Here is a 55,202-nt window from a genome sequence, read left to right as displayed (position 1 = left end):
CGAGACCGCCTCGTCGGTGTCGTTCAGGAGCGCCCGCGCCGTGCTGATCAGCGACGTGGCGTCCGGCCAGCGCTGCTCCTCCCGGGCCTGCCCAGCCTCCTTGAGCCGCTGCTCCGCGAGCCGCACGCTCTGCGCCGCCTGCGCCGGAACCCCCTGGAGGTCCTGCCAGCACGCCGCCGTGAACCTGCGCCGCAGCTCGCTCAGTACGGGATCGACCTTGCCGGCCCGTGTCGTCAGGGCCTGGGCGCGGGTCCGCAGCGACACCAGCCGGCGGTCGATCTCCGCCGCACGCTGCGGCAGGGCGGCGGCCTCGGCCCGTACCGCCTCGGCGTCCCGCTGCACCTGCTCGGCCCGCGCCAGGGTCTCCGGCACGCCGTGCTGCCCGGCGCCCTGGTTGAGCCGGGTCAGCTCGGGGGCGAGGGCGGCGAGCCGGGCCGCGAGGTCGTCGGCGCGCAGGCCGGCGGCCCGTACCGCGTCCAGGGCGTTGCTCGCGCCGAGCAGGGCCTGCCGGGCGCGCTCCACGGCCGGGGCCAGCCGCGCCAACTGCGTCTCGGCCTTGTCGAGCAGCGGGGTGAGGCTCTGCGAGAAGCGGTCGAGCTCGCCCTTGACCCGTACGAGATCGTCCTTGGCCCTGCCGAGCTCGGCGCGGGCCCTGGCGGCGTCGCCCGCGTCGAGGTCGTCGCGCTCCAGGTCGTGGGCGTCGACGGCGGTGATGTACGTGTGGCTGGCCTCGTCGATGCGCTGCCCGAGCGCGGCGAACTGCTCGGCGGTGCGCCGGGCGCCCGGCGAACTGTCCACGGCGGTGATCGTCTCGATGGAGATCCGCAGGTCGCGCTGGGCGGTGTCCAGCTCGTAGAAGGCGGCCGCGGCGGCGTCCTTGGCGGCCAGCGCGTCCGCCCGCGCGCTCTCGCTGCGCCCGCCGAACCAGCGCCGGGTGCCGCCCCCGGCGAAGGAGGCGGCGGCGAGCGGCAGCAGGACGGCCGGCAGCAGCACCAGCGCCACCGCGTCACGCACCGCTGCGGCCCGCGCGGACCCCGTGGTCCCGGCAGCCCCGTGACCGGGGCGGGCCGCGGTTTGCGGACCGGTCCGGGCCCGACGGCGTACTCGCTGCGTCTGCGGCTGCGCGTCTGTCGCCGTCACATGCCTCTCCCGTACCGTGTCCGCCTGCCTGGTTCATTCTCCCACCAGGTAATGACGAACACACGGGCCGGTTAGTTCGCGCTTCGCACCGTGACTTCGCCGTTGTCGGTGCGCAGCTTCACCACGTGGCTGCTGGTCTCCGCCTTGGGCACGTCCACCCGCGCCTCGCCGTTGCCGGTCTCCACGTCGACCTTGTACGTCGCCTTCGGCAGCGTGAGCCGGATCGAGCCGTTGTCGCTGCCGCCGTCGACGAGGTCGGGGGTGGCGGCGAAGCCCATCTCCACCTTGCCGTTGTCCGTCCGGGCGGTCACGGACTTGGCGGCGAGGCGTTCGCCGACGATCTCCCCGTTGGAGGTCTTCAGGTTCAGTCTGCCGCTCATGTCCTTGACGGCGATCTCGCCGTTGTCGGTCGTGACCGCCATGTCGGTGGTGAAACCGGCGGCCTCGACACGGCCGTTGTCGCTCTCCACGTTCACGGTGACGCCGCGCGGGACCTTGATCGAGTGGCGGGCCTGGCAGTTGGTGGCGATGCCGGAGCACTTGACCTTCAGGTCGAGGGTGTCGCCCCGCAGCTCCCACACGGGCTCGGGGCCGCTCCCCAGCAGCGCCCACCCGTCGACCTGCCGCTCGACCTCGATCTGCTGGACGTCCGCCGGCACCAGGGTCAGCCCGGAGTCGTGCCCGGCGACCGTGAGGGTCCGCCCGCTGAACGCGAACGACTTCTTCTCCACGGGCGCGTCCATGACGTCCGCACCGCCGCACCCGGAGACGGAGAGCGCGACGAGAACGGCCCCGCCGAGGGCGAGAAAGGTGCGGGTCTTGGCTGCCATGATGCGGTCCCCCTGCTGCGTACGATCGGTGTGCCCCCAACCTAGGCACCGGCGCCCACCCCGCACGATCCGGCCGCCCACCGGATCGGGGGTGGGGCTAACCCCCCTGTCCCGCCCGTGACCAGCACCGCCACCGGATCCGGCTTGCGAAGCAGCCCCCGGGGCCATGTACGCTGTTGCCTCATGCCCGGGCGCGTAGCTCAGGGGTAGAGCGCCGCCCTTACAAGGCGGATGTCGGCGGTTCGAAACCGTCCGCGCCCACCAGGGATAAACAGCAGGTGAGAGCCTGTTTGAAGCCCCTCAATCAAGATCGATTGGGGGGCTTTCTCGTGTCCGGAGTCCGTTCGATCTTCAGGTGGATGGCACAGGCGTGTGCCACCCGCTGAACCGCCCGCACGGGTCCTCACCCGCCGCCGGGCCGTCGGTGACGCACGCAAGGCCGCCGGCCTCACACAAGAGGCGGTCGCCCTGCGCATCGGGATGGAGCGGCACAACGACAACCGGATCGAGCAGGGCCACGCGAGTGCCCGCCTCGACTCCCTGCTCCTCATCGCCGACGCGATCGGCGTTCCGCTCGCCGACCTCGTTCGGTAGGTCGGCGGTCCGCAGGAAGTCGGCGCTGCGAACCGCCGGGGCGCGGGGGTTCTACTCGCTGCCACCTCCGCAGCACCCGCAGGGCACAGTGACCGGGCCCTGGGGCGTCGCCATCACGACGAAGCCGTGGCCGGGACACCTACGAGTATGCCGCGGATGCCGCCCCTTGGGGGAGCGCGCCTGAGCGCGTGCCTTCACGGACTTGAATTCGGCGATGGCAGCCCACTGTTGTTCATTCATGGCAGCAGGGTAGAGGTCGGTTCGGTCAGTTCTGGGTGCTTTCGCACGAGACCTCCGAGCAGTTGCAGTCCGTGCAGTTGGTCTCGGAGTGCTGGCAGTCGGCGGCCACGACGAACGTTCGATCCTCCGCCGGAATCCAGAGGTCGCGGTCGACGCTGAACCCGGCCATCTCGATGGCGACGGTCGTCCGGCCGAGGATGCCCTGGGACCTGGTCGGGTTCGGCGGTTGCGGAACGTGGTGGACGAACCGGCCGCCGAGGCGCTCGCAGAGCCGGGCGTACGTCTGGGTGTGCAGGATCAGGGCGTGCCAGCCCTCGTCAACGACGCGGGACGGCGCCAGGCCGGCGCTGGCGGGGTCCCGGGTGGCGGCGGTGGCGACGAACTTCAAGGCGTCGAGGACGATCCGCTGCGCGAGCGCCGTCTCCATCCCCGGGTTCGCGCGGAGAACGGTGCGGGTGACCGCATCGAACTCGGCGGTGGTCAGCAGGGATCGGGCGTCCCTGGTGACGGGCGCGCAGGTGGTGGTACTCATGTGGTGCCTTCCGTTTCGGTGGGCGGTGCATGAGGCCCGCCCCGGCCGCCGTTCGTAGCAGGGCTCAGGCGGCGGGGGCGGGTGCATGAGGGGCTACTCCTCGGACTCGTCCGGGGGAGCCGCAGGGGTGAGGTCGTCGGCGGTGATCGGCTCGCCGTGCCACAGCAGCGTCACGCCGTGCTCCGGGCAGCGCGCCGTGGTCTCGTCCTCGTACGGGAAGGGGTGACCGTTTCCTTCACGGCTCGGGCACCGCGTCATGACGGCGTCCCCTGGTTGCCCACCAGGATCCGGAGCGCGCCGAAGGGCGCGTATGTCGCCTCGCCGCGCGCGTCGCAGTACCGGGCCTGCCAGGAGAGGGCGTGATCGCCCATGTCGAGCAGCAGTGCCACGGAGAGCGCTTCGGAGACCTGGCCTGGCTGGACGGGCCGCGACCAGAACAGCGCGCTGCTGGGTGTAGTGCGACTGGGGTGCGGCAGGATCAGATGCTCGTCGGGTGGGACGAACGTGCCGAGCCCGTCAGGGTCGCAGCGCTTGTACCACTTCGGACCCGTCGGCCGGGTGAGGGCCAGGTACCAGCCGGCGGCCGGAGCGGCCGCCACCGGGCCCTCAAGGAAGCGGGTGAGTCTCTCGGCGACGGAGGGCGGATCGGTGCTGCGTACGGCCGCGTGCACCAGGTCGCCCGGCATCCGGACGGCCTCGTACTCAATGCCCATGCCGGGCCAGACGTGCCGGCCGGTCGGCCAGTCCTGGGTCTGCGCGCGGGCGGCGTTCCCGTGGCCCAGCAGCCAGGCGGCGGCGGAGTCGGCAGCAGCAGCAGGCGTGTCGAGCAGCGTGGTCATGGCGTCCTCACCTGCCAGGTCCGGCGAGCCTCCCACGCCGCCATCAGCCGCGTGCCGACCGGGCACAGGACTCCGGCCTGGCACTCGGGGCAGCAGGCCAGGCCGTGCTTCATGAGCGCGGTGAAGGCGGAGTAGCTGGGCGACTGCTCCAGTACGACCTCGGACAACCGGACCATCACCTGCCCTCCTTCCCGGAGAGGGCGGAGACGCCGGCCTCGATCATCGAGGCGACGGCCAGCGACTCGCAGAGCCGGCCAGGGGTGGCCATCGCGACGGTCCAGTACATGCCGGGCGGGCCGGGCTGGTCAGTGTCAGGTACGGCCAGCCAGCCCCGGCCGCGGTAGTTCCCGGCACGGGCCGACCAGGCGGAAGCGCCGCCGGTGGGGACGAGCGGGTACGTCCACTTCTCGCCGTCCTGGATCACCGGCCCGCCGAGCATCTGCGGCAAGGTCCGGCCGATCGCGTCCCGGTTGTCCGTGCCGAGGGCCGCGCGTACGACCGAGAACGGGATGCGGACCGCGTCGAAGCGGACGCCGAGCGGCAGCATCGCCACCCCGCGCTCCGCCCACTCCCGGTGCGCGGCGTCCGGATCGGCGTGCGCGCGGGCCAACCAGTCAGCAACGGACGTTCGGTTGTCGGATCGGGTGTGCACGGTCGCCCCCGGCATCGTCGGTGAACTGCGTATACCGACGGTAGGAGCGACCTGGGGGAAGAGAGGGCACAGAATGTACCCCCTCCCATCAGGCAGCCAGCAGGCCCAACTTCACTGCCAGCTCGGAGGCACGACGGCGGCGCGCGGGAGCCTTCGACTCCGCCTCTTCGAGCACGATCCGCTTCGCATACCCGTTGTACTTGATCGTCTCCGGGGCAGCCTCGTGCGCCTGCGCCAGCGTCGCGAGGGCCACGTCCGGCTGTCCGTCGAGCTGGTACCCGCGGGCCTCCTCGATCCGGTGCCGGGCCCGGCGCGGCCGGGACGGAATCGTCGTGGCGTCCGAAGCCGCCGCCTGCCGCACAGACTCTCCGCCCGCGTGCAGTTCGACGGCGATCGTTACCGCGTGCGCGCCCATGATGGCCCGCGAGAACGACGTCACCGGATGGTAGTAGTCCCTCGGCAGCCGGGCGGCCGTCTCGCGGGCGACGTCCCAGTACCGCCAGGCAGTACCCGACTCCGCCCGGCGAGCGGCCGTGTACCCGGCTTCGAACCGAAGGGCGCCGGTGATGGCGACGACGTCGTCCGACGCATCGGGGAGCAGAGGCTCCAGAAACTCCAACGTCTTCCGTGTCACGGTGTCGGCAGCGTCGAAGTGCGCAGGCCCCGAGTCGCGATGTGCCTGCGCGGTGAGCCATGCTGCGACGCCAATGGTGTGCGGGTCCTCGGACTCCTGAGCGGCTACCATGCCGCGCTCGGCGATCCGCCACAGGAGGGCAGCGTCCGGCTGGTACGCGGCGAAGAACTGCGCCAGCGAGTACACCTCGCTGAGCACCGCCTGTGCAGTGCGGCGATCGGTGGCGCTGTCGGCCGCCCGTACGGTGAGTTGGGCGTCCCGGATCAGGTCGGGCAGCAGAGCACCCACCACGTCACGGTGATTCGGTGCCGAGTGCCGCGCCGCCCACGCGCGCGCGAGGCGGGCCTGAAGGTGATCGGCTGGCGGGGCTTCACCGAGCGGGACGGGGAACTGGTTCATCGCGGCCTGCACTGCCCCGAGTCGGGGGTGGCCAGGGCCAGTGAAGAGGTCGACGTGCACGGACTGGTCCCCAGTGAGGTCGGAGAGATCTCGGACGCGCAGCAACTCCGCAAGCTGCAGCACTACTTCGAGTCGGGGCACCTTCAGGCGGCCGGTCTCGACGGCCTTGACCCACGATCCGGATCGACCCATGAGGCCGCCGAGTTGGTCGCGGGTCATACCCTTGCGCGTGCGGAGGATTTGCAATCTCTGCCCGAAGGCCAATGGGTCGGCATACGGGTCCGGGGTAGCATCAGATGGCACGGCCTTGCCCCTCTCTGAACAGCTCGACACTGTCAGGGTATGGGGCAAGGCCCTTTCTGTGTCGTGGTCTTGAACATGACGAAAGCCCCCTCCCGCCCGAAGGCCGCAGGACAAGCACCCCTTGCAGCTACGTGCCGTAGTCCGCGGCCACCGGAGACCCTTTCCCGGTAGCGCGTGCCGTCGATCAGATGCGTACCTCCTGCGGAGCACCCCCGGCCGCCGGTGTCGTTCCGGTGGTCGCGCCGCACCAGGTGCCAGGAATCGGGGCGGGGCGTGCGGTACCGGTGCCGGACGAGGACGTTGCCCTCCCAGGAACCCGGCCGGTACTGCGTGTCCTGCGGACTCTCGGACCGTGGGAGAACGCCCCGCCATCCCGCGGGCGCGCGCCGTCCGGAGGGCGGAGAGGGGCGGGTCAGCAGGACTCCGTGAACTTCGCCGCGCTGATCGTGACCGGTTGTCCGTCCAGCGCGGTGCCCGCCCCGGGGGTCACCGAGCACACCGACCAGTTCGACTCCACGAGAACCATGCGGCCCCGGCCGGAACTGTCCTCGACGGTCAGTGACGTGTTGGCCGGCAGGGACTCACGGGCGACCTTCACGCTCTTCCCCACGAGGTTCGGCATGGTCCCGCCCGCCCTGTCCGGCTCGCGGACGTCGGCGTCGGGACAGGACTCCTCCAGCTTCACCGTGCCGAAGTCGACGGTCGTGGAGGTGGGGCGGGTGCCGGCCGCGGGCGTCTGGGAGCAGACCTTCCAACTGCGGTCCAGCACCTGCTGCCGGCCGCGGCCGAGCGCATCGTGGCTCTTCAGCGCGTAGAACCCGGCTGCCTGCGCCTGGTCCTGGGCGGACTGGAGGCCCTTGCCGACGAAGTCGGGGAGTCGCGCGTCCTTCTCGGCCGGGACCCGGGGCGCGCTGGGCCCGGGAGCCGCCGAGGACGCCGGGCCGGTGGAGTTCGGCTTCGAGGCGTCGCCCGTGCTGACGTCCTGGCAGGCCGTGAGCGCGAGGAGCGCGGCGGCGGTGAGGGCGAGAGCGGTGTGACGGTGGTGCATGGTCCCCCCGGGGATGTCGCTGTGCTGAGAGGGACATCATGCGTGTCGGGTGAGGGGGCGTGTGCGGGGTGTAGCCGTCCCGTGACATGGGGAAGTGACGCGCGGAACATCCCCGTTCCCGTGCGGACGGAAGCTCCGTCGGTGCGAGGCCCCTGCTCGGCCGGGGCGGCGCGGCCCGCCGCCGGTGCGATCGGCCGGGCGGTCGTCGCCTCGGCGAGCGTGCGCCGGGGCGACGCGCAGGCCCCCTCCGCCTCCTCGGCGAGCGTGCGCCGGGGCGGTGCATGGGTCCCCCCCCGGCCCCCTCAGCGGGCGTGCGTGTACGTCAGGGGTTCCTCCGGGCACTCCGCGGCCATCGTGGTCAGCGCCTTGTGCTCGGCCGCGTCCGCCGTCAGGCGCCAGCGGCTCTTCACGGCCGTCCACTCGGCGACGTAGCGGCAGTCCGCCCCGTCGTCCGACGGCTCCCAGTGGGCCGGGTCCCGGTCGCCCTTGAGGCGGTCCTCCGCGGAGGTGATCGCGGCGAGGGTGCGCGGGTCCTCGGTGTCGTTGGCGAAGCGCCGGCGCTCGTCGGGGGACCAGGCGGCGGCCCCCGAACGCCAGGCGTCGGCGAGCGGGACGAGGTGGTCGACGGCCAGGGAGGTGGCCGTGGTGTGGTCCTTCTTGTCGTAGTACGAGTGCCAGGCGCCGCCCGTCAGCACGCACCGGGGGTCGGCCGCCGGCGGGGTCGTGGCCTCCTCCAGGAGCACCTCGGAGCGGGTGTTGCAGCCGTCCTGGTCCTCGTCGGTCCAGTGCGTGAACTCCGCCGCCGTGTATCCGGCCGGGGTGTCGGCGGCCTTCGGCAGGGCGGCGACGGCCGCGTGGAGGGTGGTGGTCACGGTGACGGGCGGGGCGGCGGGGGAGGAGGTGAACAAGAGGGGCAGCAGGAACAGCAGGGCAGCGGTCTTCATGCGGGCGGGCCTCCGTCTCGTACGCGTACGGCCTGGTACGCGGTCGTCGTGTGCGGCGAGCGAACAAGTCGTAGCGGTACGAGGGGCCGGTGCGGGCCGGGGGCACGGGGAGATCACCCGATGGTGCGCAGCCCCGGCCGGTAAACCTCCGGGGCGGCAGCGGCGCAGCCGGGAGGCGTGCGGGTCGGGTGCCGGGGGCCGTTGTCAGTGGGCGTCGGTAGCGTGGAGGGCATGTGCCGCAGCATCAAGACGCTTCGTCCGCCCGCCCTGCCCGAAGAAGCCACCGGGGAGGAGATCACCGCCGCCGCCCTGCAGTACGTACGGAAGATCTCCGGCTTCCGCGCGCCCGCCGCGCACAACAAGGAGGTGTTCGATCAGGCCGTCGAAGAGGTCGCCGCCGCCACGGCCGCGCTGCTGGCCGGACTGGAAGTGCGCGGGCGGCGCACCACGTAGGCCGCCAGGGTCCCCGCGACGGCGAGCGCGAGCACCGAGACGCCCGTGCTGAGCCAGCTCGCGCCCAGCCACTGCCCGCCGAAGTAGCCCAGCGTCACGCTGTACAGCGCCCAGGTGGCGCCCGCCAGCGCCGACCACGGGACGAACTCCTGGGGCCTGCGGTGCGCCGCGCCCGCCCCCAGCGACACCACCGAGCGCCCGGCGGGCGCGAAGCGGGCCACGACGACCAGGACGCCGCCGCCCCGGCTGAGCGCGCTGCCGAGACGTTCCTGCGCGGCGGTCAGCCGGCGCGAACGGGAGATCGCCCGGTCCAGGCGTTCCCCGCCCCGCCAGGCCAGCCGGTACGCCGCGAAGTCGCCGAGCAGGGACGCGGCGGCCGCGCACGCGGCGAGCAGGAGCAGGTCCGGCACGTCCTGCGCGAAGCCGTCGGGGGCGCCGGCGGTGGCGTTGGACGCGCCCGCGGCGGCCGCGGTGGCGGCGGTGATCAGCAGGACGCCGCTCGGCATGATCGGGAGGAAGACGTCGAGGACGATCGAGACACCGATCACCGCGTATATCCACGGACCCGAGGCCAGCGACCCCAGACTCTCCAGCACTGCGAAACTCCCCGGCGAGGAACCACGCCGCGACGTCGCATGGGGAGCGGCAGGGGCGGCTTAACAGCGATCCACCTTACGCCTGGTGGGAGCGGGATCGGTGTCCGGTACGGGTGGTGTTGGGCACATCACGTGGGCCGGGCCGCGAGGCCCCGCCGGGGCTCGTTCGAGCACCGGGCCGTTCACCCGATCGCCGCGTTCCGTGCGACGGCCCGCGAGGGTGCGCGGAGGGTGGTGCGGGGCGGGAGCAACGGCAGGGGGCCACTCGAAGGAGACGCACCATGACAGGTCGCAGCCCGGCGCGGAAGCGTGCCGTACGGATCGTCGGCGGGGCCGCCGCCCTCCTGCTCGCGGGACCGGCCGCCGCCGCGTACGCCGAGGACGGCAGCGCGGGCCGGGGCGGTGACGGCAAGGGCCTCACCGTCGACGGACGCTTCGCCCCCGCCTCCGCCTCCGCACCGCCGGGAGCCGTGTCGTACGACGCGGAGCTGGTGCCCGCGGGGAGCCGGATACGGGTCGAGCAGAGGTCCGGCGCGAAGGGGACCACGGTCACCCTGAAGGTGCGGGGCCTGAAGCCGGGCCACGCGTTCGGCGTGCACGTCCACGAGAAGCCGTGCGGCGCCGACCCGCAGGCCGCCGGGGCGCACTACCAGCACGTCAAGGACCCGAAGCTGGTGAACCCCGACAACGAGGTGTGGCTCGACCTCACCACCGACCGCAACGGCGACGCCTGGACGAGCTCGCACCACACCTGGGGGCTGCCCGAGGGCGCGGCCAACTCGGTGGTCCTGCACCGCGAGCAGGGCGGCGCGGGCGAGCGCGTCGGCTGCTTCACCGTGCCGTTCGGCGACTTCCGGACGGGCGTGAAGTGACGGGCCGACGCCTTCGTTGACGCGCCGTCGTCTCCGGTGGCGCGCCAGGGGCGTTCGGACCGTCGAGCGGGATCGGTCCGAACGCCCCTCGCGTGCCTCAGGCGGTCGCCGTGACCTGCGGTTCCTCGCGTGCCGTCGCCGCGTCCTGGCCGCGTCGCGCGGCGAGCAGCCCGTCCGCCGCCAGCGCGCCGGGCCCGGTGAAGACCAGCAGCAGGAGCGTCCAGCAGAACAGGGCCGAGAGCTCGCCGCCGTTCTGCATCGGCCACAGCCCCTCCGGCTGGTGGACGACGAAGTAGGCGTACGCCATGGAGCCCGCGGCGACGAAGGCGGCGGTCCTGGTGAACAGGCCGAGCGCGACGAGCACCCCGCCGACGAGCTGGATCACGGCCGCGTACCAGCCCGGCCAGGCGCCCGTCTGGACGGTGGCCCCGGTGCCGCCCGCGCCGCCGAGGACGCCGAAGAGCGAGGCCGCGCCGTGGCAGGCGAAGAGCAGGCCGGTGACGAAGCGGAACGCGGCGAGAGCGTACGGGCGGTACTCCGTGAGACGAGCGGCCAGGGAGGTCCGGGGGACCGGTGCGGAAGGCGGGGTCATGGGCGGGGGACTCCTTCGGTGGCGGCCAGGGGGAGGCCGGGTGGGGACGCAGCCCGAAGAGACCTGCGATGCCCAGGAGGTTAGGTAAGCCTCACTGTGCTTGCAAGTTCAACATTCGACTTGTGGCCGAAATTCACTCTCAAGTGGCGCTTATGCGCTGCTGGTTGGCCCTTTTGTGTCATTCCTGTGTCAGAGATGTAGTCATCGCCGTCACAAGCCGCGCGCCGCCCTTGCTCCGGCCCTGCCTGCTGTGACCTCCGTCCTCCTTCCGGCCCGTCTGCACCTGCTGCGCCTGGTCCAGCCGCAGTTCCGCGGAGCGCCCGCGCAGCGTCAGCGTCATGAGCTGGTTGCCGAACCAGGGCCCGGCGGAGCGCCGCCACCGCAGCAGCGGCGCTCCCAGCCGGCCGTGCCGCGCGAGCCCGCGCCCGAGCCGCTGCCCCGGCCCGCTCCAGCCGAAGCGGAAACCGAGCTTGATCGAGGAGGGGATGCCGTTGTGCACCGGCGAACAGGTCAGCTGGAACACCTTTGCGGTGTCCGGCCGGGCGTCGTCCGGCCACGCGGTCGGCTCGGCGACGTACGCGTGGTGCACGTCCCCCGACAGCACGCACACCGTGGCGGGGGCGGCCGGACCGCTGCCCGCCTCGGCGATCAGCCGCGCCAGCCGCTCGAAGGACGCCGGGAAGGCCGCCCAGTGCTCCAGGTCCGAGCGCCTGCGCAGGTCCTCCGCGAGCCGCGCCCACCGCCGGCCCCTGAGCCCCGCCGCCAGCGCCGCGTTCCACCCCTCCGCGTCGTGGATCAGCGGCGGCAGCAGCCACGGCAGCGAGGTCCCGATCAGGAGGTGGTCGTACGGGCGCGTGTCGTCCAGCGCCTGGTCGGCGAGCCAGGACGCCTCCTCCTCGTCGAGCATCGCCCGCTCGCCCTCCTTCAGGACGCGGGCCGCGCGGGTGTCCACCATCAGCAGCCGTACGTTCCCGAAGTCGCGCCGGTAGCTCCAGCGCACCGAGGCCGGGTCCTGGTCGGCGCGGCCGGCGAACGCGCGCAGCGCGTCCGTGCCGTCCGGGCCCGCGCACACCTCGGCGTACAGCGGGTCGGCGGCGAGTTCGGCGGGGGAGAGGTTGCCCAGGTGCTGGTAGACCCAGTACGACATCAGCCCGCTGAGGATGCGCTCGCGCCACCACGGGGTGGCCCGCATGTCGGCGACCCAGGCGGCGCTGGTGTTCCAGTCGTCGATCACGTCGTGATCGTCGAAGATCATGCAGGTCGGCACGGTGGACAGCAGCCAGCGCACCTCCGGGTCGAGCCAGGACTCGTAGTAGAGGTGGGTGTACTCCTCGTAGTCCGCGACCTCCGCGCCCGGCGGCTCGCGCAGGTCGCGGCGGGCGGCCAGCCAGCGCCGGGTGGCCTTGGAGATCTCGTCCGCGTACACCTGGTCGCCCAGCAGCAGCAGGTAGTCCGGGCGCTCGGCGTACGCCCCCTCCGGGTGCTCGACGAGCCTGGCCGCGAGGGTGTCCAGGGCGTCGGGCCCCGCCGGGTCCTTCTCGCCCTCGGCGGGCGCGGCCCACCGGCAGGACCCGAAGGTGATCCGGGCGGAGTCCGCGCCGGGCTCGGGCGTGTTGATGGTGCTGGGCGGGAACCCGGAGGCCTCCGCGTCCGGCAGCGGCCACACCCGGCTGCCGCCGAGCAGGACCTCGTACGGTGTCGACGTGCCCGGGCGCAGGCCCGTCACCGGGATCAGCGCGTAGTGGTGTCCGGATATCTGGAAGGTCTCCGCGCTTCCCCCGCCGCCGCCCGCGCAGACCACCTCGGCCGTGCAGGGCCGGTCGGTCTCCACCCAGACGGTCGCGGCGTCCCCGCGTTCCCAGTCGACGTACCTCAGTACCGGTCCCAGGCGCAGCCGGGTCATGTCCGTCCTCCTCCGTCGTCCCCCGTGCGGGGCCACGGCCCCGTACGGTACGGAACGACGGAGGGGAACGGGGAAGTTCCGCGCGTCAATCTGGGGTTGACCGTGCGGTTGCCCCGGACGGCCGGCCCGGTGGACGGTCCGGACGGCTCCGGAGGCCGGCCGCGCCCCAGGGGCCTCAGCAGTTCCTGAGGACGCCCTCCAGGGCCGACTTCTCCGCCTGGTCGACGGTCAGCTTCCAGTGGTGCTTCACCTGCACCCACATCCGGGTGTACGTGCAGCGGTAGGAGGTCACCGGGGGCAGCCACTCGGCCGGGTCCTGGTCGCCCTTGGCCTGGTTCACGTTGTCGGTGACCGCGATGAGCTGCGGGCGGGTCAGGTCGTTGGCGAAGGACTGCCGGGCGGCGGTCGTCCAGTTCCTCGCCCCGGACCGCCAGGCCTCCGCGAGCGGGACCATGTGGTCGATGTCCACGTCGGACGCGGCCGTCCAGGTGGCCCCGTCGTACTCGGAGAACCAACTGCCCTTCACGGCCGCGCACTTGGTGTCCTGCTCGACGTTCCGCCCGTCGCGCTTGAGGACCACCTCGCGGGTGTTGCAGGCCCCGGTCTGGGTGCTCCAGTGCGGGAACTTCTCCCGGCTGTAGCCGTCGGAGCTGCCCTCGGCGGCCACGGTGAGCGCGGCGAGGTAGGTGCGCGCGGTGCCCGCGTCGACCGGCGGGGGCGGCGAGGCGAGGGCGGTGGGGGCGGTGGCGAGCAGGCCGGTCGCGGCGAGCGCGGCGGCACCGAGGCAGACGGCGGTGCGACGCGCGTAGAACTTCGCGGAGGGGGCTGTGGCACGGCGTGACATGGGAACTCCCGAGCTGTGGGGGGACGTTGTGCCACGCGTCCCGTCAACTCCCGCGCGGCCCGGCCATCATGGCGACGCCGGGTTTCCGGGAGGCGTGCGCCAGGTAACAGGCTGACGGCATGGGCACGTCATATCAAGGCGTTCAGAACTGTTCACGGAATCTGACGATTCACCACACCGCGCTCATGCAAGGGAGTTGGGGCCCTCTAGGCTGACCCGGTGACCGCCCCCGCGCCCGGTGCTCCCGCTGCGTTCGCGCAGGACGCCCCCACCCTGCTCCCCGTCAACGCCACCCTCGGCGCGGTCCTCGCCGTGCTGCTCGCCCTCGCGGTCACCGTCGTCGCCTGTGCCCGCCTCTCCGGCGACGGCACCCGTGCCCGGGGCCGGGCCACCGCGCTCGCCGGGGCGCGGGCCGCCGTGCAGCTCACCGTGGTCGCCCTCGCGATCGGCTGGGTGGCTCGCTCGGGCTGGCTGCTGTGCGCGTTCCTGCTGCTGATGTACGCGGTGGCCGCGCGCACCGCCGGGCGGCGGATCACCCCCAACGGGACCTGGTGGTGGGCGGCCGTCCCGATCGCCGCCGGGGTCGCCCCCGTGGTGCTCGCCCTGCTGCTCACCGGTCTCGTCCCGCCCACCGGCATCGCGCTGATCCCGGTCACCGGCATCCTCATCGGCGGCGCCCTCACCGCGACCGTGCTGGGCGGGCGGCGCGCCCTGGACGAGCTGACGACGCGGCGCGGGGAGATGGAGGCGGGCCTCGCGCTCGGCCTGCTGGAGCGGGAGGCGCGGCTGGAGGTGGCCAGGCCCGCCGCCTCCGACGCGCTGCTCCCCGGGCTCGACCAGACGCGGACGGTGGGTCTGGTCACCCTGCCGGGGGCCTTCGTGGGGATGCTGCTGGGCGGGGCCTCGCCCGTCATGGCGGGCGCGGTGCAGCTCTTCGTGCTGGTGGCACTGCTCGCGGTGCAGGCGGTGGCGGTCGCGGGCGTCCTGGAGCTGGTGGCCCGGGGGCGGCTGCACCGGGACTGAGGCGGCGGGGCCGGGGCGGCGGGACCCGGGCGCCGGGGCGCCGGGACTTTCCGGCCGGGGCGTCCCGTACCCTTGTACGAGCATGAAGGGGAGTAGCTCTTCGCCGGACCGTCGACATACTGCTGAGTTCGCTCAGCCGGCGCCCGGAGGCAGGCACCCGGCGGTCCTCCGTCGTCGTGTCGGCCGGCGAGACCTTCGGCCGCAGTGTTTGTTGTGTGTTGACGACGCTGCCGTGCCGAAGCGACCCCGGAATCAGGCAGGTCTCTCGGTACGGGCAGCCCGACCGATTGAGGAAGCCCCACCCGTGATCAGCTTCACCGTCATGGCCATCACCTTCGGGACCGTGTTCCTGGCGGAACTCCCCGACAAGACGGCCCTCGCCGGGCTCATGCTCGGCACCCGGTACAAGGCGAGTTACGTCTTCGCGGGCGTCGCCGCCGCCTTTCTCGTCCACGTCTGCATCGCCATCGCGGCGGGCAGCGTGCTCACCCTCCTGCCGCAGTGGATCGTGAACACGGTGGTGGGCGTGCTGTTCCTGGTGGGAGCCCTGGTGCTCCTGCTGAAGAAGAGCGACGACGACGAGGAGATCAAGCCGCCCGAGGACCAGTCCTTCTGGAAGGTCTCCGGGGCGGGCTTCATGCTCATCCTGGTCGCCGAGTTCGGCGACATCACACAGATCATGACGGCCACGCTCGCCGCCCGCTACGACGACCCGGTCTCCGTCGGCATCGGCGCGGTCCTCGCCCTGTGGGCCGTCGCGGGCCTGGGCATCGTGGGCGGCCAGGCGCTGATGAAGCGGGTGCCGCTGCGGCTGATCACCCGGATCGCGGCCTGCCTGATGCTGGCGCTCGCGGCCTTCAGCCTGTACGAGGCGGTCGCGGGCTGAGCTTCTGCGGCGTACGGCGAAGGGGGCGGCCCGCAGCGATGCGGACCGCCCCCTTCCTCGTACGGCGGCGGTGGCTCAGACGGTGACGTGCAGGGACGTGGAGCCGTCCGCGCCGGTCACCACGCGGACCTGGGTCAGATCGGCGACGACGGCCGTCGGGGCGTGCTCGGCCGCGCGCGGGCCGACGCCCAGCACGCGCATCCCGGCGGCCTTGCCCGCCTCGATGCCCGCGCCCGAGTCCTCGAAGACGATGCAGTCGGCCGGGTCGAAACCCAGCTCGGCCGCGCCCTTGAGGAAGCCCTCGGGGTCCGGCTTGCTCGCGCCGACCAGCTCGGCGGTGACGCGGGTCGCCGGCATCGGCAGCGCGGCGGCGCCCATCCGGGCCTGCGCCAGCTTCTCGTCGGCGGAGGTCACCAGGGCGTGCGGCAGGTCCGCGACGGCGGCCATGAAGGCGGGGGCGCCGCCGATCGGGACGACGCCCTCGGTGTCGGCGGTCTCCTTGGCCAGCATGACCTTGTTGTCCGCGTGGTTCTGCTCCATCGGGCGCTCCGGCAGGAGGACCGCCATGGTGGCGTAGCCCTGACGGCCGTGCACGACCTTGAGCGCCTCGGCCGGGTCCAGGCCGTGTTCCAGGGCCCACTCCCGCCAGCAGCGCTCGACCACGGCGTCGGAGTTGACGAGGGTGCCGTCCATGTCCAGGAGGAGGGCCTTGAAGGGCAGGACAGTGGTGTGCGGCATGAGGTGACTCCAGGGGCGCTCGGGCGGGGGCGCGGATGCGCACCGGTGGGTGCGGGAAAGCGGAACAAGTGGTTCCGTCCACCGGTCAGGGTTTCATGGACGGAACCACTTTGTTCTTCCACGGTACAAAACCGCGGGGGGTTCTGTCACCCCGGGGTGCCCGCGGAACCCCCCGGGCGGCCCCGTCGGGACGTGCGGGCCGCCGCTCAGCGCCCGAACGTCCAGTCCTCCAGTGCCTCCCTGGTCTTGGGGCCGTACACGCCCGACGGCTCGTCGTCGATGTTCATGTGGGCCTGGAAGCGGGCGACGGAGTCCGTCACGCTCTGCGTGTAGCGGCCGTCGCGCGGGCCGTCGTAGAGCCCGATCTGGTCCAGCCGGCCCTGGAGTTCCCGTACCTCGGGGCCGCTCGACCCCGGCGCGAGGGAGCCGGGCGGGAGCTGGTCCCCGGGCGGCTCGGGGGTCGCGGTGGGCCGCCGGGCGGGCGCGGTGGTCGGGGGCTTCGACGGCGGCGCGGTCGGCGGGGCGGTGGTGGCCTTCGGGGGCGGCGTGGCCGAGCGGGAGGCACGGGTGGGGGTGGGGAGGGCCCGGCGGACGGCGGTCGCGGTCGGGGAGGGGGCGGCCGTCCGGGACGCGGCGGGGGAGGGGGTCGGCTCGGCCACCGCGGTGGGGGCGGTGGTGATGCCGGGGAAGGCGCGGGTCTCCTCCGGGGCGGAGTCGAAGGCGCCCACGGCGAAGGCGGTGCCGGCCAGGACGGCGAGGGTCGCGGCGGCGGTGACCAGGACCAGGCCCCGGCGGCGGCTCCCGGCCGACGGCTCCGCGGCCGGCACCGGCCGCAGCGGCATGGTCTGCTCGGCGGGCGTGAGGGGCGGCTGCGTACGGGGTTCCTCGAAGGGAGGGGACGTGCGGGACGGCCCGGCGGAGCCCGGGGACGCCAGGGACGGCCGCGCGGAGGTGTCCTGGAGGGCGGGGGACGGCTGCGCGGAGGCCGGGGGCACGAGGGGCGGCTGTGCGGAGCCCGGGGGCGCCAGGGGCGGCTGCGCGCGAGTCTCCTCGAAGGACGGGGGCGTCCGGGGCTGCGCGGCGGCGGGCCGCGGGGGGCCCGCCGGGTCCGGGGCGTGCTGGCCGGACGGCTCCGCCAGGTTCACGTACGGCCGAATGCGCAGGGGGTCGAAGTCCTCCACGTCCGCCATCCGGGCCGAGCGCTCCGCGTGACGGGCGTCCGCCGCCCGGCGGGCGCAGTCGCACCGCGGAGCGCCCGGACCGGGTCTGTTCTCGTCCGGTGCTGCTCGTTCCGTACCGCATTCAGGACATGGCTGTCCGTTTTCCATGGGGTCCCCTCCCGTGAGCTGCCAGCGATTATGCAGACCTCCGTGCCCGGGCCCAACGGCCAGGTCGCTTCCCGGCAGGCCATATCCGTACAGAACAATCAGGATGGAGACATGGCCCAGGAGAATCAGCAGCCCGGCGCGACCCCCGGCCGACCCCGCGAGCCCCTGTCGAGCGGGGCCGCCCCGTCGGGCGGAGCCACCCCGTCCGACGGGACCGACGGGACCGACGGGACCGGCGTGCCCGCCGGGCCCGGTGCGGAGCTGTCCCGGCGGGCCGTGCTCGTCTCGATCGGCGCGCTGCTGCTCGGCATGCTGCTCGCCGCCCTCGACCAGACCATCGTGTCCACCGCGCTGCCGACGATCGTCAGCGAACTCGGCGGGATGGACCACCTGTCGTGGGTGGTGACCGCGTACATGCTGGCGGCGACGGCCGCGACGCCGCTCTGGGGCAAGCTGGGCGACCAGTACGGGCGCAAGAAGCTGTTCCAGACCGCCATCGTGATCTTCCTGGTCGGCTCCGCGCTCTGCGGGATCGCGCAGAACATGCCGGAGCTGATCGCCTTCCGCGCCCTCCAGGGCCTCGGCGGCGGCGGACTGATGGTGCTGGCCATGGCGATCGTCGGCGACATCGTGCCGCCGCGCGAACGCGGCAAGTACCAGGGCCTCTTCGGAGCCGTCTTCGGCACGACGAGCGTCCTCGGGCCGCTGCTGGGCGGCGTCTTCACCGAGCACCTGAGCTGGCGGTGGGTGTTCTACGTCAACCTCCCCGTCGGTGTCGTCGCGCTGCTCGTCATCTCCGCCGCGCTGCACATCCCGGTACGGACCGCCAAGCACCGCATCGACTACCTCGGCACCTTCCTCATCGCCTCCCTCGCCACCTGCCTGGTGCTCATCGCCTCCCTCGGCGGCACCACCTGGGAGTGGGGGTCGGCCCAGATCATCGGGCTCGCGGTGCTGGGCGCGGTGCTGCTCGTCGCCTTCGTGGCGGTCGAGCGCAGGGCGGCGGAACCCGTGCTTCCGCCGCGGCTGTTCACCGTGCGGACCTTCGTGCTCAGCTCGGTCATCAGCTTCGTGGTGGGCTTCGCGATGTTCGGCGCGATGACCTACCTGCCCACGTTCCTCCAGGTGGTGCGGGGCGTGTCGCCGACCATGTCCGGCGTGTACATGCTGCCGATGGTGCTCGGCATGCTGATCTCCACCACCGGCTCCGGGCAGATCGTCAGCCGCACCGGCCGGTGGAAGGTGTTCCCGGTGGCGGGCACGGCCGTCACCACCGTCGGCCTGGTGCTGCTGCACCAGCTCACGCCGGCCAGCAGCACCTGGCAGATGGGCCTGTGCTTCTTCGTCTTCGGCGCCGGGCTCGGTCTCGTCATGCAGGTGCTCGTCCTGATCGTCCAGAACGCGGTGCCGTACGAGGACCTGGGCGTCGCCACCTCGGGCGCCACCTTCTTCCGCTCGATCGGCGCGTCCTTCGGCGTGGCGATCTTCGGCACGGTCTTCACCGCCCGGCTGGACGACAAGCTGACCGCCGCCCTCGCCGGACAGCGGCTGCCGCCCGGCGTCGACGCCGCCCGGCTGGAGTCCGACCCGCGCGCCATCTCCCAGCTCCCCGCCGCCCTGCGGCCCGAGGCGCTGGACGCCTACTCCTCCGCCATCACCGACGTCTTCCTGTACGCCGCCCCCGTCGGGCTCCTCGCCTTCGTGCTGGCCTGGTTCCTCAAGGAGGACCCGCTGCGCGGCTCCGTCACCGCGCCCGAGGCCTCGCAGACGCTGGCCGCCAACCCCGTCGAGCGCACCTCGCGGGACGAGGTGGCGCGGGCGCTGTCCGTGCTGGGCACCCGGGACGGCCGCCGGGCCGCGTACGAACGCATCACCGCGCGTGCCGGGTACGACCACCTGCCGGTGGCGAGCTGGCTGCTGCTGCGGATGCGCAGGAACGGCCTGGTCCACCCGGCGATGCTGGCCGAACGCGGCACCGTGCCCCCCGAGGTCGTACGGGAGGGGGCGCGGCAGGTCGAGGAGCGCGGCCTCGCCCGGCGCGAGGGCATGGCGCTCGTCCTGACCGAGAAGGGCGCGCAGGCGGCCGACCGGCTGTCGGTGGCCCGCGAGGAGTCCCTCGCGGAACTGCTCGGCGACTGGTGGGAGCCCGGCCGCCGCGACGAACTCAGCGAGATCGTCCAGCAGTTGAGCGGCGAGCTGTGCGGCTCGGACGCGGAGCAGCCGACCGGGCTCGCGCAACTGCGCAAGACTTCCTGACGGTACGTCAGGCCGCGTCAGGCCGCGTCAGTCCGCGTCTGTCAGGTCCTTCACGAACCAGTGCTCCGCGTACGGCTTGGAGTTGAGCGGCCCGACCTCCCGGTAGCCGTGCTTGGCGTACAGGCCGCGCGCCTCCACCAGGTCGCCCCGGGTGTCGAGCTGGAGGCGGCGGACGCCGTAGGCGCGCGCCGTCCGCTCGACCGCCGCGAGCAGCAGCCCGCCCGCGCCCGTGCCGCGCGCCTCGGGACGTACGAACACCCGCGTCAGCTCGCCCACTTCGGGCTCCAGCAGGACCATCCCCGCGCACGCCGACGGCTTCCCCCCGTACCGCCCGACGACGAACGTGCCCGTCGGCGGGACCAGCAGCCGCGTGCCGTCGTCGGTCAGACCCTCGTCGATCTCCGCCTGCGTCACCGGCCGGTTCCAGTAGCGGCCGGCGACCTCGTCGTAGTAGTCGCGGCGCAGCGTGGTGGCGTCCGGGGTGCGGGGGTGCTCGGTGGTGATGATCCAGGTCATCGCATCTCTGTACTCGACCCGGCGACCGTTTGGCCAGCGGATTACGGGCTACCCGGTGGGCGAGAGGCCCGACACAGCGCGCCCCGAGAGCAACAAGCATCGGAAAGGCAGAGCATGTCCACAGTCCTGATCATTGTGCTGATCGTGGTGGTCGTGATCGCCGTCGCGGCGGCAGTCGTCTTCCTCGGTCCCGGGCGGGGCCGTGTCGGTGGCGGCAAGTCCCTGAAGAGCCGCTTCGGCCCCGAGTACGACCGCGTACTGGCCCGCCACCAGGGCGACACCAAGGCCGCCGAGCGGGAGCTCGGCGAGCGCGTCAAGCGCTACGGCGACTTCCGGCCGCGCGAGCTGAGCCGGGAACGGCACGAGAGCTACGTGGCCCTGTGGGCCGGCGTCCAGGAGCAGTTCGTCGACTCCCCGCCGAAGGCGGTCGCCGAGGCCCACGGCCTGGTCTCCAAGGTCGCCCTGGAACGCGGCTACCCGCAGGGCGAGCAGGAGCAGATGGACGCCCTGTCCGTGCACCACGCCAAGCACCTCGACGGCTTCCGCCGGGTGGGCCGGGCGGCGCGCGGCGAGGGCGGCACGGAGGAGATGCGGGAGGCGCTGGTCGAGGCGCGCGAGCTGTTCGACGCGCTGGTCACCGACAGCGGCGGCCCCGTCACGGCGCACGGCGACCGCGGACGGCGGCACGGGCACCACGAGGACGAGCACGGTACGCACAAGCCGGGCCTGCTGGGCCGGTCCACCAAGGCCAAGGGGAGTGGAGTCTGACATGACGTACGAAGCCGGAAACGACAGGCCCGTCGACGCGCCGCAGGGCCGGGGCAAGGACCCCTCCGCGCACGGCCGTTCGACCCCCTCCGCGCGCGGCGCCGAGGCGGAGCCGGACGCGCTGCACGACCCCGTGCAGGCGGAGCGGCAGCAGCGCACCGCGCGCGACTTCGGCGTGACCGGTGCGGGCGCGTCCCCGGACGTCGGCCCGCTGCACACGCCGCCGGGCGACGGCCGCGAGCAGCACCTGACGTCGTCGTCGGCACAGGACCCCGCGCACTCGGCGGACGCCGGGCACCGGCCGGACGGCGGTCGCCTCGCGGACGGCCGGGACACCGGCCACCGCACGGGGCAGCCGGGCGCGGGCGCCCAGCTCCTGCCGCACGGCGAGCGCGACAAGCTGGGGCTGCGTCTCCAGCAGGCGGTCAACCAGTTCGTGGACGAGCCGAGGCGCGCCGTCGAGGAGGCCGACCACGTCCTGGAGGAGACCGTCCGCCACCTCACGGAGACCCTCGCCGAACACCGCCGCTCGCTGCGCGGCGGCTGGGACTCCCGGGAGCACGGCGCGGAGACCGAGGACCTGCGGGTCGCGCTGCGCAAGTACCGCGAGGTGACGGAGCGGCTGCTCCAGATCTGACACGGAGGCGGGGCGGAGCTGACACCGCTCCGCCCCGGAGGACCCTTCAGCCGTCGGCCTTCGGGCCGGTCTGCTGGACCACCTCGAACGACCACACCGTGGAACCGGAGGCGGCGGGCCTGGGACGCCCGCCGCCTTCCGCGCTGCCCTGGTGCGCCTGCTTCATCGGCCCCTCCATCCACGCCGTGAAGGACTCCTCGTCCCGCCAGCCCAACGAACGCGATTAGGCGTTCTGGAGTGGCGACGTGAAGGCATCAACGCAGGTCAAGCACGGTAGCGGAACCCCCTCGGTCCCTACAGGGGGTATGACAGACACACCCCGGAATCCCCTTGCGGAGACCGCGTTCGCGACCGAGACCCTACGGGGCGTGCGGTGCGTGCGCCTTTCCGTGCTCACCGACGAGACGACCAGCCCCGAGCGGCAGCGCGAAGCCGACGACATAGCGGCGGCATCCCTTGGCATCGAGTTCGGCGAGGGCGACCAGCTTCGCGAAGCCGTCGACCTTGATGTCTCGGCTTCCAAGATCGGCCCGTTCGAGCGGGAACAGCTTGGTGCGTGGCTCGCGCGTCCAGACGATTTTGACGCGCTGGTGTGGTGGCGGTTTGACCGGGCTATCCGGTCCATGAGCGACATGCACGAGCTTGCGAAGTGGGCCAAGCAGCATCGCAAAATGTTGGTCTTCGCCGAGGGCATCGGCGGAGGGCGGTTGGTGTTCGACTTCCGCAACCCGATGGACCCCATGAGCGAACTCATGATGATGATGCTCGCTTTTGCCGCTCAGGTGGAAGCGCAAAGCATCGCCGACCGTGTGACTGGTGCCCAAGCGGCCATCCGAAAGATGCCCCTGCGGTGGCCCGGAGGTGGAAAGCCGCCTTACGGGTACATGCCCGCCCCTATGCCCGAGGAACACGGCGGGATCGGCTGGACGCTTGTCCCGGACCCGGATGCCGTAAGAATCATTGAACGCATCATGCGCGCGCTGGTAGAGGGTGTGGCGCTCCGAGTAATTGCCGCACAACTCAACGATGAGCAAGTGCCCAGTCCGCTTGACCACTGGGCAGTCAAGAGTGGTCGTACCAGGGATGGCAGCGTACTGGATTCACGCGGCCGGCCCCGTGCACGAGGCAAATGGACTGGTGCAAATATCGGAAAGATTCTTCGTAACCCTGTCCTGTTGGGCTGGAAGATGCACAAGGGTCAGCCTGTTCGTGACAGTTCGGGTAACCCAATTCTGATCTCTGAAAGCCCGGTTCTTGAGCGTACGGAATTCGATGCCATCGCAACCATCATGGACAACAGGAACCATGGAGTCACGTTCACTGCCCGAACAGACAGTGCGGCCCTTCTTCTGGGAGTCATTCATTGCAACGGGTGTGAGGGGCGCATGTACTTGCGTGCTGGGGAACGAACGAAGCAGCGCCAAGCGCCCCTCTATGCGTGCTCGGCACAGAGCAGGGGGGAGACCTGTAATTCACCGACCAACGTCCGGGCGGATTGGGTAGACGACTACGTCACCGCCGAGTTCCTGCGGCTCGTCGGCTCGATCCAGACGATGCACGTTGTCGAGATACCGGGCTACGACCCTGCCCCCGAGCTGCGCGCCACCCTCGCAGAGTTCGAGGAACACCAGCGGCAACAGGGACGGCAGAAGTCGCAGCATGCGGCACGGGCGTGGCAGGAACGGGCGGACGCACTCGACAACCGCATAGCCGAGCTGGAGGCGAGGGAGAAGACCGAGCCGCAGCGCATCGTGACCCCGACCGGCCGAACCTTCGCCGACGAGTGGGCAGCCGCAGACACAGCGGGCCGGCGCGCGATGCTGAACGAGGCAGGGGTACGGCTCGACGTCCGGCGTGGTGTCCGTGGCGGGTGGCGCAAGCTCGATGTACGGCGCGTGGACTTCACCATGTCGGGTGAGCTGGACCCCGCAGCGGAAGCCGTCGACGGTGTAGCAACGGCGCTGGAGTCCGAAGCACGCGGCGACTTCCCGACCCCCGGGGCGAGCGTGCGTGTGGCCGAGCCGGTCCGGGAACTGATTGCCGCGTAGCGCTCACGGCCGTTCTGAGAGCCCCGTGTGGTCCGTGTGGGCTGCCGGGGCTCTCCGGTGCCCCCCGAGCCGCCTATAGGCTTGTCTGACCCCGTGCCGACATGGGTGCACGGGTGAGGCACGGTGCCTTACAGGTTCGTCCTGGAATGCAGTACGACCGTGCCGCCCGGCCCCGGTAGTCCCCGTGACCGCCGGGGCTTCCCCATGCCCGCCCTCGGGCGGTCCTGAACAGCGAGGGAGGGTGACGGGGTGACGGTTAGAACCTATTTTTTAGATCACGTATAAAAAATAGAAAGAAACCCAACACGGCACCTTGAACGTCATCCCGTCACCGCTCCGGTTCGTAGGCAAACACCCTCCCACGGAGCGCGGGAAACCTTCGGTCCCTACTACTGGGGCACCAGAGAGACCGAACCACTCGCCAGCCGCACCATGCGGGAAGGCGCGGGAAACCTTCGGTCCCTACTACTGGGGCAAGAGAGACCGGTTACCGCGCACCCACCCCAACGGGGACACACGGCGGTCTGAGTGCCTGTCTCTCGCTTGCAGCCCTGTACGCGTCCACTACGGGCCGTTCAGGGTGCGGGGACTGCCCGACTGTCCGACCCATCCTGTGAGCCTGTCTCGCGGGCAGGGGGAGACGGTACGGCAGTCCCCACCGTGTCCGGTCCGGTGTTGCCGGCGAGGACGAGCACCATCACGACAACGGGCGACCGGATGAGCAACATGCCGGTACCCATGGGCCCCATGCCGTAGGGCATGAAGATGCCCGCCGCGAACTACTTGGGGGCCGACATGACGCGTTGTTCCGACTGCACCGAGCTTGCAACGCACCGGGGACGCTGCCACACGCACCACCAGGCGTACGGACAGCGTTCCGCGGTTCGCTCTCGTCGCCGGCAGCGCAAGCGATCGGCACAGCGGCATGCGGGTGCTGCGGCACTGCGGAAACGGCTACAGGCACGGGGGCACGCGTGGTGTGACTGGTGCTTGGAAGACTTCCCGGCGGATGCCGTCGACGTCGACCACGTTCGTCCGCTGTCCCTCGGTGGCGAGGACGTGGCATCCAACGTTCAGGTGCTCTGCCGACCGTGCCACCAGCTCAAGACCGCTACGGACTTTGGGGGCAGCCCTTCCGGTGCTTCCTAGCCGTTGGAAGTGGGCTCACCATCCCTCCGGCTCCCATGGGTCCTGTCGCCACGGGTCGGGGGCGGGGTCGAGCGTACGGGCCCATTTCATCAACTCTGCCCATGCCGCATCCGCTTCCCGTGACCATGCTTCCGGGGCGTTCTCCACAATGTCGAGTGCCATAGCTACCCGCTGTTCGGCGGTGGCTAGTTGTTCATGGACGCCCTCGGGTAGTAGGTCTCCGCGCTCGTCGGCCGTGGCGTGTACTTGCTCGAAGCAGTGCGCTAGGTGGTCCCGGATCGCTCGGACGTTCTCGTTTGATGGGCGCGGTGGTACGCAGCGTTCAAGGAAGTATCCGGCCGCGAGACTGTGCCAGTAGTGGGCCTCGTGGTAGAGCTTGCGTCGCTTTGAGTCCGACAACCCCGAGTAGTACACGGGGCGTTCGCCGTTGCGCTTGGCATCTACCCGGGCTTGTTTCACCCACTGCTTGACCAGGTCGTCAACGTCTGAGTCTGAGTAGCGCTTAGCCATGGTGGCCCCCTCCGTTGTGTGTTCCCAGGCTTCCCCACCCACGAGTTCGTGACAGTTCCGCAGGACCACAAGACGTGTTGTGCGCGTCACAACCTGACCCCTGGAGAAAGCGTTGACGTACAGCGAGACCGAAGAGGTTCACGAGCACGGCCCGGACGAGCTTGCCAGGCTTGCAGACACGGTGACGGTGGTGCTGCGCCAGCGGAAGGGTACGGGGACGTCCTCGCCCGTGTGGACGACGAGCACGGCTACTGATCTTGGGGGCGTGGTGTTGAAGGAGCGCGGTATCCAGTTCCGATGACCCATGGTCCCGCTAGAACCGCATCGGCTTGGCTTTGACCGGCCTTTCTGGTGCGTAGGGGTGCACGGTGCACGCGGCGGCGAGTAGGGCGGGCTAGTCACCCGTCACGAAACCGGCTGCAACGGGGTTCGACTCCCCACACCCCGCGATGTAACGCATGTCGACGGTGGCAGCGTTACAGACCTAGCCGCCTTACTCGTTGCTAGGTACAACAGGTGGCCTTGTGTACCCCTTGCGCCACTTCATGAAATGCCGCAAGGGGTAGTGGGTCGTGGAAGTCGATGTCTCACGCTCTGCGCTGTAACGCATGTCGACGGTGGCAGCGTTACGGTTCCTGCCTGCTCTGCTCACTGTCCCGCCCACCATGCGGCCCCGATGCTGCCCGCTGCGGTGACGAGCGAGACCAGCCACACGGGCATGCGCTGAACGGTCAAGTGGAGCCCGCCGCAGCGGAGTTCGAACGCTGGTGGTGCGGCGACGGTGTCTGATCTGCGACTCATGAGGGTGTCCTCTTTCTGGGCTCCGGGGGGCCGCTGGTTATGAGTACAAGGCTAGAGCGTCATGCCAAGGAGACGTGTTTCAAACGCTGTTGGACAAAGTGCGGATGAGTTCGCCGTTTTGTCCTGGGCGAGACGTTTGGCATTGACCTAGTTCCATTTGAGTTTCTGCCCCTTGCTGCTCATGTCGCGCGCCGTTGCGTGACTTCGTAAGAGGTAATGACACTCCGCCACACGACGGCCGAAGTCCCGATAGGCGAGGTCTTCCCCCTACAACGTCCTGTTCCAGCCCCAAAAGTGGTGCGTCGGCACCTGCCGGTGTCGCGCTGATCACGCATCGAAGCTATCGCCCCCCACCCCCCATCGGAGGTACCCCCTGCCGCGTAAACCCCGCCCCCCGTGCTCTGTTCCGGGGTGCCCCGAGCTGACCACGGGCGGACGCTGCCCCGCTCATGAGAAGGAAGCGAACGCGCAGCGGGTGACGCCGGGGACGAGCGCGTACGGCCGGCGTTGGCCGCTGATCCGTAAGCGGTACCTGTACGCGCATCCGTGGTGCGTGCTCTGCTCTCGCACTGCGACGGTGGCCGACCACTTCCCCGAGTCGCGACGGCAGTTGCTCGCGCGGCGCGTGGTCAATCCGGATGCGTTCGAGCATCTGCGTCCGCTGTGCACGGCGTGCCACAACCGCGAGACCGCGAAGCATCAGCCCGGCGGATGGGCTGCCGAGAGGGTCCAGCCCCGTCGGCAGTGACCCCGTGACCAGGCGGGGACCCCCCTCTCCCGCCCTAGAAGCACGGCAGGGAGGCAAAAAACTTGCATGGCTGAATGGACCGTTTCAGTGGAGGTGTCGTTGAATGGCTGTACCCGGGGCGAAGCCCAAACCCCATATTCAGGCAGTCCGCGAGGGCACGTACCGCCCCGACCGGAATAGCGAGGGCGCACGCTTTGCCGCTCTCTCCCCGGTGGAGCCGGATTGGGGCGAGCGGCTGCCAGGCTCGTCCAGTGAGGACGTCCGGGGAAAGGCTGCCGAAGTATGGGCACGGACGATTCCCGCCCTGGTGGTGTCCGCCGGCTTGTCGGACGCGCAGCGGGAAACGGCCATTGAGTATTGCGTGACAGTCGCTCGCCTATGGCAGGCAGAGCGGGAACTATCTCGGACCGGTCTGGTGGTCGAGACGGAACGCGGGAACGTCAAGAGTCCGTGGGTGACGATTGCCCACCAGTACCGGAGTCACTTCCGGTCGCTGGTTGGTGAGTTGGGGCTTAGCCCTGCATCGGCGACCCGGATTACCCCGCCCGATTTTGGTGGGGACGACGATGGAGACATTTTCGACTGACGTTCTTCCCGTTCCGCTGGACGCGCTGCGGCAGCTCGGTTTGTCCGAGGACGAGATAGCGGAAGCGCTGGAGTCGCGCCCCCTGGTGGTGGCTGCTCAAGCGGCGAACGCACCGGGCGCGTACTTCGACGTGGCAGCCGCTCGCCGAGCCATCGGGGCGATTGAGAGTTTCCAGCACACAAAGGGGCGGTGGGGTAACTCCCGCCTCAAGTTGGACCCTTGGCAAGTCGTGTGGGTAATTGCCCCCATCTTTGGATGGCTTGCCCATGATGCCGAGCTAGGCCGTGCGGTGCGGGTGATCCGGTCGGCGTGGATTGAGGTTCCGCGGAAGAACGGTAAGTCAACGCTCTCGTCCGGTATCGGTCTGGTTTTGTTGCTCGCAGACCGAGAGATCGGCGCGGAAGTCTATGCAGCCGCAGGAAGCCTGCCGCAGGCCGAACGGGTCTTTGATGACGCTAAGCGTATGGCGCTCACTTCTAGGGCCGTACGGGGCCGCGTGGAGGTTCTGCGGGGCCTTATCCGGGTGCCGCGCACCGGCGGGGTCTTTCGTGCGCTGTCCAAAATTGCTGAAACCGCGCACGGCTTGAACGTGAGCGGGGCAATCGTCGACGAGGTTCATGTTCACAAGCGGCGTGACCTTATCGACGCTATCGAGACGGGTACAGGTGCCCGGGATCAGCCGCTCATCATTTACATCACCACTGCGGACGAGGGTGTTGAAGCGTCGATTTACGACGAGAAACACACGTACACCGAGCGGTGCGCTACGGGTGTAGTCAATGATCCTGGGCACTACGGGGTTATCTGGGCTGCCGAAGAAGGGGACGACCCTTTCGCCGAGTCCACGTGGCGTAAGGCGAATCCTGGTCTCGGTGTGTCGCCCTCGCTCGCTTATATGCGTCGTGAGGCCAACAAGGCTCGCAGTACACCTAGCTACTTCCCGACGTTCTGCCGGTTGTCGCTCAATCGCCGAATGCGTGCCGCTTCGCGGTGGCTGCCGCTCTCGCTGTGGGATGCGAACGCGGGGGCCGTCAACGACCAGTCGTTCCGCTTCCGGCGCGCGTGGGGCGGGGTCGACCTTTCCGCGGTCTCTGACCTGTCCGCTTGGGTCCTCGCCGTTGAATCCCGCGTTCCCGGTGTCGAGCTGGAGCTAATCGCTCGTTTTTGGCTGCCCGAGGAACGTGTTGACGAGCTGGAGCAACAGCTACAAGTCCCGCTGCGGGAATGGGTAGATGCAGGTCTGTTGACCCTCACCGAGGGCGACGCAATCGACTACGACGCGATTGAACGACAGATTATCGCCGACTGTCGCCGGCTGGACGTCCAGCGGATCAGCTATGACCGCATGTTTGCGGGGCAGCTCGTCCAACGGGTTGCGTCCAAGACACGTGGTGTCGATTTGGTGCCGGTGGCGCAGACCTACTTGGGAATGTCCCCCGGGTGCAAGGAACTTGAACGGCTCTTGCGTGAGGGACAGATACGGCACGGCGGTAATCCCGTGTTGCGCTGGAATGCAAGCGTGGTGGAGGTGTACCGGGACGGCAACGACAACATGCGCCCGGTCAAACCCGACCGGGGAAAGTCATCGTCCCGCATTGACGGAATAGCCGCTGCGGTCATGGCCCTTGATGGGTACGTGCGAAGGCCGATTAGACGTCCTCGCGCTGCGAGTGCTTAGGAAGGGGGTACGTGAACGAGTCACCGCTAGAGCTGACTATTCGGCTTCGCCGGAAGTTGGAAACCCGAAAGATCAAGTCTCGATTGTGGGGCAAGTATTACGATGGCGAACACCCGCTTAGCTTTATGTCTCCCGAGTTTCGAGAGCAGACCGGCGGGCTCTTTGACGGGTTCTCGGATAATTGGTGCTCCACCATTCCGAATGCCATGGTGGAGCGCATGTCGCCGCTCGGCTTTCGACTGGAGGATGGCAGCCTTGACAAGGCAGCTAGCCGGGCTTGGAAAAGCTCGGAATGCGATGTAGAGATCGGCCTTTCCATGCTGGAAAGCCTGGTTTCTGCACGGTGCTATGCGCTGGTCTGGAAACCGGACGGCGAGAACACCGAGATTACGTTTGAGCCTGAGAGCCAAGCGGTTGTCGAGTATGTTCCGGGACGCAGACGTGTCCGCTCTGCGGGTCTCAAAGTCTGGCGGGACAGCAACCTAGAGTTTGCGACGCTCTTCCTTCCTGACTATGTGTACCGGTGGCAGCGCGATGTACGGGGCGGAGCATGGAAGGAGCGCACGGCAGGGCTCCGTAAGTCAGAGCTAGCCCACTTTTCTAACCCTGTGGGCGTCGTTCCGCTGGTCGAGATACCCAATCGGACCCGCCTGGTTAAGTCTCCGGTTTCGGAGATCAAAAGTGTTATCCCCCTCCAGAACGCGATCAACACGCTATGGGCGCATGTCCTTACGGCTGCCGATAGCCTGGCGCTTCCGGCTCGTGCGGTGCTCGGTATGGACCGACCCGTACGGGAAATCGTGGACCCCGAATCCGGCGAAGTGGTGGGCGAGGAAGACGAGCCGCTTGATAGCTTCCGGAGTAATCGCCTGCTGTGGCTTGAGAAGGACACGGCGCGAATAGCAGAGTATTCCGGGGCTGATTTGGGGGGATTCCTGGATGTGATCGGCGTTATGGTCGAGCACATTGCCGCTCAGACCCGCACCCCGGGCCATTATCTGGTTGGACGGCTTTCCAATATCGCAGCGGACACGCTCGATGCCGATGAATCCGGACTAGTGGCCAAGGTTCGCGAACGCCACCGGTATACGGGTGCTTCTCTTCGCGAGATCATGCGGATTGAAGCGCTTGCCGCTGGTGAACCGAAGCGTGCCGAAGCACTCCGCTTGGGTGAGGTCATCTGGCGTGATCCGCAGTTCCGTTCGGATGCACAGTACGCGGATGCTCTCACCAAGTTGAAAGCGATCAACGTTCCGGACGAAGCCCTTTGGGAGCGGATTCCGGGTGTGACACCGGAAGAGATTGCCCGATGGAAGTCCATGCGTGACGACCAGGCGAGCGCGATTCTCGGGGGCGACCCTGCCGGGCTGTTCGGCCCCAAGAACGATGACCAGGACGAGCCGGACGAGCTGCCGGAAGCGGCATGAGTAGTAGTGCCGAGCTAGCGTCCGAGCGTCACGCACTGGTCCGGTCCGTGAATCGCTCGGTGATCACTGCGATACAAACGATGTGGAGAGATATTCCCCCGGATCGCATTCTCTCTGCGCTACAGGGGGAAGCTGGGCGGGCGATTCTGTCCGCCGTGACTGTCGGGCAAATGACCGTGGCCCAGGGGGCCGAAACATTCGTTGCAGGCTGTCTTATGGCACAGGGTGCGCCGGCTGCCCCACTCGGGCGACTCGCACCCCAAGCGCTTGTCGGGCTTGCTTCCGATGCACGCCCCCTTGCCAGTCTGCTACAGCTTCCAGCAGTAACTACGGCTCGTGCATTGGCTGTTGGGGAGTCACTGGAAGTGGCGGCGCTGCGGGGGCTTACGCAAATGGCCACTATGACGAGCACTCAAATCGCCGATACCGCGCGTGCGGCAACGTCGGTCGCCATGGCAGCCCATCCGCGCGGGGTGTCTTACGTCCGCGTGGTCAAACTACCCGCGTGCGACCGGTGCATCATCTTGGCCGGTCGGCAGTACAGCTACAGCACCGGTTTTAAACGGCACCCTCGCTGTGATTGCGGCATGGAACCCATGTCGGATGCTGAATGGCGGGCAAGTGACAGCCCCAAAAGGCTCGTTGCGCAGATGAGCCCTGAGGAGAAGCGGAAGCGGTTCGGTGAAGCGGGGGCGAAAGCCCTTGACGCTGGAGCCGACTTGGGGCAGGTCGTCAATGCGCGCCGTGGAATGGCTACCGCTGCGACTGGTCGGGGCCCGATAAACATCACGACCGAGGGCACCACCAAACGTGGTATCGGGGCTAAGGCTATGCAAGCCGAGTTCGCCAAAATCCCGGGCCGCAAGTACATGCGCGCCACGGAAGCCCGGTTGATGCCAGAGACCATTTTCAGACTTGCGGGCGACTCCCGCGAGCATCAAATAGCCATGCTGAAGAAACACGGATACATCGTGTGAGAGGGGACCTCATGTCTGAGACCGCACCGAGCCCGGATGAGCCGACCGGCGACCAGGGCACCCCGCCCGAGGGCGAGCACCAGGACGAGCGCGAGGGTGACCAGGGCAAGCCCCCGGCGGACGAGTCGACGCCGGACGGTAAGGGCGACGAGCTTTCCGCGGAACGAGCTGCCCGAGAGGCTGCCGAGAAGGAAGCCGCTCGGCTTCGCCGGTCGAATGCTGCCGTCAAGGGTGTCGACCTGGACGCGCTGCGGGACGAGATTCGCTCCGAGTTCACGGGGCAGCTCGTCCGCGCGGAGATCCGTGCGGCTGCCGCTGGTCGACTCCGGGACCCGTCGGACGCCCTCGCCCTGGTGGACACTGCCGGGCTTGTGGGAGCCGGCGGAGACGTCGACCCCGCAGCGATCACGGGCGCGCTGGACGCGCTGTTGAAGGCAAAGCCGTACTTGGCTGCCGAGTCGACCAGTGCGGCTCCGTGGGGCGACGTGGGGGCGGGGCAGCGCGGTAAGAGTGACGAGCCCGAGCCTGCCACCCCGCTTGACCGCATGAAGCGTGCTTACAGCGCTTAGCCCTTTAGCAGGAACGTTCCTGCATCCCGATTTTGGGGACGCACCACAAAGGTGCAGTCCCCTTTTTCATGCCCAAAATCAGGAGGAGATCGACACATGGCACTGTCCCTTCCCGAGGCTGCCAAGCTCTCGACCACGGAACTCCAGCGGGGCGTTGTTGAAACGTTCGTGCAGGAATCCAGCATTCTTGACCGTATCCCGCTGCTGCCCATCGAGGGAAACGCTTACGCCTACAACGAGGAGTCCACCCTTCCGGGAGTGGCATTCCGTGGCGTGAACGAGGCGTACACCGAGAGCACGGGCACGGTTAACCAGAAGAGCGAGACTCTTACGATTCTCGGTGGTGATGCCGACGTTGACCGGTTCATTGTCCAGACGCGCGGCAACCTGAATGACCAGCGCGCAGTTCAGACGCGCATGAAGATCAAGGCGGCTTCTTACAAGTTCGCGGACACCTTCTTTAACGGCGACGTGGCAACGGATGCCAAGTCCTTTGACGGTCTCCGGAAGCGGCTTACGGGGGCACAGGTGATCAGCACGGGCACGAACGGAGCCCCGATTGTGGGCGACGGAGTGAACGACGCGCACGCGTTCTTTGACAAGCTGGACGAGCTTGTTGCCACGGTTCCGGGGCTCACGGCTGCCAACGGTGCGATCTACGCGAACCGCAAGGTGATCAGCAAAATTAAGAGTGCGGCTCGTCGGCTCGGTGGATACGAGATGGTGAACGAGTCGCTTACGGGCAAGTGGGTCCCCACGTACAACGGGATTCCGCTGCTTGACCCGGGCCAGAATGCAGCCGGCGCGGACATCATCCCGCAGACCGAGACCGCCGGAACAGCAACGGACGCGTCCAGTGTCTACGCCGTGCGCTTTGGCCAGTCCGAGGACGACCGGGCGGTTACCGGGCTCACCAATGGTGGGGTGATGGTGGACGACCTTGGGCAGCTCGAAAGCAAGCCCGCTTACCGCACTCGCATTGAGTTCTATTGCGGTCTCGCTGTGTTCGGCGGTAAGGCTGCCGCACGCCTTAATGGCGTCCTCGCCAAGTAGCCGAAAGGGGTACGGAATTGCCGCCGCGTAAGCGTGCCGCAGCGTCCGCCCCGAAGGTGCCGCACACGGATGCGTGCGAATTCCCGGCACGGGTTGAGAGCTTTCCGGTTCTCGACTCGTCCGGGGTCACGCGCACCGTACGGCGGTGTCTTGAGTGCGGCGCACAGGAAATCGAATAGAGGGGGCAGGCATGGTGCTGCCCCCACTGGCCACCGTGGACGAGCTTGCCGCGTGGATGCAGTCGACGCCGGACGAGCTGCCGAACTCGGCTCCGCTGGTGCTCGATGCGGCGTCCGCCATCGTGCGGGCGGAAGCACGGCAGAACTTCACCAGGGGCACCAGCTCGGCACTGCTGTACCCGCATGAACGGTGGGCGGTGCTGCCGCAACGTCCCGTGGTCTCGGTGCAGACCGTCCACCAGGGCGGGCAGCTCGTTGACGCCGAGCGGTGGCAGCTTGTCCGGGACCGGCTACGGCTTCCAACCGACCAGCCGGCGACCGTCACCTACACGCACGGGTATGCAGCCGTTCCCGGTGACGTGCTCGCCGTGGTGCTCACCCTCGCCGGTCGCGTGCTTTCGAACCCCGGTGACCTACGGCAAGAGTCCGTGGGGTCGGTGTCCGTGACCTACGCGGCCGAGACCATCGGCGCATCCCTCGCCCCCGCGGACCGGGACCTACTCGGCCGGTACCGCAAGCGCGTTGCGGTGGTGGGGCTCCGGTGACGCTGCACTACACACAGACGGTCGTGATTCTCCGGGCCCCGTACGTGGTCGACCGGTACGGCAACACGACGGCCGAGCGGGATTGGACGAGCGCGACCAGGACCACCGTCCGCCGAGTGAGCGTCCAGCCCGACGCGTCGACCGAGGACACCGGGGACCGGCCCGTCGTCGTCTCCGGGTGGCGACTGGTCACCCGCCGGGGCGTCGACGTCGACCTAGGCCCCGGGGACCGCGTGATTGCCCTCGGGCGGGTCCTGGACGTCGACGGGGACGTATCCCGCTGGACGCTCGGGCACCGGCACCACCACACCGAAGCACACCTAAAGGAGGTGACCGGGTGAAGCGGTTCCGCCCGAACATGCAAGGCATCAACTCCCTTATGAAAACGCCCGAGGTGGGGGCGGAAGTGCGGCGGGTGGCCGAGCGCATCGCGTCCGCTGCGGAGTCGGCCACGGGGGGCGAGTTCCGGACCGACTCCGCTCTAGGGTCGCGCCGGTGGCGTGCTGCGGTGATCGGGAATTACAAGAAGCACGGCGACCGCGAGGGCACCCGGGATGCGCTGTTGCGGGGCATGGACGGTGCCGATTGAGCCGACTGCCCCTGGTCGTCATGCCGGACGCCGTAGCAGTGGTGACCACCTATCTCCGGGAAGCCCTTCCGGCAGTCGGCGAGCGGGTACCGGTGGTGTCCCGTGTGCCCTCGCCACGGCCGGCCCGGTTCGTACGGGTCCGGAGGGTCGGGGGCACACGGCAAACGGTCGTCTCAGACCGGCCACGGCTCGACGTCCACGCGTGGGCTGTCACCGAGGGCGACGCGTCCGACTTGGCCGAGCTGGTGCGCGCGGTGCTTGCCCGGATGCCGGGAGTTCGCGGCGGAGTCACTGTCTACCGCGTGACCGAAGTGGGTGGCCCGATGTGGCTGCCCGACGAGAAGACCGGTGCTGCGCGGTACGCGTTCGCGGTCGAAATCCACATGCGCGGGCGGGTGCTCGACACCCCGAAGCCCGGCAACTGAAATCGCTTTTCCTTTACTCCGAGGGGACACCCATGTCTCTGAACGCCAATGCGGTGCGCGTCGCCATTACCGGCGCTGCGTACGTCGCAAATCCAAAGTCAAAGCTGCCCGTTGACGCCACCACCCCATGGGATGCCGCATTCGTAGATATCGGCTGGATCTCCGATGACGGCATTACCGAATCGAACTCGGCTGACACCAGCGAGGTGAAGGGGTGGCAGGGCGGGCAGACCGTCCGCAAGGTCATCAGCTCGTCCGAGATGACATTCTCGTTCACGGCCATTGAGACCAGCAAAACCGTGCTGGAGCTGTACCACAAGGGCTCAAAGGTCGTGACGACGTCCGGCAAGAGCGTGCTTGCCATCAAGGCCCCGGGCCCGGACAAGCGCGTTTTTGGATTCGACGTCATTGACGGCAACAGCCATATCCGCATCGCGATTCCGGACTGCGAGGTCACCGAAACCGGCGATATCACGTACAAGGGCGACGAGGCCATTGCGTACGAGCTGACCATTACGGCCTACCCGGGGCCGGACGGTGTGGTTGCCATCAAGTACAGCGATGACCCCGCATGGTCGACCACCCCCGCCGCCTAACCCCCCCTTTTTTTTGCCCTTTTGCAGAACCGTTTCTGCTAGATCGTTTGGAATATGCATGGACAACGTCTTTGACCTCAACGTCTGGGTGAAGGAAGCCCGGCGCGAGCCCTTCCAATTCGAGCTTGCGGACTACGTCTTCACCCTGCCTGCCGCTGCGTCGCTGGATAAGAAGATCCTCCGTTCGGTGAATCTCTCCGCGCCGAGCACGGGCGACATTGAGACCCTGCTCAAGGAAGGTCTCGCCGAACAGTGGCAGGCATTCGACGCGCTGCCGCTTCCGCTCGGTGCACTCGGTGAGCTTTTCCGGCGGTGGCAGGCGCACGAGGGTGCCCCGGTGGGGGAATCGTCGGGCTCTTCCAACTCCTGAGCGAGTTCGGAGAGCCCATAGAGGCAGACTTTCAGCGCTACTACCAGACAGACATCCGGGACGTCTTCAGACCCGGTACGGGGCTCACATGGCGGCGGGTGCGGGCTTTGCTCGTCTCGCTGCCTGCCGACTCGGCACTAGCTCGCTCGATGGGCGGGGACGACGCGATATGGACGCTGGAGACGCAGCTACTCGCGGGAATTCACGATCGGCTCGCGGAGGGGAATTGGCAGCGCGGGAACGCAGGGGCCAAGTCCCCGAGTCGCCGCCCCTCTCCGATTCCCCGCCCCGGTGTGGGTGCTGGCCGCATTGGCGGAACCGAGCGCGACCAGCAGGAAGTTGCCGGATACCTCGCAGGACTTCAGCCGACAACGGGGGTTGAAAATGGCTGTTGAGGTCGGCATGGGGTACGTGTCCGTGGTTCCCGAAGTCGCGGGGTTCGCGGGCGAGTTGGAAAGGCAGATAACGGGTCCTGCGGCTTCCGCGGGGGCCGAGGGTGGGCAGGCAGCCGGCGAGGGCTTCACCGGGAAAATGGGTGGGGTCCTAAAGGGCGGGCTTGCCGCAGTGGGCATTGCCGGAATGGCTGTCCTGGTCAAGGGGTTCGGGGACGCCCTCGCGCAGAGTGGCATTGACGGCAAGATCCAAGCCACCCTAGGCAGTACGCCGGCGGAAGCCGCCCGGTACGGAAAGACTGCCGGTCAGCTTTACGCCCATGGCATCACGGGCTCGGTGGAGGAAGCGGCAGCCGCGATATCCGGTGTGATGCGCTCGGGCATTCTTCCGCCGGACGCCACCAACGCGCAGATTGAATCCATCACGGGAAAGGTCGCCAACCTTTCCGACACCTTCGAGCTGGACCTAGGCCAGACCAGTAATGCAGTCGGGCAGATTCTCAAGAATGGTCTAGCGAAGGATGGCACGGAAGCGCTCGATATCCTCACCGCTGGAATGCAGCGGATGGGTCCGCGCGCCGACGACATGGCGGACACCTTCAATGAGTACAGCACCAAATTCCGGGACCTCGGGCTATCTGCTAAAGACGCAATGGGGCTCATGTCCCAAGGTCTGCAAGCGGGTGCCCGGGATACCGATACGGTCGCCGATGCTCTGAAGGAATTTCAAATCCTCGCGACGGACGGCAGCAAGAGCAGCGCCGAAGCCTATAAGGCAATCGGGCTGAATGCCGAGGAGATGACCCGCAAGGTAGCTGGTGGCGGGGCGGGTGCCCGACAGGGCTTGCAGCAAGTCCTAGACGGCATCAAGGCCATTAAGGACCCCGCCGAAAGGAACGCTGCGGCAGTCGGACTTTTCGGAACTAAGGCCGAGGATCTTGGACAAGCGCTTTTCGCGTTGAATCCCGCTACTGCGGTTAAAGCTCTCGGTGATACTGCCGGGGCTGCCGAACGGATGGGTGACGCGCTCCATAACAACGCGGGCGCGAAAGTCGAACAGTTCAAACGCGGGCTGGAAGTCGGCCTAACGAATTTCATGGGCGGGACTGTCATTCCCGCTCTGACGTCATTCGGTTCGTTCTTGGGTACGACGTTCGGCCCGGCTCTCAGTGCCGGTAAGGAACTCGTATCGGGGTTTTTCGGGGTTTTCTCCGGGGGCTCCGGTGGTGCGTCGATATCCGGGCTCGGGCAATCGCTCGTCGGGCTGGTGTCGACTGTCCGTGACGCACTCTCGCCGAGCCTTTCCGGGCTGGTGTCGATATTCACGACGACTGTTCTACCTGCTTTGCAAGGCGTGTGGAACGTCGTTTCCACGCAACTCGCACCGGCCCTTATGTCGCTGTGGTCGGCTATCTCTAGCTCGCTGTCGCCCATCCTTAGCGGGCTCGCGAGAATCTTCACGGAATACGTGCTGCCCGCAGCGATGAAAGTCTACGCGGCCTTTGTCGAGAATGTGCAGCCGATCATTTCGGCTTTCGCCGAGTTCATTCAATCCCGGGTTGTTCCTGCCGTCCAGCTCATAGGCGGGAAGCTCGCCGAGCTGGTCCAGAAAGCACAACCTGTCATTTCGGTTGTGGCGTCCATCGTGTCTTGGGTCGGGCAGCTCGCAGCCAAGATCCTAGGTGCTGTCATCCCGGTTATCGTCAATTTGGCCGGCCCCATCTTTTCGGGGCTGATATCCGTCCTCGGTACCGTGATTGGCTGGATCGGCGACGCTATCGGGTGGGTCGTGAAAATCGGCTCATCTTTCGGTGATGCCGGAAAATGGATCAAGGATTTCAGCAAGCAAGCAGTAAACAAGATCGGTGAGTTCGTCCAATGGCTTACCGGGCTGCCCCAGCGCATCGGAAAAGCGCTAGGCGATTTCGGCAGTCTCCTGGTCGACAAGGGCAAAGACCTCGTGCGCGGACTCTGGGAGGGAGTGAAAGCGCTCGGGAAATGGCTCGCCGGAAAACTGCTCGGGTGGGCGAAGGATATTATCCCGGGACCGATTGCTAAGGCACTTGGAATCAACTCTCCATCGCGGCTTATGCGTGATGAGATTGGTCGGTGGATTCCGCCGGGCATCATTGAGGGAATCGACCGTGAGCAAGACGCGCTAGACGCACGCCTAAAGGCTATGGTCACGGTTCCGAAGATTCCCGCTTTCTCGGCACCCAAGCCTCTTATATCGCGAGCTAACGACGCCCGGCAGGACGCTTTCGAAAGGTATCTGCGCGAGATTCGTGCGGCCGGTGTTCCCGAAGTCGTCGTCAAGATCGGCAGCGAAGAAATAGCCCGTGCCGTGGTACAGGGAAACCGCGTATTGGGAAGGAGGTAGCCGCATGTGGATTGGTCGTCCTGGTGCACTCCGGGAAATTACCGACGGGGCGAAGTCATTCGACCGGTCACCCGATCTCGGGGTGTCTGAGTTCCGGGCACTGGACGGGGGTGTCACTACGTGGGTGCCACCCTTTCGCCCTCGCCGGCTCAAACTCCAGTGGGATGCCATGCAGCGTGCGGACGTGGCGCATCTGGACCGGCTTGCGGACCGTACTGACGGGGTCGGCCCGATAGTGGTCCTAGACCCGCTTTCAGGCAACATGCTCGCCCCCGGGCAAGCGGCCGGAAAGGTGGCCGACGGTATTGCACAATGGTCGTTTGACCAGCGATACGGCGAAGTTTCTCGCGCGTTTGAAGACCAGGTTATTTTCATTGCTAAGCCCCCTGCCGGGGGGACGGTCGAGTTGACTTGGGTATGGCACGCGAAGATGCCCCGCTTCCCCGTTCACGCGGGAGTCCCCATCACATGGTGGCCTTACGGAATATCAACACCGATATTTGCGGAAGGTTTCTATCTGAACTGGTTCGACAGTGCGGGAAAGGTGGTTGCTACGTCGCGCGGGACCCCTCCGGCACCGCTGGAAGCCGTAGCCCCCGTGGGTGCGGTGTCGGTGCAGCCGTCCGTAAAGATCAAAGAGACGACTTGGCTACTGGGCGGGGCGGTGCTTGCGTTGGGGTATCGGGCGGCACTGCTCAACTCTGGCGACCGGCCACCGGGTGACGGGTGCGGGCCGTACAGCATCACGGGCTATTCGCACTCGGCCACGTCTGGTGACGGGCAGTTCCGGGATATCGGGCTGGAGCTGGTGGCGGTGACGCCGTGAAGGAAGCAACTACCGCCCAAGTCAGTGCACTTGAGACAAGCGAACGGCAACCCGCACACGCCACTCGGCTCGGTGGGCAAGACGTGAGCAGACAAGTCGAGTCGTGGTCGCTGGATCAGTCGTACGGCACTGATCTGCCGGACGCCATGCGCGCGTTTTCCGGGGTGTCCAGTGCGCAGCTCGGTATGTCCCTGGTGGGTACCGGCGGGCAGTTGGCCCCCGCACTGTACGGGCCATGGGCTCCACGTTCGTCCGGTGATCTGGCCCGGCCCGGACAGTCGGTCGTGCATGGGTGGGGGGTCGGGTCTGTGCTCCCTGCATTCCGCGGGTCGCTCCGCTCTCGGTCCGCCGAGTCCGGCGGGGACCTGGTCCAGCTCTCCGCGCTCGACGGTGCGGAGCGTCTGCGGATGCCGGCCCGGGTGCCACGGCCTGAGGGAGCGCTACGTGCGTCCGGGTGGGGTTCGTCGTGGGCGGCGTCGCCGGAATGGGTGGTGGACCATCTGCTACGGAACGCGGGCATTCACACGTGCCCACCTCCCCGCCCGGACAGTTCGCTGTACGTCCCCCTTCACGGGGGCATTGCCGCCGGTATCGGCTATCTCGAATCGACATCCGGGGGCTGGGGTGAGTGGTACAAGGCCGGTGCGCCGTTCGAGTGTGCTGCCGAGGGTGGGTGGGGAACTCCCTATCAAGCAACCTACGTGCCGGAAAGCCTGCCTCTCTTCGGGCGTACAGCCGGCCTGTGGTTTGAATTCTGGGCGGTGAATAAACCACCGCATGGGGATTCGGTCGTTGAGATTCATTCGTCGTGGTCGCTGGTGGAAGGTCGTTTTAACTATCTGACACTCACGGCGAATTTCACAAAAGGCACTCTGACCGCATCATGCGGGGCAGACCCGGACCCGACGAAGAATCCGTCCTTGGTGTGGACCTGGACTGAAATGACACCGGTTGACCGGCCCATGCATGTCGGGTGGTGGGTACGCAGCACGGGGCGACTCACTATTACACCCACTTTCACAGTGGGCAACGGAACCCCATTCATTTTCAATGATGGGTTTATGGACGCTCCAACGATGCAGCATTCGACGGTTACCCGGGTCCGATTCGGGCTCAACAATGCCCACGCTGAATGTTTTCAAATGTCCACACCGGCCACCCGGCCCACGACAACCGCCGAGATAACCCAACGGGGAACCTGGCAGCGTACAGCGTCACTGACACGTCCCGCTTTCCCTCTCCGCACGCTCCCTGCCGTCAAGGGCAGCGCATGGGACGTCATCACGGAAATAGCTCGGGCCACACTGTCCACGGCCGAGTTCCTGCCCAACGGCCAATTCCGGTGGCGGAACTACTCCCGATGGGCAACCGCTCCGACTGCCGCAGACATCACGGTGACGTCCGCCCGGGAACTCGGGTCACTCACCCTGACCGAGGAAATCGACGCATGCCGAAACGCGGTAACCGTGACCGTAGCGGACTGGACCAGCGTTAGGGCTTCCGGCACGGAGAATCTGACAGACAGTGCGTCAGGCACGGCCATTGCGGCGGGGGCGACCCTGGTGCGGACGATTCCGATTCAGGAGACCGCAGCGGACCCGCGCACCCCGCAGTGTCTCCAGAGCGGAGCACCGGTGACCACGCCTGACCGGGTGGTCATCCGAGCTGGTGCAGCCGCTACGACCGAGCTGGACCCGCGCAGCGTCGAAACCCACATGACCCGTGAGGGCGGGCTACTCACGCTCTCACTCCGCAACCGCGGAACGGCAACGGTGTATTACCACGGTGCCATTCTGTCGACTATCAAACCGGACCGAGAGCCCGCACCGTACCGGGCATCCGCCATTCACGCGGAAAGCCAACGGTCCTACGGGGTGCAGGAATACGAACACGACGTTCGCGGGTGGGTGCAGACCCTCACGGCCGCACAGGCACTCGCGAACGCGTTGCGGGACTCCGGGGCGTATCCCATCCCGCTGTTGCAGTCGGTAGAGATCCTGCCCGATCCACGTATTGAGCTGGGCGACGTGGTGAGGGTCCGGGACACCACCGGGGCGCAACTGGACACGTTGGCATGGGTGATCGGAATTAAAACGTCGGGCAGCTCGGGCCGCATCACGCAGACACTCACATTGCGCGGGACCAGGGCGAACGGGGTCCCGTCGGATTCCGGGCTGTCTCCAGACCCGCCCGTTGACCCTGTAGCGGCCCCGCCCGCATAGAGAGGGGGATTCATGGGGGATGAGACTCCGGACCCGCTAGGGGTCCACATAGGGATTCGCGAGATTTACCGCGAGGTCATTGGTACCCGCGAGGACGTGCGCGCGCTTGCACAGCAAGGGGAGAACGTGGACGAGACATTGGAGGATCACGAGACCCGTATTCGGGGTCTTGAGTCGGAGCGCGGGAAGTTCGTTCTTCCCGTTGCGCTGATTACCGCTGTAGCGACCGTAGTTGCTGCCGGGCTCACGGTGGTGAAGCTCGCCGGACAGTAGCACCAGAACAACCACCAGCCCCGTGCCGGGCTTACCGGGCGGGGCTTTTTCATGCCCAAAACCAGGGGGATTCATGGGAACCGTAGACGCAATGATCAGCGCTGCGACGGCATCACTCGGCTACAAGGAAGGGCGAAACAATGACACCACCTTTGGCCGGTGGTACGGGCTGAACTTCAATCCGTGGTGCGACATGGCGGTGTCCAAGTGGGCTGCGGACAGCGGGAATGCGTCCGTGGTCGGACACTTCGCCTATTGCCCGAGCCACGTGAACCATTTCAAGGCCCGCGGACAGTGGCACGGTCGCACGGCTGCCGCGAAGCGCGGGGACGTCGTCTTCTTTTCGTGGGACGGGGGACCCGTCGCCGATCACGTCGGGCTCGTCACCGAGGACAGCGCACCGGGGCAGACCGTCCGCACGATTGAGGGCAACACCAGCGCGGGCAGCTCGGGCAGTCAGAGCAACGGTGACGGGGTCTACCGCAGGACCCGGAACCGCGCGGTGGTGCTCGGGTTCGGCCGACCCGCGTACGACCCGCCGCGTGACCTCGCCCCGTTCCCGGGTGACAAGTTCTTCCGGTCCTCGCCCCGCTCTCCGCTGATCACTGCCATGGGCCGGCGACTCGTCGCCGAGGGTTGTTCCGCGTACAAGACCGGCCCGGGGCCGCAGTGGTCGGACGCCGACCGCGAGAGCTTCCGGAAGTGGCAGCGAAAGCTAGGTGACTCCGGTTCCAACGCCGACGGATGGCCGGGCCCGCGTCAGTGGGACGCACTGCGCGTGCCCCGTTCCTGAACACGTCCCGTGACGGTCGACCCGTTCCGCGGGGGCCAGCTCGGGATTGCAAATCCAATCCGTTCACACACAGCAACAAGGGGAACCCCATGCAGTTCGTCAAGACTCACCCTGCCCGCATCTACGCCGTCCTGGTCGCCGGTCTCGCCCTGGTCGTCCACTACATCCCCGAGCTGCCGTCCGCGCTGATCCTCGGACTCGCTGCCGCTGTGCTCGGTACCGGTGAGGCTGTCCAGCGCGCCGAGGACCGCAAGACCGTGGCGGCCGGCGTCGACGAGAGCGGCACCAACGCGTGACCTACCGCCACGTCGCGCTCATGGGCCGTGCGGGTGCCGGGAAGGACACGGCTGCCCGCCGGCTCGTTGAGCGCTTCCAATTCACACCCGTTGCGTTCGCGGACCCGCTGCGAGAAACCGCCATGCGCCTGGACCCGATTGTCGGTGCCGAGAACACCGCACTCGGTGCGCTGCCGATTCGGCTGTCTGATCTGGTGCGCCGGTACGGGTGGGACCGGGCCAAGCGCTCGTATCCGGAAGTTCGGCGGACGTTGCAGCGGCTCGGGGAAGCCGTCCGCGCGGACGATGCCGATTACTGGCTTCGCATCGCGCTGGACAAGGTGGCGACCGCCGACCGGTGGGGGCTGCCCGTGGTCATCACGGATTGCCGGCATCCGAACGAGCTGGACGCGCTGCGGTGCGCGGGGGCTCTCATGGTCCGCATTGAGCGTCCCGGCATTGAGGACGAGCCGTCGAGCCCGGACGAGCGGCAGCACATCAGCGAGACCGCACTAGCCGACTACCCGGCGGACGCCGTACTCAACAACGCCGGCTCTCTCGCCGAGCTGCACCAGCTCACGGACCGTCTCGCCGTACGCCGCTGAACTCACCCACCCATTCCACCGAGGGGACACCTATGCCCGGAACCGTACGAACAATCAAGCGCGGGGGCTCGCGCTTCTATATCGACCCGGATAACGCCGAAAAGCTGCCCGGTGTTACTTCCGTGGTCGGCATGCTGCCCAAGCCGTTTCTTGTCTACTGGGCAGCACGCCTTACCGCTGAAACGGCGGTGCAGAATCTCGACGCTGTGCGGTCAATCGCAGAGCGGGACGCAGAAGGGGCCGTCGACTATCTGCGGCACGCGCATTCCCGGTACACAAAGCTGCGCGCCAATGTCGGCTCGGACGCGCACGACCTTTTTGAACGCATGATCCGGGGAGAGGTTCCCGGTCGTGTGCACCCGGACCTAGAGCCGTACCGGAAGGGCTTCGCGGAGTTCCTTGACGCTGTCCGCCCCGAGCTGGTGAGTGCCGAGGATATTGCGTGGTCCGACGAGCACCAGTACGCCGGCTCGTTTGACGCGATTCTCCGGGTGCGACTCGGTGAGGACGGAACGCCCGACCACGAATCCGGCGAGTGGCACACGCTCATTGTCGACTGGAAGACCAGCAAGAGCGCGTATCCGGATGTGGCGTTGCAGATGAGTGCCTACGCCCATGCGGACCGGCTCATTTCCCCGGATGGGACCAGCGAGCCCATGCCCAACCTTGACGGGGCTGCCGTTCTCCACATCACCCCGGAAGGCTGGACATTCAAGCCCGTTCGCGTCGACCGCGAAATCTTCGACGTGTTCTTGACGCTGCGTCGGGTCTTTGAGTGGGACCGGGGTCTGAGTAAGACCGTGTTCGGTCGGGCTATCGCAAAGAGCGTGGGGCGGCTTGTGACGGGGACACAGCGCCGAGCCTAACAACGAGCACCAGGACAAGCAGGGCGGGTCACATATGACTCGCCCTTTTTCATGCCCAAAACCAGGGGGACACATGGCAATTCGTATCTTTGAGACCGACCCGGACGCTATGCCGAAGGGCACGTTTTCCGATGACACCGTAGGCCGCTTCCACTCCGGAATTCAGGGAAACAACGGTCCGGAAGCGCTGGACAGGTGGAAGGTGTCGACCGGGGACCCGGAAGTTGCCGCCGCTATCGCACAGCTCATGGGCGGGCAGCCGGAAGAGACCGACAGCAAGTCGGAGAATTTCATTGAGATATTCACTGGCACGGATCGCGTCAAGGTCGTTCTTGCCGGCGCTGGTGCCATTGATTCGGACATGAAGCTGTGGAATGGCAATGTCCTCATTCACCACTGCGACGGTGTGGAGTTCCTTTCTCCGGATGAGGACCGGGGCAAGCCGTGCGGGTGCCCGACGCTCATGGAAGACCGTAAGGCGGCATTCAAGTCCAAGCGGGGCCCGGGTCCGTCCATCGCAGTAACGTTCCGGCTGGCCGATGATTACGAACTCGGTCTTTTCCGTTTCCAGACCGGTTCTTGGAAGCTGGTGGAGGTCCTGCACGAGATTGAAAACGCTCTCGACAAGGTGGGCGGGGAAGCCCTCGCCGAGCTGTCGCTAGAGCTGGTGGAGTACACCACGAAGAAGGGGCGGGACGTGAGCTATCGCAAGCCCGCAATTCGCGTTCTCAAGTCCTGGTCTGACGCTATCGCCGAGTGACCGACGAACGTCAAGGGGCTCCGGGGCAGCACGCTCCGGGGCCCCGACCAGGGGGAACGCATGCCAATTCTTGAGTTGTTCGCCGGCTATGGAGGGCTCGGGGCGGCAGTCGAAGCACTCACCGGGGACCGGGTTGTATACGTGGCGGAGAATGCTCCGCACGCGGCAACCGTCCTCGCTGCCCGATATCCCAATGCCCCGAACTTGGGCGATGTGACGGCTGTTGATTGGGCGTCACTCATTGGCAAGGTGACCCGACTGACAGCGGGGTTCCCGTGTCAGGACATCAGCGTTGCAGGAGAGGGGGCGGGCATTCATGGCGCGCGTTCGGGGCTCTGGAAAGAAGTGGCCAAAGCCGCTCGCGTCATTCGACCGCGAGAAATCTACTTGGAGAACGTATCGGCCATCCGAACACGGGGATTGGCCGTTGTACTCGGGGACCTGGTCGCGCTCGGGTATGACGTCCGGTGGGTCTGCCTACGAGCTTCCGCTGTGGGCGCCCCGCACAGACGAGACCGGTGGTTCCTTTACGGCGCGCTTCCTGCCGACACTGGACACCGGGGTAAGCCCGAACGGTCACGGCCGGCGGGGCGGGAAAGCGGGGAACGGGAAGCAGTCTGGGGCTTCGCTGGACGTGGTGGCCAAGACGTTGCCCACACCCACCGTGCGGGAGTGGAAGTCGGGGGCGTCGAACATGCACGGGACGAATGCACGCCCCCTGTCGGAAGTGGTGCGGCTCTTTCCCACTCCGAAAGCGACGGACACCCCCGAGTCGGTGAACCGCCGGAACACGCACGGGTACTTGTTCCTTCCGGGTGTGGCTGCTCGGCTGCCGAATCCGCTGCTGCCGACTCCGACCACATCGGACGGGACGGGCGGACCGGGGACGAGCCCGAAGCGGGCGGGTGGAATGAATCTGCGAACAGCGGTGACTTTCCTCCCTCTCCTGCCGAGTGGTGGGGCGAGTATCTGCCCGCAATCCGCCGTTGGGAGCGACTGACCCGACCCGCGCCCATTCCGACCGAGACCGGCCCTCGGGGCGGACGCCGACTTAGCCCCAAGTTCGCCGAATGGATGATGGGTTTGCCGGACGGATGGGTTACGGACGTTGACGGGCTCACCCGAACTCAACAGCTACAGGCACTCGGTAATGGCGTGGTTGTACAGCAAGCATTTGCAGCATTTCACCATCTGATCAACGGGGGGACGAATGGGTAAGCGGGGCGTGGTCACGGACTATGCGGGCGAGGAACTGTACCGGGGCGACCTAGTGGCCTATGCGGCACGGCAGGGGAACCGTGTACGGCTTGCGGACGCCATTGTTGACCGGGTCACGACGCGGCTTGTCGACGGTCGTCTACGGCCCATGCTGCGTATCCAGCCGACCGGCACGGAATCCGGATTCGCGAAGCGCAAGAGTCTGCGTAAGGAGTGGATCAGTTCGGAACATGTGCGGCTGGTCATTCCCGACGTGACGGGCGAGCGCGACCAGTAGGTCACACACGGAAGGGCCGGACGAATCCCACAGTGGAGCCGTCCGGCCCTTCCGCCGTTTCAAGGGGGCGGAATGGAACAACGCATAACCGCGCACAGTGCACCGGCACTTGGGGACGTGCGGCAGCTCGGGGCCGGTGACGTCCTGGTCCTGGTCGACGGATACGAGCAACGGCCGGATTGGGTGCGGTACGCGCACGCCATGTCCATAGCGATACGGCGCGGAGCCGACATACAGCGAGCACGGGGGATCAATGGCGAATCCGAATAAGCAGCGTGGGACACAGTGGGAATCACGGGTGCGGGACTTCCTTAACTCGTCCCTCGGGCTGGTGGACGAGAGCGGGCGGTTCCTTGACCCGTGGGAGCCCCGGAACGTCCGCCGTGCGGCACAGGAAGGATGGGCGGACGTAGGCGACGTGCACGCGGCCCCGTTCGTCCTGGAGTGTAAAGACGTGCGCACGCCGGCTGTCCCGACATGGCTGCGGCAAGCCCGCATCGAGGCACGTCACGCCGGCTTCCCGTTCGGTGTCGTCGTCCACAAGACGCGCGGGCTCGGGGTCGGGGCGGGACGTGTGCATTTTGACGTACGTACGTGGACTCGGACACGTACAGCCCTCGGTCTGTCCTCGCGCGCCATGTTCGAGCGGTACAACTTCGCGGCTTCGCTGCGGGGTCTCAACACTGGCCGGTGGTACCTGACAACCACCGTCGACCAGTTCGCGCGGCTACTCGCGGACATGCACGGGACGGGGGTGCCGCGTGCTGTTCGCTGATCTACTCGCACGCTTCGGCTCCGTCGACGAGCACCAGGACGGCGGGTATTCGGCTCGATGCCCCGCCCACCAGGACTCGCGTCCGTCGCTGCGGATATGGCGGGGCGAGGACAACAAGGTTCGGCTTACGTGTCGCGCCGGCTGCCGTACCGAGGACGTCATCAAGGCCGTGCGGCTCGGCTGGTCCGACTTGTTCGACGTCGCCGGCCCGGGAAACACCGTTACCGCGGAACGGCCCGAGCTGGTCCCCGTCGGGCAGGTGGCTGCACTTGCGGCGTATGTCGACCGTACGTCGCTTGCCCTCGCTGACTACTCCGACGAGTGGGCAGCACGGGCACGGCAGTACCTCGCCGAGCGGTTCGGACTCACCTTTGAGGCGGCTGCCGAACTCGGGGTTGGCGTCGACCAGGGCGACCAGGGCGAGGGCTTCACCCACCTTTCCCGGGGCTACCGTGCACACCCTCGCCTGACTGTCCCGCTGTACGGATTCGACGCTGTGGCCCGAGGGCTACAGGGGCGGGACCTTTCCGGGGACTGCCCGGCACGGTGGCTGTCCCTCGCCAACCCGCGCGGGTATCGCTGGACCCCGTACGGGGTTTTCGTGGGTGCCGGTGGGTACGGCACAGTCCTGGTCACCGAGGGGCCTGGGGACGCTCTCACGGCCGTTGCGTGCGGCTATGACGCTGTAGCGATTCGCGGTGCGTCCCTCGCCAACTCGCCCGAGCTGGTGGCCGAACTCGCGGCCGGTCTCGCGGGACGGCTCGTCATCCTTGCTGGTGACAACGACACAGCGGGCAACGGTTTCTCCACGACGCTCGCGGCTGGTCTCGCCGAGCACGGTGTCACCACGCTGCGGCTCCACATCCCGCACGACGGGGACGACCTCACCGACTGGCGCGAACGGGACCCCGAGGGCTTCGCGGACGAGCTGCACCGCGCGGTACGCACTGCCCGCCCCGTGCGGGACTCCGCGGACGTCATGGCCGAAGCTCGTTCCGCCGAACTCGCCGAACGCACGGGGGCCGAGTCGGTCACGCGGGACCAGGGGGCCGAAGCTGCCGAAATCCTGGCCCGGCTCGTTGGGCAGCTCGGAGAGTCGGACGCCATGAACGCGCACGCTCTCACCGCATGGGTTGGGGGCCGCATCCGGTACGCGGCGGGGCTCGGCTACTTCACGTGGGACGGCTCGGTGTGGGTGCGCTCGGACACCCGGGTACGGCAGGAGATCCACCGCATGGGGGCCGCTCTCGTCCTCGCCGGCCAGACCCAAGCGGCACGCGGGTTCACCATGTCGTCCCGCATCGACGCGCTCATGAAGGAACTCAAGTCGGTTCCCTCGGTACTGGTCGACGCTGCGGATTTCGACAACCGCCCGGACCTGCTTGCGTTCCGGAACGGCACGGTGGATCTCCAGACCGGCCGCATCCGCTCGCACGACATGCGCGACCTACTGACGTACGCACTCGATATCGACTACAACCCCGATGCGGTGTGCCCCCGTTGGGAATCCTTTCTCACCGAAGTGTTCCCCAACATGTCCGCCATGCCCGCATACATGCAACGCATGATCGGATATGGCATTACCGGCCACGCCACCGAGCAATCATTTTGCGTGATGTGGGGCAAGGGAGCCAACGGGAAATCCGTTCTGGTGGACACCCTCACGTCGGTATTCCGGTCTATCTCGCGTACAACGGCGTTCAGCACGTTTGAGGAGCGCCGAAGTGGCGGCATCCCGAACGACATTGCGGCATTGCGCGGTGCCCGGCTCGTCATGGCGTCCGAGGGCGAGTCCGGAAAAGCTATGTCCGAAGCGATCCTAAAGCGGGTCACCGGAACAGACATGATTAACGCTCGATATCTTCACCGAGAGTTCTTTGAGTTTAAGCCGTCATTCCTGTTGATGCTTGCCACCAATCACAAACCTAAGTTCAAGTCGCAGGATGAGGGGCTTTGGCGACGCGTCAAGTTGCTCCCCTTTCAACGCTACTTCGCACCCCGCGAACGGGACCATCACCTAGACAAGAAGCTACTTTCCGAAGCCGAGGGTATTGCCGCATGGGCCGTGCGCGGGGCTGTCCAGTGGTATCGGAGCGGTCTACAGGACCCGCCGGAAATCACCGGGGCAAGTGCCGAATACCGGCAGACCAGCGACCAGCTAGCGGGATTCTTTCCCGGTGTTCTGGACCGTGCCAACGAGTCACACGTGATGCCCGGAACCGACGCGTTCAATTCGTACCTGGAATGGGCCGAGGACGAAAACTTGCCGCAGCGGGAACGCTGGACCCGCCGCACCTTTTACGACGCCATGGAAGAACGCGGGATAGGAAGGAAGAAGACTAAGACGGGCATTGCCCTGGTCGGTCTCCGATACGCCGACGAAAGTTCGGACGCCACCGGCCCCGGAATCTTCGCCAACTGAACAGACCACATACACGGGTCGTCCACCCCACCGGGTGGGCGGCCCGTTTTGCTGTAGGGGGAGCATTGAGAGAGTTCCGACACGACATAGCCGGCGACCGGGTCACCGTGCACGTACCCGAGACCGCCGAGGACCTGGACCAGTTCCGCGAATGGCTGGACCGAGCGAGCAAGCGGGGGCCGGTCGCCCTGGACACCGAGACGACCGGGCTCGACGTCTACCGGCCCGGGTACCGGCTCCGCACGGTCCAGCTCGGGGACGCACACGACGCATGGGTGTTGCTGTACGAGCGCGGGGGCGAGCACGCGCGGCACGCACGGGAAGCCGTCCAGCGCTGCGGGCAAGTCCTGATCCACAACGCGGGGTTTGACTGGCTCGTCCTGGACCAGCACGCCGGCATCCCGTTGGAATCCCTTGCCCCGCGGAGCACCGACACACGAATACTCGCGGCCCTGATTGACCCCCGGCAACAGTCCGAGGGGGGCATAGGAACGGGCCTGAAGCCCCTTTCCGCCCGGTGGGTAGACCCGACTGCCCCGGACACCCAAGCGGGGCTGCAAAGCGTCTTCAGAGCCCACGGACTGACGAAAGAAACCGGGTGGGCGGGCATACCCCTTACCGAGCCAACTTTTCTCCTGTACGCGGGACTTGACGTCATCCTCACGGCCCGGCTCGAACCGGTCCTACGGCGTGAACTCGCACGGCTCGGTGTGCGTCCCGAGCTGGTGCAGTACGAGCACGAGATAGCCCGCATGTGCGCCGTGATGCAACGGCGGGGACTACTCGTCGACCAGGAATATGCGGAACCGCTCGCCGAGCGTCTGGCCGTTGAAGCCGACAAGTTCCGTGCTGTAGCCGCGCGTTACGGCGTGGCCAAAGTCGGCAGCTCGGCACAAGTGGCCGAAGCGCTCGCCGGCATGGGCGAAACCCTTACCGAACGCACCGACTCCGGGAACATCAAGACAGACAAAGCCGTCCTGTTGCCGCTCGCCGACCTTGACCGGGACTGGCAGCGCATCGGGGCCCGTGAACCCAACCCGCTCGCGGATGCCGTGCTACGGGCGAAGCGTGCCGCGAAATGGGGCGGGGACTACGCCGAGCGGTTCGTTAGCGGTCTCAGTGCGGCGGGACGTATTCACGCGAGCATCAACCCGCTACAGGCCCGTACGGGGCGCATGAGCGTTTCGGGTCCGCCGTTGCAACAACTCCCCTCGGGTGACCACGTGATCAGGCGGGCAATCGTCGCCGAGCCCGGACACGTCATGATCTCCACCGACTTTCAGGCGATTGAAATGCGGGTCCTCGCTGCCCTCGCGGACGTCCGGCGGATGAAAGAGGGGTTCATCAGCGGGGGCGACACGTTCGACGTCCACACGTACACCGCTCGTCTCATTAAGGGCGACGCTGCGACCCCGAAAGACCGGAAGGTGTTCAAGGGGGCAGGGTTCGGAAAGGTCTACGGCGGTGGTCGGGTGACGATCGCGCGCCAAACGGGGGCACCGGAACACGAGATTGAAAGGGCTCTAGTCGCCTACGACCGTGCGTTCCCAGAGATCAAACGGGCAGCGAGCAAGTGGCAACGGCAGGCGTATGCGAACGGCATGGTGTTCGTCTCCGCCACCGGTCGCCGGCTGCCGCTGGACCGTGACCGGACGTACGCCGTAGTCAACTACGCCTGTCAGAGCGTCGCGAGAGATGTCCTCGGGCAAGCCATGTTGAACGCCGAGTCCGCCGGTCTCCTTGATCATTGCCGCTTGCCGATCCATGACGAGCTGTTGGCGTCCGCCCCGGCCGACGAAGCTGCCGACGTCGCCCGCGAGTTCGAGAAGTGCATGACGTTCCCCCTGTACGGGGTGCCCATCACTGCGGATGCGGAGATCGGGGGCCGGTCATGGGGGTCCCTGTACGGGGCCGACTACTGAGACGGGGTCGACTACTGAGACGGGAAAAGGTTGTACGGGAAAAGGTTCCGATTCGCACGTGATGCGGTAGCAGTCATTCCGAATCGGCTACTTCCCGTAGTTAATCCGTGTTCAGAGATCACGCAGCATCACTTTTGATAACGGGCGGGTGTCGGTCCCGAGACCTAGCCCACACGTGCCCACGTATGCCCCATTCATGGCCATTGTTGCCGTGGTGTCCGATCTCTAAATTCAGTGCCACGCAGCGACAAGGCAGCACCACAAGCCCCGTCCTGCTAATCCGAGACGGGGCATTCTTGCGTGCCTCTTGAAACAGTGGAGCAAACGGATATGACACATCTGACCGCAGAACTCATTTCCGCAGCGAAAGAGAACGATCTTTCGGCAGTCGCCGAGTTGGTGCGGGAACTGGAACCGTTCGTTATGAGCCGCGCCATTTATCACGCACGAGTTCAAGGGCGGGTCGACGACGACCTAGCGCAAGACCTCGCACAGGTGGGGCGCATCGCCGCATGGGAGTCAATAGGTGAATTTTCCGGAGACGAACCCACACAGTTCATGTCGCATATAGACCGGCAGACTTCTCGGGCCATGGCGGATGCACGTCGAGAAGCGTCGCGCCCCGGAGTAAGCGTTTACACCGCGAAGCGATTTGAACAAGCGCTGATCCTGGCAGGCGGAGACCCGTACGAAGCAGAGAAGATCGCAATGTCTGACGAGCGAGGAACCGACAAACTGAAACCCGAACTTGCGTACGCTGCCCGTCTTTCCTGGCTTGGAATGGACTCGCTGGACCGGCCATTTGACCACGCGAGACACGGTGAAAACTTCACCCTCGGAGACGTGATAGCTCGGGAAGTTGCAATGCCATTGGAATTGGTGGAGTCGGCGGATATTGCCAAGCACCGCCGGCGCATCATCAGCGAGCAAGTCCATAAGGTGTTGGGGCAGTTGAGCACCCGGCAGCGTCACGTACTGAAAGCGGATCACGGAATTTCACCGGTCGGCGATTACTCGAACGAGTCTGACGAGGTGCTAGCCGATGACATGGGTGCGACCCCCTACCAGGTGAAGCAAGCGCGAGTTAAGGGGAAGACCCGGTTCCGCGCGCTCTACCAGGCAGGTGCAGGCGCATGATCACGTGGTACACCCGCGAGGGCGGGATCATCGAGCTAACCCGGCGCGGCCCCCTCCTGGACGTGCACGTACGGGACAGCACGGGGCGCACCATAGCCACCGTGACCCGCCGCGCCGGCGAGGGGCTGATTCCGGCACGGCAAGACACAGGGCAATCAAGCAAAAGACGGAAGTACGGTCCGAACGGTCACGTCTCCCGTATTTGCGACTCCCACCAGGAACCGAATTGCATTTCGCTCTTTGCCCCTGCTAGATCATAGAGTTTCTTTAGGTCCCCGTGCACAGTGGTCACGCTCGCATTGACCTCGCGCGCAATGTTCTTCAGCGGGACATTATCCCACCGTCGCTGTGCGATGATGCGCATTCGGTCGGTCATTTCACCGCCGCTTCCGGTGGGGGCTTCCCCGAGCCAGGGAATGCCACGATTCCACTGCTGCTCATATACACGCAGAATGAAAGCGCGTAGGCCAGGGTTAGTAATGCGGATAGCTGGTTTATGGTCGTCGTCCCTTGTGACGTCCATAATGTAAACGATCTCGTCGTCAACGCTTATGATGCGCTCGAACTGCCCCGTGGTAGTGCGAACCTCTGCGCCGTGCGCGGTGATCGCAGCGACATATTCACGCTCCGCAATGCGGCTCCGTGCGCTGTCCTGATAGAGAACGCGCATTCTTTTCGTTTTGAGGGTTTCAATGTCGCGTGGTAGTGCTCGGTCTAGAACCTCGCGTTTCCGCTCGTTTGGCTGTGAAGTCGATAGGCGGTACGTCGCCTCGCGCACGGCTTGGCTGATTGAGATTGTGACGGCTTGGTGTTCGTCAATAAATTCGACTCCCTCTAGTCCGCCGGATGTCTCCCTTCCCGACTCTTCGAGTAGGGCCGAGAATGAGTGGACCCGCTCTAGGGCTGCCCTGATCGTCGTGAATTCGCGTTCTCGGAAGACTCGTCCAGCCCGTGCGGGGTCCGCTTCAGACCAGGCGGACAGGATGGGGTCCCACTGCGCCAACTCCAGCGACACCAGCTCGTCTAGACCCGGTTCGCCCTCGGGGGCAGTCTCGCCGGCTTTGAGCCTGGCCCAAAGTGCGTGTGCGGTTGCCGTAAGCGCTACGGCTGTCCGGTTTTTGGTGTCTATCTCCGTCTCGTCCACTATGCCCCCTGAATATTTTCGGGTGTCGATTCGCAACCCCTCGGACGCTTGTTCGGGGTTGGTTGTGCAGGGCAGCCTACGGAGTGTCACCAGGGCGTCAACACTCTTAAAGGTGCGCGCCGTTGTTGATCATGGGTAGGTGGGGTGTGATGTGGGGTTTTCGCGAATCCGCACATCCGGAATCACGCATCCGGTTTTAGTTACAAGACGCAACTTGCCTGATACGTAAGGGAGTTCAACATGCCGCTTATGCAAATCGCTCGCCGTACCGCCGTAGGGGTAGCTGCCGCTCTGGTCGTCGTCCTTGGTGGAGTCGGTACCGCCCACGCTGCAACGTCGGAGCCCGCCCCGGCTCCGTCGGCCGAGCTGGTACAGCCCGCACCGCACGTGCTCAATGACAGCGACTGGGGCTAAGCACTAGGCAGAACGGGGGTGGACGGTTGTGGGGGAGCTGCCGTCCACCCCTCCCAAGTGGGGGACAAGGCGAGAAAGTGGTTCCGAACGTGCTGCACCGCATCGAGATTTACACCCGCACCGGGGCGGGTTCCTGGGGCTGGAGGCCCGCCGGCCCGGCCTACCCGGACACCCCCGACGTCATCAACACTGAAGGCCAGTTAATCCGGGCCCTGCACACGTACACCGCCATGTCGGCCCGACTCCTGGCCCCGAGTGTTCCGCGGTTCCGCATGGTCGTACGCACGCTCGTCACGCGCGAACTGATCGGCATGTACGAGTGGGAGCGCTCCACCGAAACCGGCCGGCTGGTCCCCGCGAGCACGCCGTTCGTGCACTGGTCCGAGCTGGAGTCTGTCGCCGCGTGACGAGCTGCACCAGGACGACGAGAGACCCCGACACCCGGGATGAGAACGGGTGGCGGGGTCTCGTGCGTGGAAGCGCGAAGCGCAGCCACTCAGATGACGTCGAACTTGCCTGTCTTGACGCTGGCTACGAAGGTAGAGAACGCATCAGTAGAGAGACCAAGGATCGGTCCATCCGGGCTCTTAGACGGTGTCCTATGTGGTGAGTCGGAGGAGCCGCTTGTAGCAGCAGAGAGCTGCGGCGAGGCCGAGAAAGGCCAGGTAGTTGGCGGGTTGGCGT

At 67.4% G+C, this 55,202-nt stretch carries 58 protein-coding genes, 1 tRNA gene and 1 pseudogene (1 of these 60 running past the window's edge); 39 read left to right on the top strand and 21 right to left on the bottom strand.

Annotated elements, in window-relative coordinates; all coding sequences use genetic code 11:
• Positions 1–1,140, bottom strand: the 5' portion of a protein-coding gene (locus ACZ56L_RS13515) for a hypothetical protein (protein ID WP_471063961.1). Its footprint begins 303 nt before the window's first position; 1,140 of the gene's 1,443 nt are visible here — the first part of the coding sequence; the start codon lies at positions 1,138–1,140; its stop codon lies off the left edge, out of view.
• A 71-nt stretch (positions 1,141–1,211) separates the two neighbouring features.
• Positions 1,212–1,970, bottom strand: coding sequence for a DUF4097 family beta strand repeat-containing protein (locus ACZ56L_RS13510; RefSeq protein ID WP_471063959.1), 759 nt, complete (start codon positions 1,968–1,970; stop codon positions 1,212–1,214).
• A 189-nt stretch (positions 1,971–2,159) separates the two neighbouring features.
• On the opposite strand from ACZ56L_RS13510, the gene ACZ56L_RS13505 reads away from it, so the two are divergent.
• A tRNA-Val gene (locus ACZ56L_RS13505) sits at positions 2,160–2,234 on the top strand.
• 108 nt (positions 2,235–2,342) lie between these two features.
• Complete coding sequence (locus ACZ56L_RS13500) at positions 2,343–2,564, top strand: helix-turn-helix domain-containing protein (RefSeq protein WP_345223271.1); 222 nt, start codon at positions 2,343–2,345, stop codon at positions 2,562–2,564.
• 265 nt (positions 2,565–2,829) lie between these two features.
• Here the strand turns inward: ACZ56L_RS13500 and ACZ56L_RS13495 are convergent, their stop codons facing one another.
• The 8 genes from ACZ56L_RS13495 to ACZ56L_RS13460 all read right to left on the bottom strand — a co-directional run bounded on the left by ACZ56L_RS13495 (position 2,830) and on the right by ACZ56L_RS13460 (position 8,155).
• Complete coding sequence (locus ACZ56L_RS13495) at positions 2,830–3,336, bottom strand: glycine-rich domain-containing protein (RefSeq protein WP_401757260.1); 507 nt, start codon at positions 3,334–3,336, stop codon at positions 2,830–2,832.
• A 93-nt stretch (positions 3,337–3,429) separates the two neighbouring features.
• On the bottom strand, positions 3,430–3,594 hold the full coding sequence (locus ACZ56L_RS13490) for a hypothetical protein (protein ID WP_471063956.1): 165 nt from the start codon (positions 3,592–3,594) through the stop codon (positions 3,430–3,432).
• Positions 3,591–4,175 (bottom strand): hypothetical protein, encoded by a 585-nt coding sequence (locus ACZ56L_RS13485; protein ID WP_471063954.1) that lies wholly within the window; start codon positions 4,173–4,175, stop codon positions 3,591–3,593. Before ACZ56L_RS13485 ends, ACZ56L_RS13490 begins: the two co-directional genes overlap by 4 nt.
• Positions 4,172–4,351: a hypothetical protein gene (locus tag ACZ56L_RS13480; RefSeq protein WP_471063952.1), complete on the bottom strand. Its 180-nt coding sequence runs from the start codon at positions 4,349–4,351 to the stop codon at positions 4,172–4,174. Before ACZ56L_RS13480 ends, ACZ56L_RS13485 begins: the two co-directional genes overlap by 4 nt.
• Complete coding sequence (locus ACZ56L_RS13475) at positions 4,351–4,785, bottom strand: hypothetical protein (protein ID WP_471063950.1); 435 nt, start codon at positions 4,783–4,785, stop codon at positions 4,351–4,353. Before ACZ56L_RS13475 ends, ACZ56L_RS13480 begins: the two co-directional genes overlap by 1 nt.
• A gap of 130 nt (positions 4,786–4,915) precedes the next feature.
• Entirely contained in the window at positions 4,916–6,163 is a 1,248-nt protein-coding gene (locus ACZ56L_RS13470; protein ID WP_471063948.1) for a helix-turn-helix domain-containing protein, read from the bottom strand.
• Positions 6,164–6,575: 412 nt separating this feature from the next.
• A complete protein-coding gene (locus tag ACZ56L_RS13465) occupies positions 6,576–7,211 on the bottom strand; it encodes a hypothetical protein (protein ID WP_345223284.1) in 636 nt (211 codons plus the stop codon).
• Between the two features lie 302 nt (positions 7,212–7,513).
• Positions 7,514–8,155 (bottom strand): HNH endonuclease family protein, encoded by a 642-nt coding sequence (locus tag ACZ56L_RS13460; protein ID WP_345223287.1) that lies wholly within the window; start codon positions 8,153–8,155, stop codon positions 7,514–7,516.
• A gap of 231 nt (positions 8,156–8,386) precedes the next feature.
• Here ACZ56L_RS13460 and ACZ56L_RS13455 point away from each other — a divergent pair, with 231 nt between their 5' ends.
• Positions 8,387–8,608, top strand: a complete 222-nt coding sequence (locus ACZ56L_RS13455; protein ID WP_345223289.1) for a DUF2277 family protein — start codon at positions 8,387–8,389, stop codon at positions 8,606–8,608.
• Here ACZ56L_RS13455 and ACZ56L_RS13450 read toward each other — a convergent pair.
• A complete protein-coding gene (locus ACZ56L_RS13450) occupies positions 8,530–9,204 on the bottom strand; it encodes a DedA family protein (RefSeq protein ID WP_345223291.1) in 675 nt (224 codons plus the stop codon). The genes ACZ56L_RS13455 and ACZ56L_RS13450 overlap by 79 nt on opposite strands.
• A gap of 281 nt (positions 9,205–9,485) precedes the next feature.
• On the opposite strand from ACZ56L_RS13450, the gene ACZ56L_RS13445 reads away from it, so the two are divergent.
• Positions 9,486–10,076 (top strand): superoxide dismutase family protein, encoded by a 591-nt coding sequence (locus ACZ56L_RS13445; protein ID WP_471063945.1) that lies wholly within the window; start codon positions 9,486–9,488, stop codon positions 10,074–10,076.
• 97 nt (positions 10,077–10,173) lie between these two features.
• Here ACZ56L_RS13445 and ACZ56L_RS13440 read toward each other — a convergent pair whose 3' ends face one another.
• The 3 genes from ACZ56L_RS13440 to ACZ56L_RS13430 form a co-directional block, all read right to left on the bottom strand.
• On the bottom strand, positions 10,174–10,668 hold the full coding sequence (locus tag ACZ56L_RS13440) for a DoxX family protein (RefSeq protein WP_345223295.1): 495 nt from the start codon (positions 10,666–10,668) through the stop codon (positions 10,174–10,176).
• A gap of 178 nt (positions 10,669–10,846) precedes the next feature.
• Positions 10,847–12,571 carry an alkaline phosphatase D family protein gene (locus ACZ56L_RS13435; RefSeq protein WP_468685887.1) on the bottom strand — a complete coding sequence of 575 codons (1,725 nt, stop codon included), beginning with the start codon at positions 12,569–12,571 and terminating at the stop codon, positions 10,847–10,849.
• A 175-nt stretch (positions 12,572–12,746) separates the two neighbouring features.
• Positions 12,747–13,415 (bottom strand): HNH endonuclease family protein, encoded by a 669-nt coding sequence (locus tag ACZ56L_RS13430; protein WP_345223300.1) that lies wholly within the window; start codon positions 13,413–13,415, stop codon positions 12,747–12,749.
• Between the two features lie 219 nt (positions 13,416–13,634).
• Between ACZ56L_RS13430 and ACZ56L_RS13425 the strand changes: the two genes are divergently transcribed.
• Together ACZ56L_RS13425 and ACZ56L_RS13420 are read left to right on the top strand one after the other, a co-directional pair.
• Positions 13,635–14,438: an ABC transporter permease gene (locus ACZ56L_RS13425; RefSeq protein WP_471063942.1), complete on the top strand. Its 804-nt coding sequence runs from the start codon at positions 13,635–13,637 to the stop codon at positions 14,436–14,438.
• A 304-nt stretch (positions 14,439–14,742) separates the two neighbouring features.
• Complete coding sequence (locus tag ACZ56L_RS13420; protein ID WP_345223306.1) at positions 14,743–15,324, top strand: TMEM165/GDT1 family protein; 582 nt, start codon at positions 14,743–14,745, stop codon at positions 15,322–15,324.
• A gap of 75 nt (positions 15,325–15,399) precedes the next feature.
• On the opposite strand, the gene ACZ56L_RS13415 is transcribed toward ACZ56L_RS13420, so the two are convergent.
• The gene (locus ACZ56L_RS13415; RefSeq protein WP_468685881.1) at positions 15,400–16,062 is read right to left on the bottom strand and encodes an HAD-IA family hydrolase; all 663 of its coding nucleotides are present in this window, start codon (positions 16,060–16,062) and stop codon (positions 15,400–15,402) included.
• 206 nt (positions 16,063–16,268) lie between these two features.
• Positions 16,269–17,252, bottom strand: coding sequence for a peptidoglycan-binding domain-containing protein (locus ACZ56L_RS13410; protein WP_471063940.1), 984 nt, complete (start codon positions 17,250–17,252; stop codon positions 16,269–16,271).
• 249 nt (positions 17,253–17,501) lie between these two features.
• Between ACZ56L_RS13410 and ACZ56L_RS13405 the strand changes: the two genes are divergently transcribed.
• Positions 17,502–19,646, top strand: coding sequence for an MDR family MFS transporter (locus tag ACZ56L_RS13405; RefSeq protein WP_471063938.1), 2,145 nt, complete (start codon positions 17,502–17,504; stop codon positions 19,644–19,646).
• Between the two features lie 27 nt (positions 19,647–19,673).
• Here ACZ56L_RS13405 and ACZ56L_RS13400 read toward each other — a convergent pair whose 3' ends face one another.
• Positions 19,674–20,162: a GNAT family N-acetyltransferase gene (locus ACZ56L_RS13400; protein ID WP_471063936.1), complete on the bottom strand. Its 489-nt coding sequence runs from the start codon at positions 20,160–20,162 to the stop codon at positions 19,674–19,676.
• A 114-nt stretch (positions 20,163–20,276) separates the two neighbouring features.
• Here ACZ56L_RS13400 and ACZ56L_RS13395 point away from each other — a divergent pair, with 114 nt between their 5' ends.
• Together ACZ56L_RS13395 and ACZ56L_RS13390 are read left to right on the top strand one after the other, a co-directional pair.
• Positions 20,277–20,930: a hypothetical protein gene (locus tag ACZ56L_RS13395; RefSeq protein ID WP_401757288.1), complete on the top strand. Its 654-nt coding sequence runs from the start codon at positions 20,277–20,279 to the stop codon at positions 20,928–20,930.
• Position 20,931: 1 nt separating this feature from the next.
• Positions 20,932–21,567, top strand: a complete 636-nt coding sequence (locus ACZ56L_RS13390; protein ID WP_345223319.1) for a hypothetical protein — start codon at positions 20,932–20,934, stop codon at positions 21,565–21,567.
• Between the two features lie 46 nt (positions 21,568–21,613).
• Here the strand turns inward: ACZ56L_RS13390 and ACZ56L_RS13385 are convergent.
• A pseudogene (locus ACZ56L_RS13385) lies at positions 21,614–21,775 on the bottom strand (antibiotic biosynthesis monooxygenase); the annotation flags it as partial.
• A gap of 97 nt (positions 21,776–21,872) precedes the next feature.
• Here ACZ56L_RS13385 and ACZ56L_RS13380 point away from each other — a divergent pair.
• Both ACZ56L_RS13380 and ACZ56L_RS13375 read left to right on the top strand, forming a co-directional pair.
• On the top strand, positions 21,873–23,615 hold the full coding sequence (locus ACZ56L_RS13380; protein WP_471063934.1) for a recombinase family protein: 1,743 nt from the start codon (positions 21,873–21,875) through the stop codon (positions 23,613–23,615).
• 759 nt (positions 23,616–24,374) lie between these two features.
• Positions 24,375–24,764, top strand: a complete 390-nt coding sequence (locus ACZ56L_RS13375) for an HNH endonuclease (protein ID WP_471063932.1) — start codon at positions 24,375–24,377, stop codon at positions 24,762–24,764.
• Between the two features lie 15 nt (positions 24,765–24,779).
• Here ACZ56L_RS13375 and ACZ56L_RS13370 read toward each other — a convergent pair whose 3' ends face one another.
• On the bottom strand, positions 24,780–25,274 hold the full coding sequence (locus tag ACZ56L_RS13370; RefSeq protein WP_468685865.1) for a hypothetical protein: 495 nt from the start codon (positions 25,272–25,274) through the stop codon (positions 24,780–24,782).
• 112 nt (positions 25,275–25,386) lie between these two features.
• On the opposite strand from ACZ56L_RS13370, the gene ACZ56L_RS13365 reads away from it, so the two are divergent.
• Positions 25,387–25,575 (top strand): hypothetical protein, encoded by a 189-nt coding sequence (locus ACZ56L_RS13365; RefSeq protein WP_471063930.1) that lies wholly within the window; start codon positions 25,387–25,389, stop codon positions 25,573–25,575.
• Positions 25,576–25,922: 347 nt separating this feature from the next.
• On the opposite strand, the gene ACZ56L_RS13360 is transcribed toward ACZ56L_RS13365, so the two are convergent.
• Positions 25,923–26,075 (bottom strand): hypothetical protein, encoded by a 153-nt coding sequence (locus ACZ56L_RS13360; RefSeq protein WP_471063928.1) that lies wholly within the window; start codon positions 26,073–26,075, stop codon positions 25,923–25,925.
• 851 nt (positions 26,076–26,926) lie between these two features.
• Here ACZ56L_RS13360 and ACZ56L_RS13355 point away from each other — a divergent pair.
• The 26 genes from ACZ56L_RS13355 to ACZ56L_RS13230 all read left to right on the top strand — a co-directional run bounded on the left by ACZ56L_RS13355 (position 26,927) and on the right by ACZ56L_RS13230 (position 52,960).
• Complete coding sequence (locus ACZ56L_RS13355) at positions 26,927–27,409, top strand: P27 family phage terminase small subunit (RefSeq protein ID WP_471063926.1); 483 nt, start codon at positions 26,927–26,929, stop codon at positions 27,407–27,409.
• Positions 27,390–29,087, top strand: a complete 1,698-nt coding sequence (locus ACZ56L_RS13350) for a terminase large subunit (protein WP_471063925.1) — start codon at positions 27,390–27,392, stop codon at positions 29,085–29,087. Before ACZ56L_RS13355 ends, ACZ56L_RS13350 begins: the two co-directional genes overlap by 20 nt.
• A gap of 11 nt (positions 29,088–29,098) precedes the next feature.
• Positions 29,099–30,514 (top strand): phage portal protein, encoded by a 1,416-nt coding sequence (locus ACZ56L_RS13345; protein ID WP_471063923.1) that lies wholly within the window; start codon positions 29,099–29,101, stop codon positions 30,512–30,514.
• On the top strand, positions 30,511–31,491 hold the full coding sequence (locus tag ACZ56L_RS13340; protein WP_471063921.1) for a VG15 protein: 981 nt from the start codon (positions 30,511–30,513) through the stop codon (positions 31,489–31,491). The genes ACZ56L_RS13345 and ACZ56L_RS13340 overlap by 4 nt, the downstream gene beginning before the upstream one ends.
• A gap of 11 nt (positions 31,492–31,502) precedes the next feature.
• A complete protein-coding gene (locus ACZ56L_RS13335; protein ID WP_471063919.1) occupies positions 31,503–32,060 on the top strand; it encodes a hypothetical protein in 558 nt (185 codons plus the stop codon).
• Positions 32,061–32,156: 96 nt separating this feature from the next.
• Positions 32,157–33,113, top strand: a complete 957-nt coding sequence (locus ACZ56L_RS13330; protein ID WP_471063917.1) for a major capsid protein — start codon at positions 32,157–32,159, stop codon at positions 33,111–33,113.
• Between the two features lie 190 nt (positions 33,114–33,303).
• A complete protein-coding gene (locus ACZ56L_RS13325) occupies positions 33,304–33,837 on the top strand; it encodes a hypothetical protein (RefSeq protein WP_471063915.1) in 534 nt (177 codons plus the stop codon).
• Positions 33,834–34,178 (top strand): hypothetical protein, encoded by a 345-nt coding sequence (locus tag ACZ56L_RS13320; RefSeq protein WP_468685845.1) that lies wholly within the window; start codon positions 33,834–33,836, stop codon positions 34,176–34,178. The genes ACZ56L_RS13325 and ACZ56L_RS13320 overlap by 4 nt, the downstream gene beginning before the upstream one ends.
• Entirely contained in the window at positions 34,175–34,426 is a 252-nt protein-coding gene (locus tag ACZ56L_RS13315) for a hypothetical protein (RefSeq protein WP_471063913.1), read from the top strand. Before ACZ56L_RS13320 ends, ACZ56L_RS13315 begins: the two co-directional genes overlap by 4 nt.
• A 302-nt stretch (positions 34,427–34,728) precedes the next feature.
• Positions 34,729–34,851, top strand: a complete 123-nt coding sequence (locus ACZ56L_RS13310; protein ID WP_471063911.1) for a hypothetical protein — start codon at positions 34,729–34,731, stop codon at positions 34,849–34,851.
• Between the two features lie 32 nt (positions 34,852–34,883).
• Positions 34,884–35,447, top strand: coding sequence for a phage tail tube protein (locus tag ACZ56L_RS13305; protein WP_471063909.1), 564 nt, complete (start codon positions 34,884–34,886; stop codon positions 35,445–35,447).
• A gap of 58 nt (positions 35,448–35,505) precedes the next feature.
• Entirely contained in the window at positions 35,506–35,817 is a 312-nt protein-coding gene (locus ACZ56L_RS13300) for a hypothetical protein (protein WP_471063907.1), read from the top strand.
• 384 nt (positions 35,818–36,201) lie between these two features.
• Complete coding sequence (locus ACZ56L_RS13295) at positions 36,202–38,589, top strand: phage tail tape measure protein (RefSeq protein WP_471063905.1); 2,388 nt, start codon at positions 36,202–36,204, stop codon at positions 38,587–38,589.
• 184 nt (positions 38,590–38,773) lie between these two features.
• Positions 38,774–39,415, top strand: coding sequence for a hypothetical protein (locus tag ACZ56L_RS13290; protein WP_471063903.1), 642 nt, complete (start codon positions 38,774–38,776; stop codon positions 39,413–39,415).
• Between the two features lie 491 nt (positions 39,416–39,906).
• Positions 39,907–41,637, top strand: coding sequence for a hypothetical protein (locus ACZ56L_RS13285; RefSeq protein WP_471063900.1), 1,731 nt, complete (start codon positions 39,907–39,909; stop codon positions 41,635–41,637).
• Positions 41,638–41,649: 12 nt separating this feature from the next.
• Positions 41,650–41,910 carry a hypothetical protein gene (locus ACZ56L_RS13280; RefSeq protein WP_471063898.1) on the top strand — a complete coding sequence of 87 codons (261 nt, stop codon included), beginning with the start codon at positions 41,650–41,652 and terminating at the stop codon, positions 41,908–41,910.
• 91 nt (positions 41,911–42,001) lie between these two features.
• Positions 42,002–42,703, top strand: coding sequence for a peptidoglycan-binding protein (locus ACZ56L_RS13275; RefSeq protein ID WP_471063896.1), 702 nt, complete (start codon positions 42,002–42,004; stop codon positions 42,701–42,703).
• A gap of 89 nt (positions 42,704–42,792) precedes the next feature.
• Positions 42,793–42,999, top strand: coding sequence for a hypothetical protein (locus tag ACZ56L_RS13270; protein WP_471063894.1), 207 nt, complete (start codon positions 42,793–42,795; stop codon positions 42,997–42,999).
• Positions 42,996–43,583 carry a deoxynucleotide monophosphate kinase family protein gene (locus ACZ56L_RS13265; protein WP_471063892.1) on the top strand — a complete coding sequence of 196 codons (588 nt, stop codon included), beginning with the start codon at positions 42,996–42,998 and terminating at the stop codon, positions 43,581–43,583. Before ACZ56L_RS13270 ends, ACZ56L_RS13265 begins: the two co-directional genes overlap by 4 nt.
• Before the next feature lie 32 nt (positions 43,584–43,615).
• Positions 43,616–44,449, top strand: coding sequence for a hypothetical protein (locus ACZ56L_RS13260; RefSeq protein ID WP_471063890.1), 834 nt, complete (start codon positions 43,616–43,618; stop codon positions 44,447–44,449).
• Positions 44,450–44,522: 73 nt separating this feature from the next.
• Positions 44,523–45,209 carry a recombination directionality factor gene (locus ACZ56L_RS13255; RefSeq protein ID WP_471063888.1) on the top strand — a complete coding sequence of 229 codons (687 nt, stop codon included), beginning with the start codon at positions 44,523–44,525 and terminating at the stop codon, positions 45,207–45,209.
• Positions 45,210–45,269: 60 nt separating this feature from the next.
• Complete coding sequence (locus ACZ56L_RS13250) at positions 45,270–46,427, top strand: DNA cytosine methyltransferase (RefSeq protein WP_471063886.1); 1,158 nt, start codon at positions 45,270–45,272, stop codon at positions 46,425–46,427.
• A 7-nt stretch (positions 46,428–46,434) separates the two neighbouring features.
• Positions 46,435–46,704, top strand: a complete 270-nt coding sequence (locus tag ACZ56L_RS13245; protein WP_471063884.1) for a hypothetical protein — start codon at positions 46,435–46,437, stop codon at positions 46,702–46,704.
• 761 nt (positions 46,705–47,465) lie between these two features.
• Positions 47,466–49,901, top strand: a complete 2,436-nt coding sequence (locus ACZ56L_RS13240) for a phage/plasmid primase, P4 family (RefSeq protein ID WP_471063882.1) — start codon at positions 47,466–47,468, stop codon at positions 49,899–49,901.
• 65 nt (positions 49,902–49,966) lie between these two features.
• Complete coding sequence (locus ACZ56L_RS13235) at positions 49,967–51,823, top strand: DNA polymerase (RefSeq protein ID WP_471063880.1); 1,857 nt, start codon at positions 49,967–49,969, stop codon at positions 51,821–51,823.
• Positions 51,824–52,153: 330 nt separating this feature from the next.
• Positions 52,154–52,960, top strand: coding sequence for a hypothetical protein (locus ACZ56L_RS13230; protein WP_471063878.1), 807 nt, complete (start codon positions 52,154–52,156; stop codon positions 52,958–52,960).
• A 187-nt stretch (positions 52,961–53,147) separates the two neighbouring features.
• Here ACZ56L_RS13230 and ACZ56L_RS13225 read toward each other — a convergent pair whose 3' ends face one another.
• Positions 53,148–54,104, bottom strand: a complete 957-nt coding sequence (locus tag ACZ56L_RS13225; RefSeq protein WP_471063876.1) for a hypothetical protein — start codon at positions 54,102–54,104, stop codon at positions 53,148–53,150.
• A gap of 491 nt (positions 54,105–54,595) precedes the next feature.
• Between ACZ56L_RS13225 and ACZ56L_RS13220 the strand changes: the two genes are divergently transcribed.
• The gene (locus tag ACZ56L_RS13220; RefSeq protein ID WP_471063874.1) at positions 54,596–54,925 is read left to right on the top strand and encodes a hypothetical protein; all 330 of its coding nucleotides are present in this window, start codon (positions 54,596–54,598) and stop codon (positions 54,923–54,925) included.
• Positions 54,926–55,202: the final 277 nt, after the last annotated feature.

It is taken from the genome of Streptomyces sp. NPDC039736 (assembly GCF_055596485.1).
The sequence above is the reverse complement of the archived record's forward strand: the minus strand, read 5'-3'. Positions and strand labels throughout refer to the sequence as shown.

What these genes read in the sequence shown, in the direction of transcription:
- ACZ56L_RS13510 (WP_471063959.1), bottom strand. Translation starts at nt 1,970, where the DNA reads ATGGCAGCCAAGACCCGCACCTTTCTCGCCCTCGGCGGGGCCGTTCTC.
- ACZ56L_RS13495 (WP_401757260.1), bottom strand. Translation starts at nt 3,336, where the DNA reads ATGAGTACCACCACCTGCGCGCCCGTCACCAGGGACGCCCGATCCCTG.
- ACZ56L_RS13490 (WP_471063956.1), bottom strand. Translation starts at nt 3,594, where the DNA reads ATGACGCGGTGCCCGAGCCGTGAAGGAAACGGTCACCCCTTCCCGTAC.
- ACZ56L_RS13485 (WP_471063954.1), bottom strand. Translation starts at nt 4,175, where the DNA reads ATGACCACGCTGCTCGACACGCCTGCTGCTGCTGCCGACTCCGCCGCC.
- ACZ56L_RS13480 (WP_471063952.1), bottom strand. Translation starts at nt 4,351, where the DNA reads ATGGTCCGGTTGTCCGAGGTCGTACTGGAGCAGTCGCCCAGCTACTCC.
- ACZ56L_RS13465 (WP_345223284.1), bottom strand. Translation starts at nt 7,211, where the DNA reads ATGCACCACCGTCACACCGCTCTCGCCCTCACCGCCGCCGCGCTCCTC.
- ACZ56L_RS13460 (WP_345223287.1), bottom strand. Translation starts at nt 8,155, where the DNA reads ATGAAGACCGCTGCCCTGCTGTTCCTGCTGCCCCTCTTGTTCACCTCC.
- ACZ56L_RS13455 (WP_345223289.1), top strand. Translation starts at nt 8,387, where the DNA reads ATGTGCCGCAGCATCAAGACGCTTCGTCCGCCCGCCCTGCCCGAAGAA.
- ACZ56L_RS13445 (WP_471063945.1), top strand. Translation starts at nt 9,486, where the DNA reads ATGACAGGTCGCAGCCCGGCGCGGAAGCGTGCCGTACGGATCGTCGGC.
- ACZ56L_RS13440 (WP_345223295.1), bottom strand. Translation starts at nt 10,668, where the DNA reads ATGACCCCGCCTTCCGCACCGGTCCCCCGGACCTCCCTGGCCGCTCGT.
- ACZ56L_RS13435 (WP_468685887.1), bottom strand. Translation starts at nt 12,571, where the DNA reads ATGACCCGGCTGCGCCTGGGACCGGTACTGAGGTACGTCGACTGGGAA.
- ACZ56L_RS13430 (WP_345223300.1), bottom strand. Translation starts at nt 13,415, where the DNA reads ATGTCACGCCGTGCCACAGCCCCCTCCGCGAAGTTCTACGCGCGTCGC.
- ACZ56L_RS13415 (WP_468685881.1), bottom strand. Translation starts at nt 16,062, where the DNA reads ATGCCGCACACCACTGTCCTGCCCTTCAAGGCCCTCCTCCTGGACATG.
- ACZ56L_RS13410 (WP_471063940.1), bottom strand. Translation starts at nt 17,252, where the DNA reads ATGGCGGACGTGGAGGACTTCGACCCCCTGCGCATTCGGCCGTACGTG.
- ACZ56L_RS13405 (WP_471063938.1), top strand. Translation starts at nt 17,502, where the DNA reads ATGGCCCAGGAGAATCAGCAGCCCGGCGCGACCCCCGGCCGACCCCGC.
- ACZ56L_RS13400 (WP_471063936.1), bottom strand. Translation starts at nt 20,162, where the DNA reads ATGACCTGGATCATCACCACCGAGCACCCCCGCACCCCGGACGCCACC.
- ACZ56L_RS13395 (WP_401757288.1), top strand. Translation starts at nt 20,277, where the DNA reads ATGTCCACAGTCCTGATCATTGTGCTGATCGTGGTGGTCGTGATCGCC.
- ACZ56L_RS13390 (WP_345223319.1), top strand. Translation starts at nt 20,932, where the DNA reads ATGACGTACGAAGCCGGAAACGACAGGCCCGTCGACGCGCCGCAGGGC.
- ACZ56L_RS13380 (WP_471063934.1), top strand. Translation starts at nt 21,873, where the DNA reads ATGACAGACACACCCCGGAATCCCCTTGCGGAGACCGCGTTCGCGACC.
- ACZ56L_RS13375 (WP_471063932.1), top strand. Translation starts at nt 24,375, where the DNA reads ATGAAGATGCCCGCCGCGAACTACTTGGGGGCCGACATGACGCGTTGT.
- ACZ56L_RS13370 (WP_468685865.1), bottom strand. Translation starts at nt 25,274, where the DNA reads ATGGCTAAGCGCTACTCAGACTCAGACGTTGACGACCTGGTCAAGCAG.
- ACZ56L_RS13360 (WP_471063928.1), bottom strand. Translation starts at nt 26,075, where the DNA reads ATGAGTCGCAGATCAGACACCGTCGCCGCACCACCAGCGTTCGAACTC.
- ACZ56L_RS13355 (WP_471063926.1), top strand. Translation starts at nt 26,927, where the DNA reads ATGGCTGTACCCGGGGCGAAGCCCAAACCCCATATTCAGGCAGTCCGC.
- ACZ56L_RS13350 (WP_471063925.1), top strand. Translation starts at nt 27,390, where the DNA reads ATGGAGACATTTTCGACTGACGTTCTTCCCGTTCCGCTGGACGCGCTG.
- ACZ56L_RS13340 (WP_471063921.1), top strand. Translation starts at nt 30,511, where the DNA reads ATGAGTAGTAGTGCCGAGCTAGCGTCCGAGCGTCACGCACTGGTCCGG.
- ACZ56L_RS13335 (WP_471063919.1), top strand. Translation starts at nt 31,503, where the DNA reads ATGTCTGAGACCGCACCGAGCCCGGATGAGCCGACCGGCGACCAGGGC.
- ACZ56L_RS13330 (WP_471063917.1), top strand. Translation starts at nt 32,157, where the DNA reads ATGGCACTGTCCCTTCCCGAGGCTGCCAAGCTCTCGACCACGGAACTC.
- ACZ56L_RS13325 (WP_471063915.1), top strand. Translation starts at nt 33,304, where the DNA reads ATGGTGCTGCCCCCACTGGCCACCGTGGACGAGCTTGCCGCGTGGATG.
- ACZ56L_RS13305 (WP_471063909.1), top strand. Translation starts at nt 34,884, where the DNA reads ATGTCTCTGAACGCCAATGCGGTGCGCGTCGCCATTACCGGCGCTGCG.
- ACZ56L_RS13300 (WP_471063907.1), top strand. Translation starts at nt 35,506, where the DNA reads ATGGACAACGTCTTTGACCTCAACGTCTGGGTGAAGGAAGCCCGGCGC.
- ACZ56L_RS13295 (WP_471063905.1), top strand. Translation starts at nt 36,202, where the DNA reads ATGGCTGTTGAGGTCGGCATGGGGTACGTGTCCGTGGTTCCCGAAGTC.
- ACZ56L_RS13280 (WP_471063898.1), top strand. Translation starts at nt 41,650, where the DNA reads ATGGGGGATGAGACTCCGGACCCGCTAGGGGTCCACATAGGGATTCGC.
- ACZ56L_RS13275 (WP_471063896.1), top strand. Translation starts at nt 42,002, where the DNA reads ATGATCAGCGCTGCGACGGCATCACTCGGCTACAAGGAAGGGCGAAAC.
- ACZ56L_RS13270 (WP_471063894.1), top strand. Translation starts at nt 42,793, where the DNA reads ATGCAGTTCGTCAAGACTCACCCTGCCCGCATCTACGCCGTCCTGGTC.
- ACZ56L_RS13260 (WP_471063890.1), top strand. Translation starts at nt 43,616, where the DNA reads ATGCCCGGAACCGTACGAACAATCAAGCGCGGGGGCTCGCGCTTCTAT.
- ACZ56L_RS13255 (WP_471063888.1), top strand. Translation starts at nt 44,523, where the DNA reads ATGGCAATTCGTATCTTTGAGACCGACCCGGACGCTATGCCGAAGGGC.
- ACZ56L_RS13250 (WP_471063886.1), top strand. Translation starts at nt 45,270, where the DNA reads ATGCCAATTCTTGAGTTGTTCGCCGGCTATGGAGGGCTCGGGGCGGCA.
- ACZ56L_RS13230 (WP_471063878.1), top strand. Translation starts at nt 52,154, where the DNA reads ATGACACATCTGACCGCAGAACTCATTTCCGCAGCGAAAGAGAACGAT.